This window comes from Deltaproteobacteria bacterium PRO3 (genome assembly GCA_030263375.1).
Lineage (GTDB): Bacteria > UBA10199 > UBA10199 > DSSB01 > DSSB01 > DSSB01.
The window spans coordinates 1-43450 of the sequence record SZOV01000017.1; the positions used below are offsets into that span (position 1 = coordinate 1).

Sequence of the window (43450 nt, forward strand, 5' to 3'; positions counted from 1 at the left end):
AGGCGAAGGAATACTTCGACGGCCTGCTCAAGCAATTCACCCGCGAGAAAAACCAAAACCGCCTCTTCCTCGCCAAGATCTGCGAGCGCCTCGGGCTCATCGAGACGCGGCGCGGGCACCACGACAAGGCGCGCGAGTACTTCCGCGCCGGCCTGCGCTGCCTCGAGCCGGGGCGCGAGCCGCTCGAGCAATTCCTGGGGCTGAAGAACTTCCTCGCGGGCCTGGACTTGATCGAGGGCCGCTACGCCGAGGCCATCGCGGCCTACCGCGAGACCCACGCCCTCGCCGCGACGCTGCCCTGGGAGCGACGCCGCATCCTCACCAACAACGACCTGGGCGCGGCCCTCTTGCAGAGCGGGGATTTCGCGGCGGCGGTGGTCCACTGGGAGGCGCAGCTCGAAGACCTGAAGCGCCGCGAAGACCCCAACCCCTACGTCCGCTGCCTCTACCAGCTGGGCCAGGCCCACCTCGACCGCGGCGACAAGGCCCAGGCCGAGCCCTACCTCGAGCAGGCCTCGCGCGCCGCGCGCAACCTGCAAAATCCCGAGATGGAGCTGCGCCTGCGCAACGCGCTGGCCAATCTGTGGAAAGAATCGCGGCCCGCCGACGCACTGGCGATGTACGAGGCCGCCCTCGACACGGCCTTCCAGGGCCACGAGCCGCTCTCGATCGCGGTGGTCCTGCTCAACATGGGATTTCTCTTGGCCGAGATGGGGCAGGCGGCGCGGGCGCGGCACTGCCTGGACCAGGGCCTGCGCTTTTTGGGCGGCCTGCCCGACGCCGAGCGGCGCTTCGCCGACTATTATCAGGAAGCTCGGGAGGAGATCGCCCGGCTCGAGAGCGCCCTGCGCGCCGAGGCCGCGGGCGACCTGCAGCTAAACCCAGCGGAACAGGCCTAGCCGCGCCTCGGGCCGGCGGTAGGCCAGGGCCGCCGCGTAGCCCTCTTCCAGCTCGAGGGACATCGTCAAAAATTCCGGATCCGACTCGGGCGCGACCGCGATGCCGCTCACGCCCAGGCCCTTCGCCTTGAGCAGGGCCTCCTTGCGCGTCCACAGGCGGAAGAACTCGCGGCGCCGCTGGGCCTCGGGCAGGGCGGCCAGGCGGGCGGACTCTTCGGGGCGAAAGTAGCGGCGGGCCAGGGCCGCCTCGTCCACCGGAGCGCGCAGGGCCTCGACGTCGACGCCCACCGCGCGGTCGCGGGCGAAGGCGATCAGGACGATTTCTCCGGAATGGGAGAGGTTGAAGCGCAGGCCGGCGCCGGGCGCCGGGCCGGCGAGCTCGGGGCGGCCCTGGGGGCCGTAGGCGAAGCGGATCTTCTGCGGCGGGGTTTGCAGGTACCAGCCCAAGAGCCGCCGCAGCAGGCCGCGCGCGGCGGTGAAGCGCAGGCGGTCCTCGGCGCGCAGGAAGCGGTCGGCCCGGGCGCGCTCGGCCTCGTCCAAAAGCTCGCGCAGCTCGGCCAGGGTCTTGGCGGCGACGTCGAGTTCGGCGCGCCAGACGTGGACCTCGCCCGGCGGGAGGGTGAATTCCGGGGAGACGGAGGACCAGAGGGGCGTGGGCAGAGGGGTCACGACTCTTTGGTAAGGGATGTTGGGGTAAATTTCAATCAGTGAGGTGGGGTGGGTAGAACGGGGGAGCTTCGTGTGGGTTTTCTTAGAGCTTGATTTCGATATGCTGCATTTTTGCAGGCTCTGTAGGGGCCGTTCGCGAACGGCCTCTACGGGTTTTGCGTTATGACAAATTTCGTAGAATTGCAAAATCCCTGCATTGGGGCGAACACAAGGTTCGCCCCTACAAATCTTTACCGCTTGCCTTCTCTAAGGAGTATCTGTTTCGATCTTCAACATGTCCGGAATCGAGGATATGACGCTCCTTCAAATCGAAAACTTGGATAAAAGCTACCGTGTCGCGGATCGCTCGGTGCCGATCTTGCGGAATCTCAGCCTCTCCCTCTCGGCCGGCGAGCGCGTCGCCTTGGTCGGCCCCTCCGGCTGCGGCAAGAGCACCTTGCTGCAAATCGTCGCCGGCCTCGACCGCGCCGACGGCGGCCGCGTCCGGCTGGGCGAGGTCGACCTGGGCGCGCTCGACGCCAGCGCCCTGGCCCTGCTGCGGCGCCGCGAGCTGGGCATCGTCTTTCAATTCTTCAACCTCTTCTCCTCGCTCACCCTGCTCGACAACGTCCTGCTGCCGGGCCTGCTGGAGCGCGCCCCCGCGCGGCCGCTGCGCGCGCGGGCCGAGGGCCTGCTGGAGCGCGTGGGACTTGCCGCCAAGCGCGGGGCGCGGACGGGCGAGCTCTCCGGCGGCGAGATGCAGCGGGCGGCGCTGTGCCGGGCCCTGCTGCTTAAGCCCAAGCTCCTGCTCGCCGACGAGCCCACCGGCAACCTCGACTCCGAGAATCGTCGTCGCGTCTACGCGCTGCTGCGCGACCTGAGCCGCGAGGAGGGCTGCGCGGTGCTGCTGGCCACGCACGACGCCGAGGCCGCCGCCTGGACCGACCGCGGCCTCGCGATGCGGGACGGAAGGGTGGCGCCCGCTTGAAGCTCTTCCGGCTCATCACCCTCCCCTACTGGCGGCGCCGCGCGCTCAAGACCTTCCTGACCGTCCTCGGCATGGCCTCGGGGATCGCGGTCTATACGGCCATCGACCTCTCCAACCGCTCGGCGCTGCGCTCCTTCGAGGAGTCGGTGCGGCGCATCGGCGGCGACGCGGACCTGGCCGTCGTCGGGCGGGAGCGCAAGGTCGCCGACGCGGACTACGCCGCCGTCCTGCTGCTGCCGGGCACCCGCGCCGCGACGCCGCAGCTGGAGGCGCAGGGGCTGTGCGGGGCCGACGCGAAAACTTCCTTCACCCTGCTCGGCGTCGACCCCTTGAGCCGCGGGGCCTTTTTCTCCGGCGCCGGCGCGCGGCCGCCGGGCGACGCGCGGCCCTGGCTGGAGCTGATGGCCGGGCCCGGCACGGCGCTGGTGCCGGCGACCCTCGCCGCCCGCTGCGGGATTCGCGACGGGGAGGCGTTCACGGTTTTGCTGCGCGGCCGGCCGGTCGCGCTTCGCGCGCGGCTGGGCGGCGGGGGCGACCCGGCCTTCGCCGACTCGGGGCTGATCTTCGCCGACGTCGCCACGGCGCAGGAGGCCTTGGGCGAGCTGGGACACCTGACGCGGATCGAGATTAAACTGGATCCCGGCTCGGAATCGGCCTGGCGCGCGGCGGCCGCGCGGGGGCTGGCGGCCGGCCTGGGCTTCGAGGGCCGCGAGGCGAGCCTCGGGCGCGGGAGGGATTTGCTCAAGGCCTTCCAGCTCAACCTGCTCTCGCTGGCCCTGGTCGCGGTCTTCGTCGCGGTCTTCATCGTCTACAACTCGGCGAGCCTCTCGGTGCTGCACCGGCGTGCCGACTTGGCGGTGCTGCGCGCCCTGGGCGCGACGCGGCGGCAGATCGCCTCGGCCTTCGCGATCGAGGTCCTGCTGCTGGGGGCCTTGAGCGGCCTCCTTGGCGTCGCGCTGGGCGCCGCGCTGGCCCGCGCGCTGTTCGGCGCCATCGCCCAAACCGTTCAAAATCTCTACCTCGCCGGCACCGAGCTGAGGCTCTTCGACGATTGGCGCAGCGCCGGAATCGCGCTGGGCCTGGCGCTGGGGGCCTCGGGCTTGGGCGCGCTGGTGCCACTGGCGGAGGTCTTTTCGACCGGCCCGGCCGAGGCGGTGCGGCGCCTCGGCTACGAGCGGCGGCTGCGGCGGCACCCCCTCCTGCTGGCGGGGGTCGCGGCGCTGATGTTCGCCGCCGCCTTCGCGAGTGCCGCCTTAAGCTCGATCCACCGTCCCGCTTGGGGTTTCGTGACCGCCTTCGCCGTCCTGCTGGGCTTCCTCACGCTCACGCCCGGCGTGATGCGCGGGGCCCTTTCCCTGCTGACCCGCGCGGCGGGGGCGCTGCGCCTGGGCTACGGCCAGGTCGCCAGCGCCCAGATCGCGGAAAATCCCTACCGCTACGGCGTCGTCACCGCCGCGCTGGCCCTGGGCGTCGCGCTGTGGCTGGGCGTGAGCCTGATGATCTCGTCGTTTCGCGGCACCGTCGTCGACTGGATCGGGACGACGATCCGCGGGGATCTCTACCTCACGCTGAGCGACAATCCGGGGAACCGCTATGCGAGCTTTCTCTCCGAGGCGTTTATCCGGGACGCGGAGGCCCTGCCGGGGGTGGCGCGGCGCGACTTCCTGCGCGTCATCCCGGCGCGACTCGGCACGGAGGAGCTGACGCTTTCCGGCGTCGAGCTGCGTGACTTGCTCGCGCGGGGGCAATTCAAGATCCTCTCCGGAGAGTCGGCCGCCTTCGCAAGGCCGCCCGGAGATGCCGCTTGGGCGGCGGTCTCGGAGTCCTTCGCGCGGCGGCGGGGGCTAAAGCCGGGGGATGTCTTTCGGATCGCGACCGAGTGGGGGGCCTGGGATTTGCGCGTCGGTGCGGTTCTCTACGACTACACCTCCGAGCGCGGCATCGTCTACGTCGAGCGGGGCGACTTCGCCGCCTTCAGCGGCGACGGGCGGATCCACGGCATCGCGCTCTATCTGGAGGATCCCGCGCAGGCCGAGGCCTTGGCCGCGCGGGTCCGCGCCTTCCCTTCCGCCCCGCCCACCCTCGAGGCGCGGCCCAACCGCGAGGTGCGCGAGCGGGTGCTGCGGATCTTCGACGAAACCTTCCAAACGACCGAGGCCCTCAAGTTGGTCGCGCTCTTCGTCGCCTTCTTGGGCATCTTGACGACGCTGTCGATCCTGTTGGAGGAAAAGCGCCGCGAGGTGGGGCTGCTGCAGGCACTGGGCGCGACGCCCGCGCAACTGGCGGGCTACGCGCTCAGCCAGGGTGCGGCGCTGGGGCTTTGCGGGTGGCTGTTGGGGGCGTTCTGCGGCGTGGCGCTGTGTTGGGTGATCATTCGGGTCATCAACTACGATCACTTCGGTTGGACGATCTTCTTTCGGCCCGACTGGGGGCTGCTGGGGCAGAGCTTCGGGCTGACGATGCTGGTCGCGACGCTGGCGACGCTGTGGCCGATGAGGTATTTGAGGAAGATTCAGCCGGGCGAGGCGCTGCGGTTTGAAGAGTAGGGGTTGAAGCTGGGAAATTAAGCTACGTTGCGTCGGAAAATTACGGGCGACGTAGGGGCCGTTCGCGAACGGCCCCTAGGAATTTTGCAAATGGCAAAACACTTAAAATTAAGAAGGCCCTGCCCTGGGGCGGATACGAGGTTCGCGCCTACCCTTCTACGAGCGGCGCTCGCCTTGATATTTTTTCTTCCGCTCGCCGTGGTGGTCCAGCCCTCGGTTGCCGCCGACTTTGCCCCCGTCGTGCCCGGCCGCGCCTGGGAATTTCCCCGAGACCATGGGGCCCATCCCGAGTTCAAGACGGAGTGGTGGTATTTTACGGGGCACCTGCGGTCGAAGGACGGGCGACGCTTCGGCTTCCAATGGACGGTGTTTCGCAGCGCCCTGCGGCCGCTTGGCGGTCGCCTCCCCGAAGGTTCGAGCGCCTGGCGGGCCGAACAGGTCTTTCTGGGCCACTTGGCCTTGAGCGATCTGGATAAAAAGTCCTTTATTTTCGAGGAGAACGCCGCTCGGTCGGCCCTGGGGCTGGCGGGGGCGGAGCTAGGGCGTTTCAAGGTCTGGCTGCCGGGCTTTTCGGCTGAAGCTGGAGAGGAAGACTGGCAGATCCGGGCGGAGGGCCGGGACCTGGAAATTTTGCTCCGTCTTACTCCTTCGGCCGAGGTCTTGCTCCATGGGGATCAGGGTTATTCGCCCAAATCCCAGGAGACCGGGCGGGCCAGCTACTATTATTCCTTAACGAAATTAAGCACTTCTGGGTTGCTCCGTCTTCAAGACCAAGCTCTCGAGGTGAACGGGGAGGCCTGGATGGACCACGAGTTCGGGTCGGGGCAGCTTGCCGAGACTCAGGGCGGCTGGGACTGGATGGGGCTGCCGCTGGGCGGGAAGTCGGCGCTGATGGTCTACCGCCTGCGCGACCGGGTCGACTCGGCACGGGATTACCTCTCCGGCACCTACGTCGACGCCGAGGGACGAGCCCATCGCCTGGCCGCGGGAGATATTCAACTAAAACCTTTGGAATATTGGACAAGCCCCCGTTCCGGCGGGAAATATCCGATCGTCTGGCAAGTCGCCCTCCCCGCCCACCGCCTCGAGCTCCGCGTTACGGCCGCCTTTCCGGACCAGGAGCTGGACACGCGGAAGAGCACGCAGGTCGTCTATTGGGAAGGCAGCGTCGCCGTTCGCGGCAAGGCGGGGGACCAGGCCATCGACTCGCGGGGCTATCTGGAGATGACGGGCTACGCGGGGGACTTCGACAAGAAACTATAGGGCGGGTTCAAGCCTTCCCCGCTACTATTCATCGACATTGATGAAGATCGACTCCAAGGCGGCCTCTTCCCGCTGGCGCGGGTCGTCGCCCAAGTCATCCTTGCGCTCGACGCGCTGGAAGGCGGGATCGTCGATCTTGAGCTCTTTGCGGCCCTGCTTGCGGCTGCGACGCTGCTCGGACTTCTTGTTGACGTCCCTCCCGGCGAAGGCGCCGAAGAGACTGCTGAGTTCGGCGAGCAGCCGCTCGTTGGGCACCGCCTGCGGCCACTGCTGCTGGGCCTGAAGCATCGCGCCGCCCATGAAGACGCGGATGAAGGCGTTGAAGATCTGCGTCAAACCCTGGCCGAAATTTTCCTGCACCAAGTGATTGAGCCCCAGCAGCTGGGGATTGTTGGCCGCCATCATCTTGGCCATCAACGCCTGCAGCTGATCGGCCGTGACCTCTTTGCCGATGCCTTGCTGCTTGGCCGCCTGGAGCAGGCTCATCAAGAGGTGTTGCACGTCCTGGACCGGCGTGCCGGCCAGGGTCAAGGCGCTCGCGACGGTTTGCAGGAAGTGCAGCGGGTTCCCGGCCGCGGCGCCGCCCGTCTGCAGCAGCGCCTGCAGGGCCCCTGCGATGGCGCGGTCGGGGATGTTTTGGATCAAGCCGGGAGGTAGGCCCTGCGCGACCAAAAGGGCCTTGGCGGCCTCGGGGTTGGCGGCCAACATGCTGGGCGGCAGCAAGATGCCGACCAGCTGCTGCGTGGTGAACATCTGCGCCGCGCCCTGCGTCATCTGCCCGCCCTGGAAGAGGGCCTGGAATTGCGGGCTGTTGAGCAGCGCCTTGAGCCCGTCTTGGGTGAGCTGCCCGCTCGGCGACAGCATGCGCGCGATGGCGTCCATGACCTGGCGGGCCGGTCCGCCCTCGGGCATGCGCACCCACACCGGCGGCGCGCTGCGCGCCTGCGCGGCCTGGGCCGTGCCGGACTCGGCGTTGGCCTGGGCCAGCGAGTGCAAGGAACCGTCGAGCATGTGATCGTCCGGGGTGATGGGGCTGTTCCCGCCTTCTCCGGAACCCGCGCCCAAGGTGAGGCGCCAAAAATTGCCGCGGCTGTCGCGAACGATCAACTGGATGTTGTCCGGAACCATCCCGAATTTGTCGGCGGCGTTCGCCAATTCGCGCGCGATCTCCCGAGCCTGACGCGGGGTGATCGGCTCGGCGTGGATCCCTTCTCCTGGCGGCAAGGTCACTGGAGGGCCTTCGCCCGGGCGCCGAGGTCCCGGAGGGACGCGATAGCGAAGGTTTTCTTGGAAAAATTCTCGAATTTGGCGACGACGCTTCACGGGGACTCCCTTGCGGCGGAGATATAATCAGGATTATCTCTATATATAAACCCCTTTGCGCCGGGTTGAAACCGCAAAAAAAAGCCCCGCGGGAAATAGCCGCGGGGCGTTAAAAAAAATGGATTGGGTCGAAGTACTTAGGCCACCTCGGCGACCAAGTTGGCCGCCGTCCCCGCCACCACATGGGGGCTATAGTGGGTAGCCCGCTGCAGCTTGGCGCGCTTGGCCAGCTTGGTCCTCAGCTTTTCCACGGAGAGCCGCTTGTTTTTGAGCAGAGTTTCGTACTCTTCCTCGGCCGCGCGCTTGGCCTTGAAGAGCATCATCTGGATGCGGCTGTACACGTTGACCGCCCCGTCCCCGCTGGTCTCGATGGGGAGGAAGATGGCCTCGGGGTAGCGCTCGGTGATGACGCTCTGCACGCCGTCGCTGACGCCGCTCGAGGGCATGCAGCCGAAGGGCTTCACCGAGATGGTCATGTGCGCCTTCTTGTGGATCACGTTCTGGATGAGTTTGCCCACTTCCATGTGGCCCTCGCCGCCGCGCAGCTCGGTGTTGTAGTGCTCGGCCGCGACGCGGGCGTTTTCTTCCATGTCGGGGAGCTTGTAGTTTTTCAGGCCCAGGCAGGAGGCGAAGATCTTGAAAGTCAGGCGCACCGCCTTCTCGGCCACCCACAGGGTGGCGAACTTCTTGGCCACCTGGGTGGTCTTCAGCCCCTTGCGCGCCTCGGCGTCGGAATGCTTCAGGACCATGCGCTGCCGGGTGTCGACGCGGGCCTGCCAGATGTTGTAGAGGATCCAGCCGGCGATCAACTGGATGTCGACCTCGGCGCCCTCCTCTTCCAAGAAGCGCTGCAGGCGGTAGTTGCCCTCGCCCTCGGTGGTCATCGCCCAAAACTCGCCGATCACGCTGACCTTGGGCTTGACCAGGGTGCGGTCGACCTGCACGGCCTGCAGGATCTTGCGGCAACGGCGCAGGCTTTTCAGCAGGCCCTTGCGCTCGCTCAAGGCCTTCATGATGATCTCGCGGCATTGCTCGACGGCCTTGTCGGTGGCGCCCTTCTCGACCTCGTAGGGACGGATGCGATACATGATCGCGTTGAGCGCGTCGCCGACGAAGATCGCCTTGGCAAGGGTGAGGAAGAAGTCCTTGTCCATCTTCAGGCCGACCTCTTGGCCGGTGGCCTGGTGCATGCCGCCGTTCGGCTCGAAGAGCATGACGCGGAAATTCGGGAAACCCGCGTCGGTCAGGGCCTTGCGGTACTCGGTGACGTACATCCCGAAGCGGCAGGGACCGCAGCCGCCCGCGGTGAGAAAGACGTGCTTGTTGACGATGTCCTCGGTGGACATGCCTTCTTTGTCGCGGAGGTTGATCAGGTACTTCACCAGGTTGCCGACGGTGAAATACGTGGGGTTGCACTGCCCGCGGTTGCCGTACTCTTTGCCGGTCTGCAGGGCCTCGTTGTCGGGGCAGTCCAGGGCCTTGATGGTATAGCCCAGACCGGTCAGGCCCGCCTTGACGAAGAGGTCGTGGGCCATGGTGAGGCCCGAGACCAGGATGGTCGTGTGCGCGCGCTGGTCGGCGTAGAAGGCGCGGTTGACCGTGTCTTTCCACTGCTTCTGCTTGGGAGCCTGGTCGAGGCCCAGGCGCCTGCGCTCTTCCTCTTCAAACCGGGCCAGTTCGGCCTCGATGACGGAGAGGGGGGCTTGGGGCATGGCGTTCGTTTCGAGATTAGACGGCTTCGGCATAGCGGGCCTCCTCTTCTTCTTCGGATTTTCCAAAATTGGGATCGGTGAGCTGCGCGCGTCTCTCCTCGAGGCGGCGCTTCAATTCTTCTTTCTTCTTGGCCAGGTCTTCCAGGGCCTCTTCCCGCAGCGAGAGCGAGTGGGCGTAGGTCTTGACGCGGATCTTGATCGAGCCGCCCGGCTTGTTGGCGTCGATGTCGTGCAGGGCGGAGTACGGCGTGCCGCTGGTCCCGATGATCTTGTCGATGATGCCGTAGGTCGGCGCGTCGTGGCCGCACTTGAAGCTGCTTAAGTCGAGGACCGCGATGTTGGGATGCCGCGAGGCGAACTTGGCGGCCCAGACCTTCTGCGCGCTGTTGGCCGAGTAGTTTTCGGGCCAAACGTCGGTGACCTCGAGGGGCGAAGAGATAATGCCGGCCTCGAGATCTTTCTTGAAGAGCTTGGCCAGGTACTCGGGGTCGCGCGGCAGCGAGCGCATCGAGAGCACGGGATAGCCCAGCACCTGGAATTCGTCCAAGACGCTGTGGTTCAGGCCCGGATCGGTGTGGTAGGGGCGACCGATCAGCAGGAGGACCATCTTGTTTTTCGCCTCGGCGTCGTCGAGGATCTGACGGCCCTTGGTCTGCAAGGTCTGGTCGAGGCGCTCCAAGGCCTTCCAGCCCTGGTCGACGGCCCAGTCGCTCTCGTCTTCGGTGACGCCCAGGATCTCGCCGAAGGCGTTGAACATCTGCTTCTTGAACAAGGTCGGCTCGTTGAGGGTGAGCGCCGGGTCCAGGTAAGTGATGCCGCGCTCGGCGAAGAAGTTGTTCTCTTTGGTGAAGGCCGCCTTCATGACCTCGGGGGCGCCCGAGACGATGGGGCAGCAGGCGTTGTCCATGACGTTCTTCAGGCCCGAGGGGATGTGCGTCAGGATGGGGAAGAAAATGTAGTTGAGCGGCTTCTCGGGCTTGTGCTTGTGGAAGAGCAGGTTGTGGATGTGGGCCTGCGAGACCTTCGAGGGATAGCAGGGGTCGATCGAGCCGTACTTGCCGCCCTCGGACCACATCTCCTCGGAAGTGTAGTCGGAGAAGACGATGTTGTTGGGCAAGAGCCCCAGACACTCGAAGTAGGTCTTCCAGATGGGCGCGCTGCTGTAGATGTTGAGCACGCGCGGGATGCCGATGCGCAGGCCGCGGCGCTTGTCGGCCGCCTCTTTGCCGGAGCGGACGAAGCCGCGCTTGATCGGGACGCGCTTGACGTTGCCGAAGAGGGTCTTCTTGACCGCGATGTCCTCGATCTGGGTCTTGTCTTCCGGCAAAGACTGATACTCGTGGCTGTTGAAGAGGACGTGGGCCTCGAAGTCGACCAGGTTGGGATAGTGTTTTTTAAGCTCGTTGCGCTTCTTGCTGAGCTCGAGCATGGCCTCTTTGGATTCGACCGTGCCCTTCTCGCAGCTGAAGCCCGAGATGTAGCGGCTGGTGGCGCCCTCGGGCGTGACCGTGTCGATGAAGGTGCGGCTGCAATTGTTGGGGCAGAAGTGGCAGACCGTCGACTCGTCGTTGCGGCTGGTGTACTTGAGCCCGATCGCCGCGTCGAGGCCGATGAAGGTCGAGTAGCCGCGGCGCTGCACGACGCGGCGGGTCTCCATGGCGGCGCCGATGGCCCCGGCCTCGCCGGTGTGCGGGTGGACGAGGACCTCGGCGTTGGGGACGCGCTCTTTGATGTAGTCGACCTGGGCCTTGACTGCGGCCAGGTTGTACTGCGTGCCGCCCTGCAGGACGAAGCGGCGGCCCAGCTCGGCCATGCGCGGGATCTGCACGACGTACTGCCAGACGTTTTTCGGCAGGACCTGGGCTAGGCCCGCGAGCAGCTCTTCCTTGGCGTAGCCCTCTTTTTGGAAATTGACCCGGTCGCTGTCGAGGAAGACCGCGCAGCCGTAGCTGAACTTGGGCGCCAGGCCGGCGTTGAAGGCGGTCTCGGCATAATCCTGCACCTTGATGCCGAACTGGTCGGCCATCGCCTGCAGCAGCATGCCGTTGCCCGCCGAGCACTGGTTGGAAAGGCGGAAATTTTTGATGTCGCCGTTCTGCATGAACAGGACCTTGATGTCCTGGCCGCCGATGTCGCAGATCACGTCGACGTCGCCGAAAAAGTGCACGGCCGACATCATGTGCGCGACGGTCTCGACGATGTTGACGTCGGCCTTGACCGTCTCTTGCAGGACGTCGGCGGCGTAGCCGGTGGCGCCGAAGCCCAGCACCTCGAGCGTCGCCCCGCGCTGCGCGTAGTAGTCCCTCATCTGCTGGAGGATCTCTTTGGTGTCGGCGATCGGGTTGCCCTTGGAGAGCTGGTAGGCCTTGAGCAGGATCTCGCCGTCCTCGTCGACCAGGACCGCCTTCGACGAGGTCGAGCCGCCGTCCAGGCCGATGAATCCGCGCACCGTCTCGCCCGCCTCGACGGCCTTCGGCTCGAACTTGGGGATGGAATACTCCTTGCGGAAGGCCTCGAGCTCTTCGACCGACTTGACCAGCGGCTTGCCGGCCTTCTCGCCCAGCATGGCCTTGCGGCCGAAGGTGAGGAAGTGCTTGAGATCGTCCAGGCCCTTGTAAATGCCGACGCCGGCCTCTTCGTAGGTGCCGTAGATCACCGCGCCGTAGGCGGCGTAGTACTGCGAATTTTCCGGGACGTAGATCAGCTCTTCGATCGGGACGTCCTTGGGATAGGGATAATTGCGCTCGTTCCAGGTCTCGGGGATGCGCTTGCGCCAGCACTCTTGCAGGAAGGGCAGGTAGGTGTTGGGCCCGCCCAGCAGCAGCACGCGGTGGCGCAGGGTGTTGCCGCGCGTGAGCACCGAGAGGTTCTGCATGACGATGGCGTCGGCCAACGAGCAGAGGATCTCGTTGGAGGGGATGCCCGACTTGACCAAGTTGACGATGTCGGTCTCGGCGAAGACGCCGCACTTGGCGGCGACGTGGTGGAGCTTGGAACCGTCGAAGTGCAGCTGGCCGACCAGCTTGGGCTCGGCGCCGACCTTGATCATGCACTTGTCGATGGTGGCGCCGGTGCCGGAGGCGCACTTGTCGTTCATCGAGGTGATGGCCTGCTTCTGTCCGGTCTCTTCGTTTTCTTTATAGATGATGATCTTCGCGTCCTGGCCGCCCAGCTCGACGACGGAGCCGACGTCGGGATGGAGTTTTTCGACGGCCAAGGTGACCGCGTTGACCTCTTGGACGAACTTCGCGCCCAGCGGCTCGGCCAAGGGGCCGGCGCCGGAGCCGGTGACGAAGAGGCGGATGTTCTCTTTGGGGACGTCTTGGAACTCGTGGCCGATGCGCACCAGGAACTCCATCACCTTCTCGCCCTGGCGGGTCTCGTGGCGCTGGTAGTCGCTCCATAAAATTTCGAGGCTTTGCGGGTCGACGACGCAGGCCTTCACGGTGGTCGAACCGACGTCCATGCCGATCATGAGGTGACGAGGTGCCATGAATATTCCCTAAATGCTGCCTATTGAATATTGAACAAAAATAGACTCGCGTGTCATTTTTACACCGGAAAAAATTCGCGTCGGTACCGCGAACTAGACTCGTGTGTCATTTTTGTAGGGGAGAATTTGGTACAGGCGGCCCAAGAAGTCAAATCGAAATTTGACCTAAGTCAAACTCTCTTGAAGAGCTGAATCAGGAAGATCAGGACGAGGGCGCCGACCAAGGCAGTGACGAGGGATCCGATCGTCCCGCCCGCGGAAACGCCCAAGGTGCGAAAGAGAAAGCCGCCCACGAGGGCGCCGACGATCCCGACGACGACGTTGCCGACCGCGCCGAAGCCGCGGCCGCGCATGATGAGGCCGGCGAGCCAGCCGGCGACAAGTCCGATGAGGATGAACCAGAACCAGTGCATGGGGACTCCTTACGGATCAATCTTCCAACTCACCACCGCGGCGCCTTCCTTCGCGCCCGAGATCTCCGCCTCGGCGCTTTGCAGAAAACATAAGGCCTCTTTGCCCTCGCGACAATAGTAAAAGGTGCCTTGCAGCAGGTAGCGGCCACCCGCTTGCAAGGCCGGCAGGGAGAGCTGCTTGGCCAAGAGCTCCGCGCGCGGATAGGCGCGCAGCAAGTTCGCCCCCTCCGGCTTGAGCTCGAAGAGCCGCAGGGCGCTGGGCGCCTCGGCGTTGAGCTTCCAGCCCTCGGGCAATTGCAGGGACCAGGGTATCGGGATCCCCGCAGCCAAGGCGAGCCGCTCGCGGGTCTTGAGATTGGGGAGCTTCTCGGCGGGCCGGGCGGAGGGAGCCGCCGAGGGCAGGCGCAGCTCCAGCGTCGAGACCGTCTTCGTCGCCGGATCCAGGACACGGATCGCGTGGTTATTGGTGTCGGCAACGTAGAATTTCTCGCCGACGCGGATGATCGCGTTGGGCTCGTTGAAGCGCGCCTGCTCGAAGGGACCGTCCTCGCGGCCGCGCGTCCCGTTTCCAGCCACCGTGGACAAAAGGCCGGTGCCGGGGTCGTAGCGACGGATCGCGTGGTTGTAGCTGTCGGCGATGTAGACACCCGAGGCCTCGGCCCAGACGCCCAGCGGGTGCTGCAGCCGCGCCACGCCCTGCTTGCCGTCTTTAAATCCGAAGTCGAAGAGGCCGGTGCCGATCAGGGTGCGGACCTTCGCCAGGAGCACCTTGTAGTCCGGCACGTAGGCAAGCTCGCGCAGCGAGCTGGTCTCGGAGTCGATAAAGTAGAGCTTACCGCCGAAGGCGCTCAGGCCGCTGGGCTGGGAGAGGGAATTGTCGGGATAGGCGCCGTCGTCGATGGACTCGCGGCCGTTGCCGGCGAGGACCGACAGGGTTTGCATCGCGAGGTCGTAGCTCCAGAGCTGGTGGACGCCGGCCATGGCGATGGCGATAGTGCTATTGTCCGGATAGAAGGCGAGATCCCAGGGGCTGGATAAGGGCGTCTGCAGCGCAGGCCAACGCTGGAGGGGCCGTTCGCGCTTGTCTCCTGTTAAGGGGGGAGCGGTCCCTACGGCTTGGGCGCCGGTACCGGCGATCGTGCTTACTTTTCCGGCCTCCAAATCCACGACGCGCAGCAGGTGATTTTCAGTGTCCGCTACGTAGAGCTTCTTACCCGCATACAACAAACCCTGCGGCCCGCGAAACCTTGCCTCCGCGAAGCTTCCGTCGCGCATTCCCGCCTCGCCGTCCTTGCCGATCTCCGTCACCACCGTGCCGTCCGGCTGCAGGCCCAAGATGCGATGCCGGTTGGAGTCGGAGACGAAGACCCGGTCCAAGTCGGGCGCGTAGGCCAGTTTGCCGGGAAAGCCGAGCAAGGCGGGCGGCGCCTTCTCCTTTTCCAGGGCCATCGGCAAGGGGTCGCTACGGAACTTCCCCGCATAGTCTTTCTTCAGCCGCAGGATGTCCTCGCGGAGCTCTCGATAGTGGCCTTCTCCGCTGTAGACGCGGTCCACCTCTCCTTCGGGATTGATGAGGAGGAAGGTCGGCCAGGCGCGGGTGCCGAAGGCGTTCCAGATCTTGAACTCCGCGTCGTTCACCACGGGGTGCTCGATCTCGTAGCGCAGCACGGCGGCGCGGATGTTTTCCAGGTCGCGCTCGTTGTCGAACTTGCCCGAGTGGACGCCGATCACCGTCAGGTCGCGGCCGAACTCCTTCTCCAGCCGGTGCAGGTCGGGCATGACGTGCAGGCAGTTGATGCAGCAGTAGGTCCAGAAGTCGACGAGCAGGATGCGCCCGGCGAGGTCCTCGGGCTTCAGGGGGCGGGAGGTGTTGAGCCATTGCGTCTCCCTAGTCAGGGCCTGGTGGGCGGCAGATACCTGCCAGGCCTGTTTTGGAGCAGGCCTAGAGTTGGGGGGCGAGCAGGCGGTGGAAGCCAGCCCTAAAGTCAGGGTGAACAGTAACCCTATATTTTTAAAACGCATTTTGGTTGCTCCGTCTTAATCTCTCTTAATCTCTCCAATCATTTACTTTCTTGGGATGGATTTCGATGCCTCTCTCCGCAAAAAGTATCCAGGCCACGCGGAATACCCGTTTCATATTCCATAATTTAGAATATTTTATTTTAATTTGTACGTATAAATTTTAGATATATTTCAAATATATAATAAAAAACAAAATAATTTCAATAACTTGGATTGATGCTTTCTTCTGGCCTCATGCTTGCATTTCCCATTCTTGAGGCCCTTGGCCCAAGGAGGAATCGATGTGGTTTTCATCCCCATCGCCTGGCACCGGATCGTCCGGCGGCCCCTCCTATTAAATAATAGATACCTAAACCGCCGGGATCGGCCCCTAAGCGGTTCTCAATCCACGGTATGAGGGTTAAAATGTCCTTCGACGCTTGACCCTCGGGAAACGGAGCAAAACATGAATTCCGATCCGATTTCGAAAAAACAGGTCTACACCGATCGCTACGGCGAGGTCCCCGCCCAAAACCAGCCCCAAGGCGACTACGAAGGTTTCGACGTCAACGGCGTCCAAGGCCGCCAACATCCCGACTCGATCAACCCCGAGGCCTACGTCGACATGGCCGCCGGCGAGTTGGGCGGGGGCGTGGAGGACGCGGACCTTTTTTCCGGGATGAGCGAGGAGGAGTACGTCGCCCACTATCGCAACAACGTCGCTCCGGGCAACCGCCGGGAAGCGGAGGCGCTGATGGCGGAGATGGGGGAACGCGGCGAGGCCGTCTTCGATCCGCGCAAGGCGGTCTCCCGGCTCAAGGCCGAGCTGAACAAGTCCGAAAACGCCTTGTTCCTCGACGAGGACGCCAAGGAGCATTTCACGGGCAAGATCCGCGAGCTCGAGCGCCTCGTCGGCAAGCCGGGAACGGACCTCGGGGAGCTGCAAGACCGCATCGAAGGCTTGCAAGAGGAATTGATGGGCGCGATCGAGGAAGGCCGCGGCACCCGCCAGGAAAAGATCTCGACGATGAAGGGCATGACCGAGGACCTGCTCAAGGACGTGGAGAAATCGCGGATTCCCGAGGAGAGGAAGTCCGCGCTCGAAACGAGACTTGAAGCGCTGAAGTCCGACCTAAAAAAGCCGGACGTGGACGTCGAAGCGGCGCGAGAAGAGCTGGAGGCCATTCAAAAGGATTTCCGGAAGGAAAAGAAGATCGACGAGATCAAGGACAAGCTGGAAACCCTGCCCTCGAAGATCCCGGGCGAAGGACACCACAAGGAGGAATCCGCCATCCTGGCCAGCAAGATCGCCCAGGCCGTGCGCACGGACAACTGGGACGAAGTCCGCAATTTCTTGACTTACTACCGAACCAACGACCTAAACAAGCCGAACAACTTCATCCCTCAGGTGATCGGCACCATCTTCATGGATCTAGCGAGCTCTGACGAGGCCAAGCTTGATGAGATCTTGTCGGTCTTCCCGGCCGAGATCCGGACCCTCATGGCCGACGTCGCTCCGGGCGACGACCCCAACAGCACAGAGCATCTCAACGAACCAACCAAGTATAGGTATTACGGCCGTCCGAACGCCACCGCCGAGCGCCTGCGCGCAAGCCGCATCGAGGAGACCGGCGAGCGTCTCGGCGAGGTCGAAGAATCCGCATTGTCGCGGGACTAAGGCGCCGTCCAGTCCGCCTCGACCACCTCCACCGGCAATCGATACAAGCGAAAGGCCTCGTCTTTCTTGACGCCCGCCTTCGCCTTGGCAAAGGCCAGCAAATACCTTTGGGTCCGCGCCTCCCCTGGCAGCACCACGGCCTCCTTGGCGCCCGACTTCAGCAAGATCGCGTCCCGCGCCGGGGAAACCGAGCCCCAGCGCTCGATCGGGGCCGGGGCCCCCGTCGCGCTGAGGTAGATTTTCATCCCCGCCAACTCCTCGCGGTGGATGGGCCGATGCCGGGGATCCCGAAAAAACGCCAACTGCAAATTGGCGGAGATCTCTTCCGCCAGGCTGCCCTTCTTCGGCGCGAGGCTGCCCATACAACCGCGCACCTCTTCCCCGCGCTTGGCGGTGACGAAGACTCCCATCGGCCCGAGAAACACACTATCCAAACCTTCCGGCATTGCCACAGCCTCGCCGAAGGCGCGCCGGACGGCGACGTCGATGACCGCTGCCAATTGGGCTCGCAGTTGGGGCGAGGATCGAATCGCGCGAAGGCGCGAAAGCGGGTCTTCTTGGCCGAGGCAGGGCGCCGAGGAAAGGAGCAGGAAAATCCCCGAAAAAACTCCTACCAGATATTGAAAAAACAAGCTTCGCATCGTCTTCCGCAATAGGACCGGTTTTCTATCCATCTCAAAGTTCCAGTCAATTTATCTAAAGACTGTTGAAAATATCATCTCGATTAACTTGCCTGAAAAACCCGGGCTCGGTGCACGGCAGACGAATAATCCCAGCCCTGTAAAGAAGAGGCTATCATAGACGCGAAATCAGGGTGGCGGGAAGGGTATTCCTGGAGGGGGCGGGGGCGCCCTGATCTCCCCACAAAAACTCGGCAGGGCAATGAGCACCGAAGCCGAGGGATGCCCTCTTGAAAAGCCTCGTGAGGCCCTTCCCCTTGACGCCTTGGTGCCAAGGGACTCGCGCGGCAGGGGGCGATCCCGCGCAGGGATCGCCCCCGTTTTTTCAAGAGGGCATCCCTCGGCTTCGGGGCGCGGCGGCGACGTGCAAAGCCGGCGCGCAAGTTCTACGGAAAACCGAAAAAAGATGCCGGCGCTTATCTTAAAGCCTCCGGAGATTTGGCGTATAGAAGTTCGAAATTAACCTTAGGGGAGACGGCGAAGTTGGGCACCCGGGAAGTAATGACGAAGGATCTCGTCGAAGCGAGACCCGGAGAGGGCCATGCCACGCGCGCCCCATTGGCAGAGACCGACGCCGTGCCCCAATCCGCGGCCGTGAAAGACCGCGACGCCCTCCTCCACCGTAACGTCGAACCAATTGCTCTTCACCTGGTTCCACCCCAAGGCCTTCCCGACGCGGGAGAGAAACTCCATCGTCGCGATCTCCCCCGAGCGCGGCCCCGGAAGCCGCATAGAAAAGACGCGTCCGCCCGGCTCGCGATCGCCGGCGGCGAGGCCGTGGAGCGGGATACTCGCCCGCAGCCGATCGTCCACGGCCAAGGCGGCGGAGATCTTCTCCAGCGGAATGCGGCCGGACCAAACCGAATGCGGTGACGCGGCGCAATAGTCTCGATCGTCCACGCCTTGCAAATAGGGCAAGGGCCTCCCGCCGAAGACCCGTTGATTGGCGCTGGTATGCCCGCCGCAGGTGGAGTGAAAGAGCCCCTCGATCGGCTTGCCGCCGTGACTCATCACCAGCGAGCGAGTGGCGCGCAGGGCCTCGTCGCGGATACCGGATTCGGCCGCGAGTCCGCCGTAGGTCTGACAATGCGTGAGGTCGCAGAAGTCGAAACCCTCCGCCGCGTGCCGCCCGCGGTGGGCCAGCGCGTAGGAGCGGATCAGGACCGCCTGGGCCTTTTGGGCCTCCATGGGGAAATCCTCCGACATCTCGCCGGCAAGCACACGCCGGACATAAGCTTCCAAAGGCAAACTTTCGACAAAGCCGAGCCGCCCGTCCCTGGCCTCGACTCGCAGCTCGCCACCGAAGCGCCCAAACAAAACCTTCCCGTCGGTCACCGAGATCCGACCCGCGGTCGAGCGCACGCGCAGTTTTCGAAAAGGGACGTTTCCTCCCACCGCTACTCCGTTCCCGACGGCCCACAAGGCCACGGAATCTCGGGGAGCCTCCAAGAAACGCGATTCACCCTGGATCCCCTCTCCCCATACCTGCAGCCCGGCACCCTGCAAGACGACAGAGGTCAATCCATACCTGGAAAGAACACCCACCTTGACCTCGAGTTCGGCGGCGAAGAGACGGAACCCGCAAAGGTTGAGGGCCAAGCACAAGAGCCCCCAGACGCACAGGCGCCCGGCCAAGGCCAAGGCAACTTGAATATGAAGCCGGGACGCGTTCATTTTTTCTTGAGGAATTGCCGAAGGCGTTCGATGTCGACTTTATCCTGCAAGCGATCGGTGCTTTTGGTTCGGATCAAGGTCTCCACGTCGACATAAGGCACGCGCACCCCGTCGATGACGACCTTCAACGCGGTCGGCGCCGCATCTTCGTAACGAACGCGGCCTCCTCCTTGGGTCAGAAGGTCGACGCGAGGCGTGTCGCCGACGATGGTAAAGGGTTTCCGAGCGACTTCCTCCGCGTCCAATTCGCGGGCGATCCCCCAGGTCAACCCACCCAAGGCGTCCAGTATCTTCTTGGTATTGGCGACGTCCCTAGGGATCAGCAGGTCGATATCCTTAGTGCCCCGGATCAAGCCGTGGAGATTGCAAGCCCAGCCGCCGATCAAGAGGTATTTCGCGCGCTTGCGGTTGAGCAAGCGGCAGACGTCGAGGAGCTTGACCCGGTCAGACGAGCCAAGGGTTGTTTTGTTTTTTTCTCCAGGCCTCATAAGCGCGGAAAGAGTCGAAGGACTTGACGAAAGGGCGATAACGAGCCTGAGGCACCAGGCGCTCCCCCAAAGCGACGATCTCTTCGGCGAGCTCCAAGCGCTGCCTTACCGACAAATGCGTCCCGTTCGCCGGGTCATCCTCCGGTTGGACCTTCCAAACATCGGAGGCTCTTTTGGATTTTTTTGCCTTGGCACGCCTCATGAGATTTTCCTAAACAAAAAAAATCTATCACATAGTTCAAGGAAACACCTTAAATTCTTTCGCCGTCCGGAAGATCGCCTCCGCCAGCTCCGCAGCCTCGTCGAAGCCGTGTGCCTCGGTGAGAAAGACCAGCAGCGCCCAGCGTGGCCGGGCCGGCGGATAGGCGCCGAGGAACCAGCCGTTGGTCTTGTAGGCCGTGCGCAGGGCGTCGCCGGTGCCGGTCTTACCGAGGATCTCCAGATCCAGGATCCCCACCCGCTTGGCGGTCCCCTCGCGCACCGCGCGACGCAGGCCCTGGCGGATGGGCGCGAAATCCGGGCGGTCCAGCTTGTCCAGATAGCGCAGCCAAAAGGCCTTCACCTCCTCCGGCGTCGCCGCGAAGGCCGGCAGGTCGCCGATCGCGAGGTCGGCCACATCCTTGGCTTGCTCGGGCGCCTCGGGAAGCCGGGCGGCGCCCGAGAATCCCTCCGTCGCCAAGGCCTGCCGCAGGGCCGGATAGCCCAGCTGCATCCCCAGCCAAGAAAAATAGAGGTTGCAGGACTGCCCGAGGGCCTTGGCCAGGTCCATCTCGCCGTGGCCCTTTCGAGTCCAACAGTACCGTCGCCTCCCGCCGAGGCGGTCACGGCCCGTGCAGCGATAATGCCACTCCCGGCCGGAGCGCAGGGCCAGCTCGGCGGTCAGGAGCTTGAGGATGGATCCGGGGAGGAAGGGCTGGTGCAATAATGCCGGATTACCGAAGGTCTCGGTCTCGCCGCTCTCGCGGTCGATCCAGAGGACGAGGCCGTCCCGGCGCTTGAGGGCGCGCCGCGCCTCGCGTCGGACCTCTTGGACAAAGAGGGCATTGTCGGAAACGTCCGGTTCGGCGCGAAGCGCCGGCGCGGCGACCAGGGTGAAAAACAGGAAAATCCAGAAAGGACGGCTCACGCCTCTTTCTCTTGGGGCGGCCGCGAGGTCTCGCCGCGCGGGATGAGGAAGGCGAGGACCAGGAAGAGCACGACCGCGATCACGCCCAAAATCTCGAGGCGGGCGACGCGGCTTAAGTTGGAGAGCTTGGCGAAGAGCGGCAGGCCCAGCGTCGCGCCGGCCATCCCCAGGTAGGACAGCAGCCCCATCCCGTAGGTGCCGGTGAAAAGGATGCCGAGCAGAAAACTCGCCGTCACCAGGCCCAAGAGGAAACCTGCCATGGGCCTCACGTGGACGAAGACGCCCAGGGCCAGCGGCAGGACGAGGCCCAGCAGGACCAGCGCCAGCGCGGGATGACAGAAGCGGTCACGCTGCGAGACCCAGTAGAGCGCGGGCAGGAAGACGCCGGCGAAGAGGGCGACATAAGTATAGGGATGCGTGATGACGACGCCCAAAGCGGCGTAGTTGCTCTGCAAGAGGTAGTACTGGATCGCCGCCCGCCCCACGGCCAGAAGCGAGGCGAAGAACAGGGCCCGCTCCCAAATCTCCGCTTCGGCGCTCTCACGGCCCAGCCACTTGCCGCCCGGCAGGCAGCTGTTGAGCAGGGCCAAGCCGTAGACCAGGCCCGCCCAGACGCCGCCCAGGCGCAGCGCGATTACCAGGCCGCCGGCCAGGAAGGCCGCGGCCAGCAAGGCGCTCAGGCTCTGCGGGTAGCGACAGCTCAGCAGAGCGAAGACGATCCAGGCCACCGCCGCGCCGACGGGATAGGCCAGCGCGGTCTGCCAGTCGAGGTTGAAGGCGTAGCGCGCCAGGGCGTAGGCCACCGCGCCGTGGACCGCTGCGAAGATCAATGCCACGACCAGCTTGCCGGCGGAGCCGCCCTCGCCCTTCCCGCCCGCCATCGAGAAACCGGCGCCGATCGCCAGCCCCAGCAGGGCCAGGGCGGCGGCCAAGAGATAGGCGGAGTGCAGGACCGTGATCGATTTGGAAAAATACAGGGCCGCGGCCAAGTTCACCGCGTAGGCCCCGGCGAGCGCGAAGGAATTTTTAGAGAGGGCGTTCGACATCGTTCTTCTCCTTGCCCCATATCTCGATGCGCAGCTGCTGCTGCGCGAGGCTCGAGACGATCTTGACGGGGTATGGATGGGGATTGCGGAATTTCAAATCGGCGTAGCCGTAGACCACCGTGGCGTCCTCGCCGCGGGGGACCGAGGCGACCGGGCCGGTGTGCGGGACGCGCTCGACGATCTCGAGGCCGGCGCGCCGCGCGGCCTGGTAGAGCGTGGAGGCCACCTGGCAGACGCCGCCGCCGGGGGTCTGAATTAGGCTCGCCTCGGCGAAACCGCGCTCGGACAGGAAACCGCGGACCTCGGTGTAGGGCCCCGCCGCGTCGTTGAGCGAGAAGACCTCGCCGGGCAGGAGGATTTTTCCCGAAAAGGCTTGGCTCGCCTGTTGAATATTGCGCTTCTGGGCGAAGCTGCGCGCGGAGAGATCCGTCACGTAGGCCGCCATCCGCGCGCGGAAGGGCCGCTGCGCGTAGAGCAGGCCCGCCGTCCCGAATGCCGCCATACAGGCCGAGGCCAAGGCGAGGTTTTTCCATCTGCTGCGCATCGCAATCCTATTCCACCTCGAGCACCGCGCTTGCGCCCGAGCCGCGGGTCTCGGGCTCGTACATCTCGTAGGCGGTGGTCGGCATCGCGCCGAAGCGGCCGGTCAGCTCGGGCCGCAGCGCGTAGTTGAAAATATTCGTCCCCTTGTTCAGGTAGTTCGCGAAGAAGGCGATCTTCTCGTCGCGGCGCTCGAAGTCGGCGTAGTAGGCCGCGTTGGGATCGAAGCGGATCCCGTCGAGCATCTCGAAGCCCGCGGGGAAGGGGTCCTCAAGGATGAGGTAGCTCAAGTCCTGGCCCGACTCGACGGTGAGCCGTACGCCGACGGTCGCGCCCTTCTTCACCTTGCCCTTCAAGGGCGAGGCCTTGAAGAGCCGCGCCCCGCCGTTGTTCGCCCCCTGGTCTTCGAGGATGAAGTACTCGCGCTTCACGCGGATGCCCTTGTCGACGGGGGCCAGGCTCTCCTCCTGGCTGAAGGTCGCCAGGTCGCTTTGGTAGTAGAGGGGCGTCGTCAGCAAATTGCCGATGCCCAGCTGGTTGTCGCCGGTCTTGAGGGCCGGACTGACGACGTTGCGGACGAAGTGGGGCGAGGCCACGGCGATCTTCTCCAGCTCCTGCCCGTTCAGCGCCAAGGTCGCGTTGACGCCGGTCTTCACGCCGGGGAGGCCCTTGGCGTAGTCGGCCAAGGCGTAGAGCACCGTCGCGGTCGCGCGGGTCTGGTGCCACATGCCGCCCTGGCGCTGAGTCAAGAGCCAGCGCACCATCGAGTCGCGGAGGTTTTGGTTTTCGCCCCCGGCGGCGATCAGGGCCTGAAGCACCCAGGCGGTTAGCTCGGGATCGCGCCAGTAGTTCTCGTGGCCGAAGGTTTTCGTCTTGGTGTCGCCGTCGGAGTAGTAACAGAGGGCGTTCGCGCAGATCGCGGCGCGCTCGAGGTCGGCGACCCACTCCATCGCCGCCTCGCGCTTACCCTGGTTGATGAGGGTCATCACCAACAGGGCGCGGGAGAGCTTGGTCTTGATGCCCTCGGCCTTCGGGATCGGCGGGTTGCTTTTGATGCCGGCCAGCGAGGCCACGTAGTGCAGGTAGTAGAGCGTCGCCTCGGGCCCCAGCATATAAGTCTTGGTCAGCGTCCCTTGCTTGAGCAGGTTTTGCAGGGCCTCCTTGCCCTTGGTGATGGCGTCGGGCGGGACCTTCTGCCCCAGCTGCTCGGCGCGGATCAGGCCGTAGAGGGCGTAGGCGGTCATGAAGGGATCGGTCTCGTCGTCCTTCCACCAGCCCCAGCCCCCGTCCGCGTGCTGGTAGCGCAGGATGCGCTTGAGGCCCTTGGCGATGACGCGCGGGAGCTTCTTTTCGAGCATGGGATCGCTGAGCCCCAGGGAGCTGTAAAGGTTGGACACCGTGATCGCGGGAAGCAGGCGGCTCATCGTCTGCTCGACGCAGCCGTAGGGATAGTCGACCAGGTAGCCCAGCGGGCCCAGCAGCTGGGCGACGAAGCTGGTGTCGAGGGTCACCTTGAGCTTGCTGCGCTTGGGGTCGTTTTGCGGCGGGACGATGAGCTTCACCTGGGCCTGACCCGCCGCGGGGATTTCGCCCTGCGCGTATTGGTGGTCTTCGGTGCCGTGCGGCAGGACGGGAATCTTCAGCTCGACGCCGTCGGAGACCTGGTCGTTCTTCGCCAGGAGCTGGACCTTGGCGCTGCCCGCGACCTTGGGCAGGACGGTGAAGTCGAAGCTCGCCACGCCCTTAGGCTGAATGGTGATGCTGGTCGGCTCGCCGTCCTTCGGGTTGGCGAAATCGATGCCCTCGACGCCGAGGCTGACCCGCAGGGTCTGGGCCTTGTCGGTGTAATTATTGAGGATGGCCTTCAGCTTGACCTGGTCGCGCTCGGTGAAGAAGCGCGGCGTGGCGATGCGCGCGATCAATTCCTTCGAGGCGATCACCTTGTTGATCTGCTGCCCCACCTCGGTCGCCGGGCTGTGCGCCACGACGGTCGCCCGCCAGGTGGTCAGGTTGTCGGGCAGGGTGAAGGTGGCGCCGATGCTGCCGTCGGCCGCGGTTTGGATGGCGGGCAGCCAGAAGGCGGTGTCCTTGAAGTTGCGACGCAGGAGGTTGCGGTCTTCCTTCTCGATGCCGCCGGTGTAGTAGCCGGAGAAGGAATAGTTGGTGGAAACCCGATTGGTGCGCGGACCCCAGAAGAAATTTTTGATGTCCGTCGAATCGGCACGCAGGGCGTAGATGCTCTCGTCGACCACGCCCAGCGAGATCTCGGCGGGCACCGGCTTACCCTGCATGTCCTTGGTCACGACCGTATAGGTGATGTTGCCGGCGGGGCGGTAGGTCTGGGCGTCAGGCTTGATCTCGACGTCGAGGTAGTGCTCTTTGGGCGAGATCGCCAGCTCGGCGCTGCCTTCGTAGTATTCTTTCTTACCGATCGTCGTCGCGCTGACGAAGACATTCGGCTCCCACTCGGCCTTCAGCGGAATCTGGACCTCTTTGGAAAAGCCGTCGAGGGTCACGACTTGGTACTGATAGATGCGCATGCCCTCGACCGAGAGCAGGATGCGGCCGTTTTTATTGGGCCCGACCAGGAAGATCTTGGCGGTCTCGCCCGCCTCGTATTTCTTCTTGTCGGTGACGATCTTCAGCTCTTTTTGCAGGCCGAAATCCTCGCTGTCCTGCGCCGAGCCGCTCACCCAGACGAAGTCGTCGAAGCGCACCTTGCGCCCGCCCGAATCCTTGCCGCTCATCACGATGCGGTAGTAGCCGCCGCGGCTGAATTCGAGCTTGAGATCCGTCATGCCGTTGGCGCCCGTCTCGCCTTTGAGGGTACTTTCCTTCTTGTAATCGTAGCTGGAGGCGACGGGGTCCCAGACCTCGCGCTCGAGGCGGACCTCGAAGGAGCGGGAGACCGGCTTGCCTTCGTAGTCGCGGGTCGCGACAATGAGCGGGTAGGGCTTCTTGGGCAGGGCGAGGAACTCGGTGCGCTCGGCGCGGAAATAGAAGTCGCCCGCGGTGGCCACCGCGCTGTTCTCGGTGGTGACCTGGCGGTTGGTGATGTCGGTCGCGGTGACGCGCAGGGTGTAGCGCTGGTCCTGGTCGGAGGCCGCGGTCGGGACCTCGACGCTCAAGTGGCCCTGGCGGTCGGTCTTGCCCTTCCCTTCGCTGACGAACTCGCCGTAGCCGCCGTAGTACTCGCCCTCGCCCCAGACGTCGGGCAGGAAGTCCTCGCCGGGGGCGCTGTAATAGTAGGCGCTCTTGTAGACCGTATAGCCCACCTCGGCCTCGACCGGCGCGCCGAAGTAGTACTGCACGTCGATCAGGAACTGGATCTTGTCGCCGTTGAAATAGCGCGGCTTGTCGGGCCGGATCTCGACCTTGAACTCGGGCTTGCGGTACTCGTCGACCTCGAAGTCCTTCGAGAACTCCTGCCCTCCGACCTCCGCCTTGATTCGGTAGAAGCCCAGATCGGCCTCCTCGCCCAGGTCGAAGTCGCCCCAGAAGGAACCCATCGCGTTGCGCTGCTTGTCGTCTTCCCAGAGGATATTACCCTTGGGGTCTTCCACGCTCACGTGCACCGGGCCGGCGGGAGGGGTGGAATAATTGCCGTCGCGGTCCTGCCAGCGGGCAATGCCCTTGAAGTAGACCTTCTGCCCGGGGCGATACAGGGGACGCTCGGTGTAAAGGAAGGTCTGGAATTGGGTGCCGGCGGGCTGAGCCGCGGCGCCCTCCTCGCCCTCCCCTTCGCCTTCTCCCTCGCCGCCCTCCATCGCCCCCTCGTCGAAGCCGCCCGGGACGACGGCATAGGCGTAGGAACCTCCCTGGACCGCCAGCGCGAAGAGGTAGGCCGAACCCACCCCGGCGACGTCGAACTCGGCCACGCCCTCGGCGTTGGTCTGGGCGCGGCGCTGCGCGCCCCCATCCTCGAAGAGCGTCACCTCGACGCCCGCCGCGGACGCCGGGTTGCTCATCGTCGAGGCGAAGACCAGGACCTTGGCGGAGTCGCGCTTGGTGATGAAACCCAGGTCGGTGCGGTTGATCAGCAGGCTGTTCGTGAAGACCTGGCTGCGATCGAGGCTGGCGGCCGTCGAGCGGATTAGGAAGAGGCCCGACCCATCGATGGGCCCCTTCACCTTGCGGTCGAACTCGGGGATGTCCTCCTCGGGGATCTTCTCGTCCCACTCCTTCACCAGGGAGGCCTCGGCCCACTGCTTGGGATCGGCCTCTCGGTTCTCGAGCTCCTCGAACTTCTTGCCCGAGGCCAGGAACTTGGCGAGGTCGATCCGGTAGGCCTCGAAATGGATGTTACCCACCTTGGCGCCGGAAACGGAGAAGACGATCTTCTCGTCGGGCAGCTTGGTGTTGTTCCAGACGCTGACGGAGAGGTTGGGCGTCAGCTCCTTGAGGGTGACGTTCCCCAAGTCGACGGCCTCGCCCTCGGTGATCTTGTAATTTTGGAGGTAGGCGCCCTGGTAGCCGCGGCGGCTGGCGGTGACGTAATAACTGCCGATGGGGAGCTGGTCGAAGCGAAAGAATCCCTCCGCGTCGCTGCGCGCCTTGCGGGCGACGGGATAGTCGTCGAGACTGACCTGGGCGCCGGCAATGGGCCGCCCGTCCTCGCCGACGATCCGGCCTTGCAAGCTGCCGGTGGGCCTTTCGAGGATCAGGATGACGGCGGCGAATACGAATAGGCCCGCCACGAAGAGCAGGCCGGTCAGTCGCTTCATTTATTTTTCCGTAGCATCTTTTCGACTTCTTCGAGGTGCTCAGTCTCTTGGCGGACAAAATCGCGAGCCATTTCTTCCAAAGCGATGTCCTCCCCGGAGAGCTTGACCAATTGGATATAGTCTTCGAGGGCGTTTTGTTCGAATGCGAGGCTTTCTTTCAGGATATCGTCGATATTGTGCGACTTGGTCTCGGGGACCGGGGCGCTCTCGAGCGAGGGATGCCCGCCTAGGGCGGTGATCTTCTCGCCGATCTGAACGGCGTGAATCATGCCCTCGTTGGCCTTGTCGCGGAACCACTTTTGGATGGGGATGCGGTTATGGCCCATGATCATGAAGGAGTAATGGAGGTAGCGGTGAATTCCGGACATCTCTTTTTGGAAGATGCGGTTGAGACAGTCCATGATCTTCTTGTTGGAGCCGGAATCGGGCTTGGGCATTGCAGCGTCCTCCTGGGGTTTTTCGACGGCGCCCCCGGATGGGGGATAAGGGTGTAAAATCATGACTTCGAATCGCCGTTTAGGCAAGAAAAAAGGCAGGGGGGATGACCCCCTGCCCTTCTCGCCTCCCTGGAAGAGCTCGCTTAGATGCTGAGGCGCTTCCTTACCAGGAACCCCGCTCCGAAGAGCAAGGTACCGATTAGAGAAAGTCCGGACGCGCCTTGGCTGGAGGCGGTCAGGGAGCAGCCCCCGCCCTCCTCGACGGCGCCCCCGTCGTCGTTTCCGCCCGCGTCTTCTCCGCAGGCGGGATCCGGGTCGTTCTCGCAGCCCGGATTCTCGTCCTGATCCAAGATACCGTCGCCGTCGGTGTCGGTGTCGCCGCCTCCGCCCGGGGACTCGCCGCAGGCAGGGTCGGGATCGGTCGCGCAGCCGGGGTTTTCTTCTCCGTCCGGGATACCGTCGTTGTCGTCGTCGGCGTCGCAGGCGTCGCCGGCACCGTCACCGTCGGTGTCTTCCTGACCCGGGTTGGACACGCCCGGGCAATTGTCGTCGGAGTCCCCGGTGCCGTCGCCGTCACCGTCGGTTTCGCAGACGCTGGGCTCGCCGGAGCAGACGAAGCCGCCCTCGACGGTGCAGGTGTCCGAGCAGCCGTCGCCCGTAGCCAGGCCGCCGTCGTCGCAGGCCTCGCCGCTCAAGACCAGGCCGTCGCCGCAGAGTGGGCCGCAGACGCTGGGCTCGCCGGAGCAATCGAAGCCGGGCTCGACCTCGCAGGCGGAGGAACAACCGTCGCCGCCGGAGGTGTTGCCGTCGTCGCACAGCTCTTGGGCTTGAACGTCGCCGTCGCCGCAGGTGACGCCGCCGGTCGGCACGCAGACGCTGGGGGATCCGGAGCAGCTGAAGCCCGGCTCGACCGTGCAGGTGGAAGAGCAGCCGTCGGAGTTGTTGGCGTTCATGTCGTCGCAGGCCTCGGCCCCGGCCACCACGCCGTCGCCGCAGACCGCCGCCGCTTCCAGGGTGCAGGTCGAGGAGCAGCCGTCGCCGTTGGCGGTGCCACCGTCGTCGCACTCTTCCGCGCCCCCCTGGCCGATTTCAATGATGTTGTTGCCGCAGACCGCGCCGGGCGTCTCGTCGGCGCAAGAATTGGAGCAGCCGTCGCCGTCCGTCGTGTTGCCGTCGTCGCAGGACTCGGGCGGGACATCGATATTGCCGTCGCCGCAGGCGAAGCCGGCCGGGGCCGCGGTGTTCTTGGTGCAATTGTTCTTGCAGAGATCCTGCGAGAAGTTATTGCCGTCGTCGCATTCCTCGTCGCCTTCCTTCAGGCCGTTGCCGCAGGTGTCGGCTTCGAGTTGGCAACCGGCGTCGCAACCGTCGCCCGGATCCGTGTTGCCGTCCTCGCAGGCCTCGCCGGTCTCCATGATGCCGTTGCCGCAGACCGCACCGGCCACCTCATCGACGCAGGTGCTGGAGCAACCGTCGCCGTCGCGGGTGACGCAGACGTTGTCGCCGATGCCGGCGCAAGTCGCGTCACTGACGCAGGGGGTGCCGTCGCTGCAATGCCGCCCGTCGTCGCAGCCCTCGTTGGCCTGCTGGACGTGAGGCGCGAAAAACTGCGCATCGGCGATCCCGTTGGCCGCGGTGTCGCTGTCGGCCGTCTTGAGGACGCGGTCGCCGCAGAAATTGAGCTTGCAGTCCGACTTGCAGCCGTCATGGTCGTTGCTGTTGTAGTCCTCGCATTGCTCGTTGGCGCCGTCTTGGTCGCCGTCGTTGCAGGTGAATGAAAAGGAATCCGCCTTGGCTACCTGGACATAACCCAAGGCAATAGTCCAAACGATCGAAGCCGCCAGGGCGAAAAGCCCCCGGCTCCGCTTGCTCTCCTTCATGTTTTTCTCCTTACCCGTTCCGCTCGCGCCTCGTGGAACCTAAGGCGCGGGCGGATCGATAAATGTTCAGAATTTACCCGTAGTCGCGATGTGTACGATTTCCCCGGCGTAAACAAGGGAAATGCCGCAGGACCGCCTTGCCAGGATTCCGTCGGCCGAACACCGACGGAACTGTCTTTTTAACTATTTGAAAATATTACGTATTTTTTAAAATTTCACGAAACGGAGCCGAGGAAGGGTGTTTTCTGAAGGAAACAAAATTTTTCTGGAAAGGAAATACTCCGTTCTCCGTACAAGATCTTGCCATGAATATTCCTTTTTGCCATACAAGCGCTTAATGACCTCCGTCTTTGACTTCACCAACTACCGGCGTTTTCTGAAACAGCGCTTTTCCGAGCTAAAAAAGAAAAATCCCCTGTTCAGCTACCGCTCCTTCAACCGCCTGGCGGGCTTAAGATCCTCCGGCTTCTTGAAATTGGTGATGGACGGCAAGCGCAACCTTGCCGAGCCGGGTATCGAAAAGATCGCCCGCGGCTTCAGGCTGAGCGAATCCGAGAAAAAATATTTCCGCGCCCTGGTGCGCTTCAACCAAGCCAAGACCAATGAAGAAAAGAACCAACTCTTCCTCGAGCTGAGCCGGCACAAGAAATTCCTCGCGGCCAAGCCTTTGACCGCCGCGCAATACCGCCTCTTCTCGCATTGGTATTACGTGGCCATGCTCGAGCTGGTCCGGCTGGACGCCGCGGAAAAAAAGGACTTGGCCTGGCTGCATGCCCGGATGAATCCGCCCGTGGAGTGGAAATCGGCCAAGCAGGCCGTCCAGGAGCTGAAGGCGCTCGGGTTACTGGAAGAATCCTCCGGCAGGCTGAGCCGTCTCGAGGCCATGCTCACCACGCCCGACGAGGTCCAGTCCCTTTCGGTAGCCAACTTCCATCAACAGATGTGCCGCCTGGCCGCCCGCGCGGTGATGCAGGAAGATTGCTCGGACCGCGAGTTCTCGGCGCTCACCATCGCCTCCTCCGAGAAGAGCTTCCAGAAGGCCAAACTCGAGATCCAGAAATTCCGCAAAAAGCTCCATTCCATCTTGGAACAAGACGGAGACGCGCCGCGCACCTTCGTCGCGCAAATCAACCTGCAACTTTTCAAACTCAGCCGTCCGGTGAAATCATGAAACACCTCCCCCACGCTTATTCTTACGCCCTCCGCCTCCTGATCGTCTGCCTGATCGCGGCCTGCGCCTCGAATCCGGGCGTGGAGGTCGGAAATCCCAAGCTGGGTGGACAGGTCGTCACGCTTACGCCCGTCGACCGACAGGACGTCTACGTGGTCCGTTTCGCCGACGACGGCGGCGCCGAGGTGACCCAGGTCGTGGAGGAGGTCTTCGAATCGACGGCGGGCCAGGTCTCCGGCTCGGGCGCGGAGGTCCAGGTAACGGCCTTTTTCTCGGACGAGACCGATTTCGAGGCTAATTTCGAAGTGTCGGAGGCTGGGGAAATCCTGGCCGTCACCTTGATGTTGGACGGTGTACCCGTGGAAGCGACCTTCACGGTGGAATTCGCCAAGCCTTCCCTGAAGGCCTTTTGGTCGAACGACGCGCTATTGGCCGTGGCGACGATCTGCCGGCGGGTCTCGGAATGCCAGCCTGAGACGCCCGCGACTGATTGCGAGGCAGATTTGAAGGAGGTGCCCGGCCTGGCGCAAAGTTTCGGTGGGGCCCCCGGCCGAAGTTTGGCGCAAATGGCCGAAGAAGTCGAGGCCGGCGCCATCGGCGGCGAGCCGGCCGAGCTGGATGCGTGCCTCGCTGACATCGCGATCCTGCCCTGCCGGCAGGTGGACAGGGGCCACGACCCGCTTGAGCCCGACGATTACAGCCAAGGGCACCGCTTGGTGCCCAAGCCCTCTTGCGCGCGAGCCTTTTCTCAGAAAAAATAGAATGGCTATTTGTTGACCCGCTCCATGTACTCGTGGGTCTCGGTGTCGATTCGGACGACGTCGCCCTCCTCCACGAAGGGCGGCACCTTGACGGTGAGGCCGGTCTCGATCTTGGCGGTCTTGTAGCTGGAGGAGGCGGTCTGCTTCTTCACCGAGGGCTCGGCCTCGATGATCTTGAAGTCCATGGTCTTGGGCAGCTGGATGCCGATGGGCTTGCCCTCGTAGCTCTGCACGTCGATGACGGTCTCGGGGAGCAGGAAATTCACCGCGTCGCCGAGCTCTTTGGCGTTCATCTGGGTCTGCTCGTAGTTCTCGACGTTCATGAAGTGGTAATCCTCGCCCTCTTGGTAGAGGAACTGCATCTTGGCGACGTCCAATTGGATCTTCTCGATGCGGTCCGAGGTGGCGAAGCGCTGTTCGATCTGGTTGCCGTTCTTGATGTTGCGCATCTTGATCTGCATGAAGGCGCGCAGATTGCCCGGCGTGCGGTGGATCGACTCCATCACATAATAGGGTTGCCCTTCCCACTCCACGATCATGCCCGGGCGGACTTGGTTGGCGTTCATCGAAAACCTCCTAATATCAGGCTCTTAGGCCCATGGTCCTGTAATGATATGCGATTGGGCCCGAGGAACCCAAGGCCCTTTTTCAGGGCGCGGGGAGCTAATAGAAGTATCCCGGGGCCTCCGTCAAGCGCCCAGACCGGGCGATTTTCAAAAAAAAGGCCGGGGGCTTGTGGCCCCCGGCCGCTGGAAATGGAGATGGACCGGAAACCTACCGGACCCGACGGCGTAGGGTCGCCGCGCCGGCCAAGGCCAGGCCGAAGAGCGCGAAGGCCGCTCCCGGGAGACGGCCTGGCGCCGCACCCAAGGAGCAACCGCCGCCCGTGGCGTCGCTGCGGGCGCTACCCAGCAGGACCAGGAAGGGCGTCCCGCTGGAATTGCTGGCGACCAGCAAGGTGGCGTTGAAATCGCCCACCACCGAGCTGGAGAAGGTCACCGTCGCCGTGCAGGAGTCGCCGGAGGCGAGGGTCTGCCCGTCGCAGTTATTCGTCTGGCTGAAGGCCCCGGCGTCGGTGCCGCCGAGCGACAACGAGGTGATCGTCAGGTTGCTCGTCCCGATATTGGTGATCGTCACGGTCTGCGCCTCGCTGGCGCTGCCGGTCTCCGGCAGGGTCAGGTCGTAGTCGAGAACGGTCGGGCTGAACTGCGCCAGGGCCACGCCCAGCACCGCGCCGGTGCCGCTCAGGGCGACCGCGAAATTCGGCGTCGCCGAGTCGTTGGGCACCAGGACGCTGTCGGTGAAGGACCCGCCCGACGTGGGCAGGAATAGGGCCTGGAAGGTGCAGGTGTTGCCCGGTCCCGGGCTGGGCGCCAGGACGGCGTTGGAGCAGTTATCGTTCGCGATCGCGAATTGGTTGGGATTGGCGCCGACCTGCTGGAGGTTGCCGAGGTTCAACGAGGCGGTCGTGCTGGTGTTGGTGAGCGTGATCGTGTTCGGACCTCCCTGGGCGCCGACGTTGACGCTGCCGAAGGCGCCGGAACCGCTCGAGCTGATCGCCGACTGGATACCGGTGCCGCTGAAATCGACGGTCTCGGTCGCGACGTTGTCCGCCGAGATATCGAGGGAGTCGTTGAACAGGATGGCATCGTCCGGCGTGAAGGTCACCTGCAGCATGCAGGAGGCCCCCACCGCCAGGTCTTGGCCGTCGCAGTTGTCCTGCAGGACCGCGAAGTTGGTCCCCGTCGCCAGGGAGCTGACGGAGATATTGGTCAGCGGCGCCGTGCCGACGCTGCGCACCTCGACCAAGCGCGCCTCGCTGGTGCTGCCGACGAGCTGGTCGGGGAAGCTCATCGGGTCGGGGACGATGCTCATCGCCGGGCCGAGGATGCCCTCGCCGTCCAGGGTGACCGATGCGAGACCTGCGTCGGTATCGAAGACCAGACTGCCCGAGGGCGAGGCAACGCCCAGGGAGCTTGGGGTATAGACCACCAAGGCCACGCAGTCCTCATGCGCACTTAAAACCGTACCGCTGAGGCAGGTCGTGCTGACGACGGAGAAATCGAGGTTGCTCAGCGGGTCGATCTCGGCATCGGCGTTCATCGTGAGGTCCGTCGTGCCGGTGTTGGTGAGCTGAACCACCTGGGCTTGGCTGCTTTGACCCACGCCGATTTGACCGAAGTCGATCGGGCCGGCGGGGTTGACGCTGACAACCGGGTTGATGATCCCGTCGCCTTCGATGGGCCACGTGAATTGCCCATTGGAGGTGTTGGTCGCGTCGGTGGCGAAGATCACCTCGCCGGAGAAGGGTCCGTTGGTCATGGGGTTGAAGACGACGTCGACGTCGCAGCTGGAAGTCCCGCCTGAATTGAGAATCAGGCCGGTGCAATTATCGTCGACGATGGTGAAGTTCTGCTGGTCGGAGAGCGTCACCGAGAAGACCCGCATATCGAAACCGTTTTGTTCCTCGAGGGTGAAGGTCTGGACCGCCGAGGTCTCCAAAACATCGACCGGGCCGAAGTCGAAGGGATTGGCCACCGGGGCGGTGATGGCCCCGGAGCCGCCGCCCGGCACGAAGGCCGCCGAGCTGCCGGTGTTGTTGGTCAGGTCGGGGTCGATGGAGGTCAAGCCCAGCACCGTATAGCTGGCGCTGATGACGCCGGTGTCTGCCGCGTCCGCCGTGAATTGGATGCTCTGCAGCAGGGCCACGCTTCCGAGGAGGTCGCACTGGACGGAGGTGGCCAAGGGATTGATGGTGGTGACGGTGCATCCGCCGACTACGACGTTGGTGATCGCCCCAGAGATCAGCACGGTGACGCGCACGTTGGTCGCGACACCGGGGCCGGCGTTCACGACGTCGACCTCGAAATTCAGGGTGTCCCCCACCGAGACCACGGACGGCGTGATGTTTCCCGAAATGGACAGGTCCGCATCGGTGGGCGAGCCGCCGATCTGGAACTCGTAGGCGCCCATATCGCAGTTCATTCCCTGGGGACGGGCCACGCCGCGCTGGTCGGTAGCCTCGCAGGTGCCGTTGTCGCCCGTGTCGAGGGCCGGGCTCCCGACGAGCAGGGCCATGGTGGACGTGGTGCCGCCGTTGTTCTGGATGGGACCCAAGAGCGGGTTTTGCCCCGTGATGTCGTTCGCGCCCAGGGTCACCGTGCAGCCGAGCGTGCTTTGGATGAGGTTGAAATCCGCGGAGGTCAGGGCGCCGGAGCAATCCGGGCTATTGCCGCCGTTGTTGCTGTTTCCGCCCAGGATGCTGTTGCTGACGGTCACCGTACCGCCGCCGATGCTGATGCCGCCGCCGTCGTCCGAGGCGCTGTTGCCGGCGATCGTGACGTTGTTGAGGGTCATCGTGCCGCCATTCTGCCGGATGGCGCCGCCGTCGTTGCCGGCCACGTTGCCGTTGAAGGTCGCGTTGGCGATATTCACCGTGCCGCCGTTGTTGAGCAGGGCCCCGCCGCTGCCGCCGACGATCAAGGTATTGGCCCGGTTGTTGAAAAGGGCCATATCAGTGAGATTCAAGGTGTCGCCCGTATCCACGGTAATGGCGCCGCCATCGGTGGCGGTCACCACGGCTCCTGTCAGGTTCAGCCCTGAGATGGCGACCGTCTGGTTATTTCCGGGGCTGTTGACATTGAAAATCCTATTGCCGTCGCCCGAGATGGTGATGCTCAAGGCGGGGGCGCTGATCGTCAGGTTCTTGGTAATCGTGGGCAAGGCGGAGCCCAGCACGATCACGCCGGTCAGTCCCGGATCGAAATTGATGGTATTGGACGCATCGGCGTTGCCGTTGGCCGTGGTGATGGCCGCCCTAAGCGAGTCCGCGCCCGCGTTGTTGAGGTTCAGTACAGTGATGGTCGCCGCGTGGGCGAAATTGGAAGAAAAGAGCGCCGCAAAAGCCGCGCAAGCCAATACCAACGAACGCCTGGTTTTCATGGTTCCCTACCCGCCTTTCCAAGGATTCGAATTCGGATTTAGTTTTGAATTTAAGGAAGGGTGGGGAAAAACAGACGGGAAGGCGCCTTCAAGCTTAGGAGACCTCCCTTTTCCTAACCTTTCCTTACCCGTGCTTGGAAGTGGAACACCCCAGGAATGATTTGGCAAACAAATTTTTAATTTTGTGAAAAATACGGAAGGTTTTTTGACGCGGTATTTTCTGCCATGTCATTAAAATTTCATAATTTTTGACGCATCTTGAAAGAATAAAAATATAATGCCTAAAAATTACGCGACCGAATGAGCGCGTCAAAAAAGGGGTGTTCGATGTCCCTTCCCCCACCTCAAAAAATCCTCTTCGTCTGCATCGGCAACGCCTGCCGCAGCCAAATGGCCGAGGGCCTGGCCCGGCATCTCAGCGGAGCTTCCGTCGCAGCCTTCAGCGCGGGTTCGCGACCCGCGGGCTTCGTCGCCAACGGGGCAATCGAGACCATGAAGGAGATCGGCATCGATATCTCCAAACAGGCCTCCAAGTCGGTGGAGGCCTTCCGAGGTCAAGATTTCGATGTCGTGGTCACGATGGGCTGCGGCGACGCCTGCCCCTGGGTCCCCGCCAAGCGCCGCCTGGACTGGAAGATCCCGGACCCCATCGGGCAGCCGCCCGAGTTCTTTCGCAAGGTCCGGGGCCAGATCGAGGCCTTGGTCCGCGACCTGCTCGCGGAAATAAAAAAGGGCGGGTGAGATTCCCGCCCTTTTCGCACTCCTCAATATTGCGATTATCGGTCCCGGGCCCAGCGACGATGCACGCCCGCCAGGGCCAGGCAAAGCAGCAGGAACCCGTAGCCGAGGGCCTTCCCACCACCCTGCGTGCCCGATCCTCCCAAGGCGCAGCCGCTGTTGTCGACCGCCGAGCTGCCGATCAACACCACGAAGGAAGGCTGCTGCGGGACGTTGGTCGTGAAGTTCAGCACCGCGTTGAAGTTTTCCTCGGTGCTCGGGGCGAAGGTCACCGCCTCGGTGCAGCTCTGTCCCGCGCCGAGATTGGCCCCCACGCAATCCCCCGAATTGCTGAAGGGCTGCGGGTTGCTCCCGCCCACCGCCACCGCGGAGACGGTCAAGGTACCCGTGCCGGTATTGGTGAGCGTGACGTTTTGGATGGTCGTCGTGTTGGGCTCGACGTTGTCGAAATCCAGCACCGTCGGGGCCAGCGAGACCAGGGGGGCGCCCGGCACGATGCCGGTGCCGGTCAAGGCCACCGAGAGGAAGGGATTGTCGGCGTCGTCGCTCAGCGCCAGCAGCGCGGCGCTCTTCGCACCGGCGGATTCGGGGCTGAAGACGGCCCGCACCTGGCAGGTGCCGGCGGGAATCAACGTCTGGCCCGAGCAGGCGTCCTGGACGATCTCGAAGTCGTCGGGGTTGGTACCGACGAGGCTCACGTTGGCCACCGTCACGTCGGCCGCCCCGGTGTTGCTAAGCGTGACCGTCTGCGGCGCGCTGGACGAGGCGACGTCCTGATTGCCGAAGGCCAGGTTGGCGGGATTTGCGACCAAGCCCGGAATGATCCCGGTGCCCGTCACGGTGTAGCTGAAGGGCGAAGCGGGATCGTTGCTCGGGATGCTGACGGTGGCCGTATAGGAGACGTCGTCCTCCGGGAAGAAGGTGACGTCGTAGTCGCAGGTCGCCGCGGGCGCGAGGATCGTATTGGAGCAGGCGTCCGCGGTGATCGCGAAGTTGAAGGGATTAGCGCCGACCAGGGCCAATTGCCCCAAGTTCAACGGCGCCTGGCCGGTGTTCTCGACCGTGAAGGTCTGCGGGGCGCTGGCCGTATCAACCGGCACCGTCAGGAAGTCGAAGGGCGAGGCCGGCGTGACGGACACCGCCGAGGCAATGCCGGTGCCTTCGATGTCATGCACCAGGACCGGGTTGGCCGGGTCGTTGCTGGGGATGCTCAAGGCGGCCTGCTGCAGGCCCGTCGCGGTCGGCAGGAAGGCGACTTCCAAGGTGCAATTGGACCCGAAGGAGACGACCGTGTTGGAGCAGTCGTCCTCGACGATGGTGAACTGGTCGGGATTGCTTCCGACCAGGGAGATCGTCCCTAAGGTCAAATCGCCGCTGGGATCGGTGCTCGTGTTGTCGAGGGTGAAGGTCTGGGTGCCCGCCAGGACCGGATCGTTGATGGGGACATCGCCGTAGTCGAAGGACGAAGCCGGGCTGACGACTAGGGTCGGCGCCACGCCGGCGCCGGCGAGCGGGATATTCAAGGGCCCGCTCTGGGCATTGCTGGGGATGCTCAACGTCGCGCTGTAGGACTGGACGAGGTCGGGATCGAAGCCCACCGAGATCGTGCAGGAACCGCCGGCGGCGACGGTCGTATTCGAGCAGTTATCCTCGACGATGTGGAAGTTGTCGGCGTCCGTCCCCGTTATGGAGACCGTTCCGATCAAGGCCGGCGCGGCCGCGGCGCCGTTGCTCACCGTAACGACCTGCGGGGCGCTGGAGCTTTGGATCAGAGTGTCGGGGAAAATGGGCGTATTGGCGCTCAGTCCCGAGTCCAGGCCGTTGCAGGTCAGGGTGACCAGCAAGGGGCTGGCCGGGTCGTCGCTGGGGATCTGCACGGTGTCGTTGAAGGTCGCGGTCGAGCTGGGCGTGCAGGTGACGTCGAAGCTGCAGGTGCCCAAGGCCGCCACGACCTGGTTCGAGCAGGTGTCGTTGGCGATGTTGAAATTGGCCGTATCGGCGCCCACCCGGATCAATTCGCCGATGGAGACGGCCGCGTCCGCGCTGGTATTGGTGATCGTGACGGTCTGCGGTGCGCTGGTCGTGCCCACGGGGACATCGGTGAAGGTCAGGTTCCCCGAGGAGCTCAGCGCCGGCGCGACGCCCGCTCCGTCCAAGTCGACCGTGAGATTCGGCGTGGAGGAGTCGTTAGGAATCAACACAATGTCGCTGAAGGCCGCGACGGCATCCGGGCTGAAGGTTACGTCGAAGGTGCAGGTGCCCAAGGGGGCGAGGACCTGATTGGAACAGGTGTCATTGAGCAAGTTGAAGTTGTCGGTGTCGGTTCCGATCTGCTGGAGATTTCCGATCATCACCTCCGCGGTGGCGCTGGTATTGGTCAGGGTCACGGTCACCGGGCTCGCCATGGTCCCTACCGGGACGTTAAGGAAGTCCACGTCTCCCGAATCGGTCAAGGTGCCCAATTCTCCCGTCCCGCTCAACGCGAAGGTGGCGCTGGGGGTGGCGGAGTCGTTCGGGATCAGGACGGTGTCTGTATAGGCGACAGCGTCCGCGGGCGAGAAGGTCACCTCGAAGGTGCAGGTATTGGTTCCCCCCGCCGGGATGGTCTGGTTGCTGCAATTATCGTTCTGGATCGAGAAGACCATGGGGTCCGCGCCGATCTGTTGGAGATTGCCGATCTGCAAATCCGCCGTCATGCTGGTGTTGGTGACGGTGATCAGATTGGGCCCGGCGGTCGTGCCTACCGGGACGGTGCCGAAGGCGCCAGTACCCGTGACGCTAATCGCCGAGGCGTCTCCGGTGCCCGACAGACCTACCGTGAGATTGGGCGTCGAGGAATCGTTGGGCACCAGGACCGTATCTGTCACGGCAGTGGTCGTATTGGGCGTGAAGGTCACGTCGAAGGTGCAGCTTCCTCCGCCCGACGCCACGACCTGGGCCGAACAAGTGTCGTTGAGAATCGTGAAGTTGGCGGGGCTGGCCCCCACCTGCTGGAGATTCCCGACCTGCACGTCCGCATCGGTGCTGGTGTTGGTCAAGGTGACCGTCTGCGGCGCGCTGGTCGTCCCCACCGGGACGCCGGTGAAGGTCAAGGGACCTGAAGAAACGAGCGTCCCGGAGACCCCATCGCCGCTCAGGCCGACGGTGAGATTGGGCGTCGAGGAGTCGTTCGGAATCAGGATCGAATCCGAGAAGCTCGCCGCCGCGTCCGGCGTGAAGGTCACGTCGAAGGTGCAGGTGCCGCCGCCCGACGCCACGACCTGGGCCGAACAAGTGTCGTTGAGAATCGCGAAGTTCGTGGGATTCGCCCCCACCTGTTGGAGGTTGCCGACCTGGACCGCCGTCGCACTGGCATTGGTCAGGATCACCGTGATCGCGTTCGCGGTAGCTCCGACCTGGGTGTCGGGGAAGGTCACGTTGCCCGAGCTGACCAAGGTCCCCTGGACGCCGGTACCGCTCAGGGTCAGGGTGGCGTTGGGCGTGGCCGAGTCGTTGGGGATCAGGACCGAGCCGCTGAAGGCGACCGGCGCGTCGGGCGAAAAAGTCACGCCGAAGGTGCAGGTCCCGGCGGCCGCGACGACCTGGTTGGAACAGTTGTCGTTCACGATCGCGAAATGGGTCGTGTCGGCCCCCACCTGCTGTAAATTGCCGATCTGGAGGTCGGCGGTGGCGCTGGTGTTGGTCACGGTGATCAGGTTGGGGCCGGCCGTGGTCCCGACCGAGACGCTGCCGAAGGCACCGCTGCCCGTCACGGTCAGGGTGGAGTTCACGCCGGTACCGTCCAAGGCCACCGTGAAATTCGGCGTCGCCGAGTCGTTCGGGATCAGGACGGTGTCGGTCGCGATGGCGGTCGAGGTCGCCGTGAAGGTGACGTCGAAGTCGCAGGTGCCCGACGGGGCCAGGGTCTGGTTGGAACAATTGTCGTTGATAATGGTGAAAGTCGCGACATCGGCGCCGATCTGCTGGAGGTTGCCGATGTGCAGGTCATCCGTCGGACTGGTGTTTTCGATCGTTACCGTGGTGGCTGTCGAGGTGGTACCAACGGGGACGGCGGTGAAGCTGACCGCGGGCGGCGTGGCGCTGATCGCGCCCTGGATGCCGGTACCCGCGAGAGCCACGGTTGGATTGGAGACCGAGGTGGCGAATTCCAGCGTCACACCGACCGCCGGGCCGGTGGTCGAGGGCGTGAATTGGACCTCGGCGAGGCAGTCCTCGCCGGGCTGCAATGTCGCCGCGGCGGTGCAGGTCTCGTTGACCACGGCGAAGTCGGTGCTGCCCACCACCGTGGGCGCTCCGGTGATCCCCAAGGGCTGGTTGCCGGTGTTGGTCAATTGGGCCACGAGGGTCGAGGAAGAAGTGCCGACCTGCTGCATACCGAAATTCAAGGTGGCCGGGGAGGTCGAGGCAACGGGGCCGTTGAGGCCCGTGCCGCTCAAGGTCACGGTGTCGGGGCTGGTCGGGGCGTCGCTGGGGATGCTGAGGGTGTCGGGCAAGGGACCGGCCGCAGTCGGGTTGAAGACGACGTCGACGGTGCAGGTATTGCCGACCGGGACGGTGGCGCCGCTGCAATTGTCGTTGGCGAGCGAGTAGTCCGCGGTCCCCACCGTGAGCGTGCCGATATTCAGGGTGGCCGTGCCGACATTCTCCACCGTCACGGTCTGGGGCACGGAAGAATTGCCGACGGCCAGGTTGCCGAAATTCAGCGATCCGGGGCTCACCAGGGTCGCGGGCTGGACGCCGGTGCCGTCCAGGGGAACGATATCCACGCTGCTCGGTGCGTCGCTGGTGATCTGGAGGTCGTCCGTCAAGAGGCCCGTCGTCGTCGGATTGAATTCGACATCGATGGTGCAGGTTCCGGTAGGCGCAATGGGGCTTAAGGTGGTGCAGTCCTCATTGGCGATCGTGAAATCCGTACCTGTGGCAAGATCCACCAAGCTCACTGTCAAATCGGAGGTTCCGGTGTTCTCCACCGTGACGCTCTGGGTAGCCGAGGTCGTGCCCACCAATTGGTTCCCAAAGGAAAGGGAGGTGGGATTTAGGGTCACCTCCGGCTGCACCCCGTCGCCGTTCACCGGCACTAAGGTCGGTGACGAAGGATCGTTGCTCACGATGGAAACGTCGTCGGTAAGGGTACCTACCACGGTGGGCGCGAACTCGACGTCGAAGGTGCAAGTTTGATTTTGGTTGAGGTTGGCCCCAGTGCACGAATCGTTAAGGGTATTGAAATCGGTTCCCGCGACCATGGTCACGGAGGTGATGGTGAGGACGTTGGTATCCAGATTTTCCACCGTCACCGTCTGCGGCGCGCTCGTCTGCCCCACCACCGTATCGGGAAAACTGAGGGAGACAGGACTGACGTCGATGATCTGGGCCAGGACCCGATTCGGAAGCAGCGAAGCCAAGAGAAGAAAAGAAGCCGCCAGCGCGGCGCGCAGCCCTCGAATTTTCATAGAGATAACCTCATGTTGGATGATTTTTGCAAACACCGACCCCTCCGCGATTTGAAAAATTTTCAAATCGAGCCGCACGCACCACGACACCCGCCCCTTTCGCGAAACGCGAAGAGGATCAGCGTCGATTTTCCTGTACCCGGTGATGGATTGAGAGTTGAGGAATGAAAATTTCGCCTAACATCTTCCCCAAACGGTTTACGATAGTGAGCGCAATTTTATTTTTTGGCAAATAATTTTTTGAACGGAAAAAAAACAGGCGGGACGACTTGCGTCGCCCCGCCCGCATCCTTACCCCCATGTTTGACCATGGAGTATTACTACTGGAACCTCTTTCCGCCGCGGAGCGCGAGGGCCGCAACCATCGCGATCGCCAGGAGGACGACCCACGGCGCGGATTGCGTCGGAGCCTCGCTCATCGAGCAACCGCCGGCATGGATGCCGCTCCCCTCGAGGATCGGCTGATTGGTCGGGCTCGGCCCCTCCAGCTGGATCGTGTCCGCCGTGGCGGCATTGTTGCCCAGCACGGGGTCGTGCGTGTCGCTGTAGGCCGAGGCCAGGTTGCTCAGGATCGAGAACAGGCCGTCGCCCGTCACCGAGATGGTGATCGTGACTTCGGCCCCGCTCGTCATGTCGCCCAGCTCGCAGGTCACCGTGCTGGCGCCCGCCTGCGGCGAGGCTACCGTGCAGGAGCCCGCCGAGGCATTAGCCGTCACGTTGTCGAACTGACCCGAGATCTGGTCCACCGCGATGACGTTGCGGGCCGTGTCGGGTCCGGCGTTCCTCACCAACAAGGTGTAGGTGAAGGTGTCGCCGACCAAGCCCGGGTTCGGGTTGACGACCTTGCTGATGCTGACGTCGGCCGAGGCGTCGACCACGTTCACCTGATAGGCCGCGGAATTGTTCTCCTGGATCGGATCCGAGACCGCTCCGGCGACCACCGCCAGGTTGCTGATCGCGCCCGAGGCGTCGGTCGTCACGGTGTAGGTCACGGTGAAGGTGTTGAAACCCGGAGTGCTCGGCACCGAGGGCACCGCGCAGGTCAGCAGGCCGTTCAGCTCGCTGCAAGTCCCGACCAGAGGATTGATCTGGATGTTGCTGACCGAGTCGAAAGGACCGGCGATGAAGTCGTTCAGCACCACGTCGGTCGCCTCGTCCGGACCGTTGTTGGTCACAGTGATCGTGTAGTTCACGTCGCCGCCCTGGGTGATCTCGGTGACGTCGGCGGTCTTGGTGACTTCCAAGTCCGCGGTGTTGGCGAGGATGCCGACGCTGACGTTCGCCGAGGTGGTGTTGTTCGACATGATCCGGTCTTCGACGTCGCTGGAGACCGTCACGATATTGGACCAGAGGCCCGCGACGTTCGCGGTCGAGGTGTAGCTGACCGTGATCGTGCTTCCCGAAGTCAGCAGCGGCGTCACGTCGCAGGTCATGTTGTTCCCCGCGACCGCGCAGCCGGCCGGTGGCGCGTCGAAGGACAGGCCGCCGAGCTGCATGTCGGTCAGGGTGACGTTGATCGCGTCGTTCGGACCGCGGTTCTCGATCTCGATGTCGAAGCTGACCGTATCGCCGATGTTGAAGATCGGCCCGTTGGTGACGGTCTTGGTCACCCGCAGGTCGGCCAGGGCGGCGCCGTTGACGCTGGAGACCGCCGTGTTGTTCGACTGATCGTTATCGTTGGTGATCGTGACGTCGGCCGAGACGGTATTGTCGATCTGTCCCTCGCCGGTGACGATCGCCGTCATGGTGATCTCGACGTCGCCGCCCGGCCCGATCTCTCCCGCCGTCGGGATACAGACGAAGGTGAGGAAGGGCATCGCCGAGGCCGG

Annotated in this window: 27 protein-coding genes; 8 read left to right on the forward strand and 19 right to left on the reverse strand. The window is 63.9% G+C overall.

Annotation, left to right across the window (positions count from 1 at the left end; translation table 11 throughout):
• A partial coding sequence (locus FBR05_04665) for a tetratricopeptide repeat protein (protein ID MDL1871477.1) occupies positions 1-899 on the forward strand: 899 nt, incomplete at its 5' end.
• Here the strand turns inward: FBR05_04665 and FBR05_04670 are convergent.
• Positions 876-1796 carry a 4'-phosphopantetheinyl transferase superfamily protein gene (locus tag FBR05_04670; GenBank protein ID MDL1871478.1) on the reverse strand — a complete coding sequence of 307 codons (921 nt, stop codon included), beginning with the start codon at positions 1794-1796 and terminating at the stop codon, positions 876-878. The genes FBR05_04665 and FBR05_04670 overlap by 24 nt on opposite strands.
• A gap of 64 nt (positions 1797-1860) precedes the next feature.
• Between FBR05_04670 and FBR05_04675 the strand changes: the two genes are divergently transcribed.
• From FBR05_04675 to FBR05_04685, 3 genes are all read left to right on the forward strand, one after another.
• On the forward strand, positions 1861-2535 hold the full coding sequence (locus tag FBR05_04675; GenBank protein MDL1871479.1) for an ABC transporter ATP-binding protein: 675 nt from the start codon (positions 1861-1863) through the stop codon (positions 2533-2535).
• Positions 2532-5081 carry an FtsX-like permease family protein gene (locus FBR05_04680; GenBank protein MDL1871480.1) on the forward strand — a complete coding sequence of 850 codons (2550 nt, stop codon included), beginning with the start codon at positions 2532-2534 and terminating at the stop codon, positions 5079-5081. The genes FBR05_04675 and FBR05_04680 overlap by 4 nt, the downstream gene beginning before the upstream one ends.
• A gap of 90 nt (positions 5082-5171) precedes the next feature.
• Positions 5172-6344 carry a carotenoid 1,2-hydratase gene (locus FBR05_04685; GenBank protein ID MDL1871481.1) on the forward strand — a complete coding sequence of 391 codons (1173 nt, stop codon included), beginning with the start codon at positions 5172-5174 and terminating at the stop codon, positions 6342-6344.
• A 24-nt stretch (positions 6345-6368) separates the two neighbouring features.
• Here the strand turns inward: FBR05_04685 and FBR05_04690 are convergent, their stop codons facing one another.
• From FBR05_04690 to FBR05_04710, 5 genes are all read right to left on the reverse strand, one after another.
• Positions 6369-7667, reverse strand: coding sequence for a hypothetical protein (locus FBR05_04690; GenBank protein ID MDL1871482.1), 1299 nt, complete (start codon positions 7665-7667; stop codon positions 6369-6371).
• Between the two features lie 137 nt (positions 7668-7804).
• Complete coding sequence (locus FBR05_04695; protein ID MDL1871483.1) at positions 7805-9379, reverse strand: 2-hydroxyglutaryl-CoA dehydratase; 1575 nt, start codon at positions 9377-9379, stop codon at positions 7805-7807.
• Between the two features lie 16 nt (positions 9380-9395).
• Positions 9396-12872, reverse strand: a complete 3477-nt coding sequence (locus tag FBR05_04700) for a CoA activase (GenBank protein MDL1871484.1) — start codon at positions 12870-12872, stop codon at positions 9396-9398.
• 170 nt (positions 12873-13042) lie between these two features.
• Positions 13043-13285, reverse strand: a complete 243-nt coding sequence (locus FBR05_04705; GenBank protein ID MDL1871485.1) for a GlsB/YeaQ/YmgE family stress response membrane protein — start codon at positions 13283-13285, stop codon at positions 13043-13045.
• Positions 13286-13294: 9 nt separating this feature from the next.
• Positions 13295-15307, reverse strand: coding sequence for a redoxin domain-containing protein (locus FBR05_04710; protein MDL1871486.1), 2013 nt, complete (start codon positions 15305-15307; stop codon positions 13295-13297).
• Between the two features lie 445 nt (positions 15308-15752).
• Between FBR05_04710 and FBR05_04715 the strand changes: the two genes are divergently transcribed.
• The gene (locus FBR05_04715; GenBank protein ID MDL1871487.1) at positions 15753-16964 is read left to right on the forward strand and encodes a hypothetical protein; all 1212 of its coding nucleotides are present in this window, start codon (positions 15753-15755) and stop codon (positions 16962-16964) included.
• Here the strand turns inward: FBR05_04715 and FBR05_04720 are convergent.
• The 9 genes from FBR05_04720 to FBR05_04760 form a co-directional block, all read right to left on the reverse strand.
• Positions 16961-17638: an AMMECR1 domain-containing protein gene (locus tag FBR05_04720; GenBank protein ID MDL1871488.1), complete on the reverse strand. Its 678-nt coding sequence runs from the start codon at positions 17636-17638 to the stop codon at positions 16961-16963. The two genes, FBR05_04715 and FBR05_04720, sit on opposite strands and share 4 nt — an antisense overlap.
• A 471-nt stretch (positions 17639-18109) precedes the next feature.
• Positions 18110-19318: a SpoIID/LytB domain-containing protein gene (locus tag FBR05_04725; protein MDL1871489.1), complete on the reverse strand. Its 1209-nt coding sequence runs from the start codon at positions 19316-19318 to the stop codon at positions 18110-18112.
• A complete protein-coding gene (locus FBR05_04730; protein ID MDL1871490.1) occupies positions 19315-19806 on the reverse strand; it encodes a hypothetical protein in 492 nt (163 codons plus the stop codon). Before FBR05_04730 ends, FBR05_04725 begins: the two co-directional genes overlap by 4 nt.
• Before the next feature lie 238 nt (positions 19807-20044).
• A complete protein-coding gene (locus tag FBR05_04735) occupies positions 20045-20932 on the reverse strand; it encodes a hypothetical protein (GenBank protein ID MDL1871491.1) in 888 nt (295 codons plus the stop codon).
• A complete protein-coding gene (locus tag FBR05_04740; GenBank protein MDL1871492.1) occupies positions 20929-21978 on the reverse strand; it encodes a hypothetical protein in 1050 nt (349 codons plus the stop codon). Before FBR05_04740 ends, FBR05_04735 begins: the two co-directional genes overlap by 4 nt.
• Complete coding sequence (locus FBR05_04745; GenBank protein MDL1871493.1) at positions 21959-22522, reverse strand: vanomycin resistance protein VanB; 564 nt, start codon at positions 22520-22522, stop codon at positions 21959-21961. Before FBR05_04745 ends, FBR05_04740 begins: the two co-directional genes overlap by 20 nt.
• Positions 22523-22529: 7 nt before the next feature.
• The gene (locus FBR05_04750; protein MDL1871494.1) at positions 22530-27242 is read right to left on the reverse strand and encodes a hypothetical protein; all 4713 of its coding nucleotides are present in this window, start codon (positions 27240-27242) and stop codon (positions 22530-22532) included.
• Positions 27239-27679: a bacterioferritin gene (locus tag FBR05_04755; protein ID MDL1871495.1), complete on the reverse strand. Its 441-nt coding sequence runs from the start codon at positions 27677-27679 to the stop codon at positions 27239-27241. The genes FBR05_04750 and FBR05_04755 overlap by 4 nt, the downstream gene beginning before the upstream one ends.
• A gap of 143 nt (positions 27680-27822) precedes the next feature.
• Positions 27823-29559 carry a DUF4215 domain-containing protein gene (locus tag FBR05_04760; protein MDL1871496.1) on the reverse strand — a complete coding sequence of 579 codons (1737 nt, stop codon included), beginning with the start codon at positions 29557-29559 and terminating at the stop codon, positions 27823-27825.
• 337 nt (positions 29560-29896) lie between these two features.
• Between FBR05_04760 and FBR05_04765 the strand changes: the two genes are divergently transcribed.
• Both FBR05_04765 and FBR05_04770 read left to right on the forward strand, forming a co-directional pair.
• Entirely contained in the window at positions 29897-30730 is an 834-nt protein-coding gene (locus FBR05_04765; protein MDL1871497.1) for a TIGR02147 family protein, read from the forward strand.
• Positions 30727-31491, forward strand: a complete 765-nt coding sequence (locus tag FBR05_04770; GenBank protein MDL1871498.1) for a hypothetical protein — start codon at positions 30727-30729, stop codon at positions 31489-31491. The genes FBR05_04765 and FBR05_04770 overlap by 4 nt, the downstream gene beginning before the upstream one ends.
• Before the next feature lie 5 nt (positions 31492-31496).
• Here the strand turns inward: FBR05_04770 and efp are convergent, their stop codons facing one another.
• Both efp and FBR05_04780 read right to left on the reverse strand, forming a co-directional pair.
• Positions 31497-32057 (reverse strand): elongation factor P, encoded by a 561-nt coding sequence (gene efp / locus FBR05_04775; protein ID MDL1871499.1) that lies wholly within the window; start codon positions 32055-32057, stop codon positions 31497-31499.
• 208 nt (positions 32058-32265) lie between these two features.
• Positions 32266-35433, reverse strand: coding sequence for a choice-of-anchor D domain-containing protein (locus FBR05_04780; GenBank protein MDL1871500.1), 3168 nt, complete (start codon positions 35431-35433; stop codon positions 32266-32268).
• A 327-nt stretch (positions 35434-35760) separates the two neighbouring features.
• Between FBR05_04780 and FBR05_04785 the strand changes: the two genes are divergently transcribed.
• Positions 35761-36174: an arsenate reductase ArsC gene (locus FBR05_04785; GenBank protein MDL1871501.1), complete on the forward strand. Its 414-nt coding sequence runs from the start codon at positions 35761-35763 to the stop codon at positions 36172-36174.
• A gap of 35 nt (positions 36175-36209) precedes the next feature.
• Here the strand turns inward: FBR05_04785 and FBR05_04790 are convergent, their stop codons facing one another.
• Complete coding sequence (locus FBR05_04790) at positions 36210-41621, reverse strand: choice-of-anchor D domain-containing protein (protein ID MDL1871502.1); 5412 nt, start codon at positions 41619-41621, stop codon at positions 36210-36212.
• 320 nt (positions 41622-41941) lie between these two features.
• Positions 41942-43450, reverse strand: a 1509-nt coding sequence (locus FBR05_04795) for a DUF11 domain-containing protein (protein MDL1871503.1), incomplete at its 5' end; no start/stop codon positions are given.

What these genes read in the sequence shown, in the direction of transcription:
- FBR05_04715 (MDL1871487.1), top strand. Translation starts at nt 15,753, where the DNA reads ATGAATTCCGATCCGATTTCGAAAAAACAGGTCTACACCGATCGCTAC.
- FBR05_04750 (MDL1871494.1), bottom strand. Translation starts at nt 27,242, where the DNA reads ATGAAGCGACTGACCGGCCTGCTCTTCGTGGCGGGCCTATTCGTATTC.
- FBR05_04725 (MDL1871489.1), bottom strand. Translation starts at nt 19,318, where the DNA reads ATGAACGCGTCCCGGCTTCATATTCAAGTTGCCTTGGCCTTGGCCGGG.
- FBR05_04675 (MDL1871479.1), top strand. Translation starts at nt 1,861, where the DNA reads ATGACGCTCCTTCAAATCGAAAACTTGGATAAAAGCTACCGTGTCGCG.
- FBR05_04720 (MDL1871488.1), bottom strand. Translation starts at nt 17,638, where the DNA reads ATGGATAGAAAACCGGTCCTATTGCGGAAGACGATGCGAAGCTTGTTT.
- FBR05_04790 (MDL1871502.1), bottom strand. Translation starts at nt 41,621, where the DNA reads ATGAAAATTCGAGGGCTGCGCGCCGCGCTGGCGGCTTCTTTTCTTCTC.
- FBR05_04685 (MDL1871481.1), top strand. Translation starts at nt 5,172, where the DNA reads ATGGCAAAACACTTAAAATTAAGAAGGCCCTGCCCTGGGGCGGATACG.
- FBR05_04765 (MDL1871497.1), top strand. Translation starts at nt 29,897, where the DNA reads ATGACCTCCGTCTTTGACTTCACCAACTACCGGCGTTTTCTGAAACAG.
- FBR05_04710 (MDL1871486.1), bottom strand. Translation starts at nt 15,307, where the DNA reads ATGCGTTTTAAAAATATAGGGTTACTGTTCACCCTGACTTTAGGGCTG.
- FBR05_04780 (MDL1871500.1), bottom strand. Translation starts at nt 35,433, where the DNA reads ATGAAAACCAGGCGTTCGTTGGTATTGGCTTGCGCGGCTTTTGCGGCG.
- FBR05_04695 (MDL1871483.1), bottom strand. Translation starts at nt 9,379, where the DNA reads ATGCCCCAAGCCCCCCTCTCCGTCATCGAGGCCGAACTGGCCCGGTTT.
- FBR05_04770 (MDL1871498.1), top strand. Translation starts at nt 30,727, where the DNA reads ATGAAACACCTCCCCCACGCTTATTCTTACGCCCTCCGCCTCCTGATC.
- FBR05_04760 (MDL1871496.1), bottom strand. Translation starts at nt 29,559, where the DNA reads ATGAAGGAGAGCAAGCGGAGCCGGGGGCTTTTCGCCCTGGCGGCTTCG.
- FBR05_04755 (MDL1871495.1), bottom strand. Translation starts at nt 27,679, where the DNA reads ATGCCCAAGCCCGATTCCGGCTCCAACAAGAAGATCATGGACTGTCTC.
- FBR05_04740 (MDL1871492.1), bottom strand. Translation starts at nt 21,978, where the DNA reads ATGTCGAACGCCCTCTCTAAAAATTCCTTCGCGCTCGCCGGGGCCTAC.
- FBR05_04705 (MDL1871485.1), bottom strand. Translation starts at nt 13,285, where the DNA reads ATGCACTGGTTCTGGTTCATCCTCATCGGACTTGTCGCCGGCTGGCTC.
- FBR05_04700 (MDL1871484.1), bottom strand. Translation starts at nt 12,872, where the DNA reads ATGGCACCTCGTCACCTCATGATCGGCATGGACGTCGGTTCGACCACC.
- efp (MDL1871499.1), bottom strand. Translation starts at nt 32,057, where the DNA reads ATGAACGCCAACCAAGTCCGCCCGGGCATGATCGTGGAGTGGGAAGGG.
- FBR05_04785 (MDL1871501.1), top strand. Translation starts at nt 35,761, where the DNA reads ATGTCCCTTCCCCCACCTCAAAAAATCCTCTTCGTCTGCATCGGCAAC.
- FBR05_04745 (MDL1871493.1), bottom strand. Translation starts at nt 22,522, where the DNA reads ATGCGCAGCAGATGGAAAAACCTCGCCTTGGCCTCGGCCTGTATGGCG.
- FBR05_04730 (MDL1871490.1), bottom strand. Translation starts at nt 19,806, where the DNA reads ATGAGGCCTGGAGAAAAAAACAAAACAACCCTTGGCTCGTCTGACCGG.